This is a genomic window from Streptomyces sp. NRRL S-118 (assembly GCF_000716335.1).
Lineage (GTDB): Bacteria > Actinomycetota > Actinomycetes > Streptomycetales > Streptomycetaceae > Streptomyces.
The window spans coordinates 101,457-159,127 of sequence record NZ_KL591004.1; the positions used below are offsets into that span (position 1 = coordinate 101,457).

A 57,671-nucleotide genomic window follows, 5' to 3' on the forward strand; every position below is an offset into this window, starting at 1 on the left:
CAGCTCCAGCAGCCGCCCCCGCTCGCCCGCCGGGAAGGGCGCGAGGCGCTCGCTGAAGTCGGTGAACGCCATCGTCGTGTCCAGCCGCACCTCCCCGTACCGCTCGGCGAGCCCGAGGAAGTCGGCGTACTCGGGCATCCCCATGTGCGCCACGACCAGCCGCAGCCGGGGGTGCCGCGCGAGCAGTCGCGCCACCGGCTCCGGCCCGGTGTGCCTGCCCGGGGCGGGCCCGCTGCCGCAGTGGATCACGATCGGTACGCCGGCCTCGGCGAGCAGCCCCCAGGCGCCGTCCAGCAGCGGGTCGTTCGGGTCGTACGCACCGACCTGGACGTGTGCCTTGAATACCCGCGCGCCGCTCTCCACCGCCTCGCGCACGTACCGCTGGACGCCCTCCTCGGGGAAGAGGGTGGCCGTGCGCAGACATCCCGCCACCCGCTCCGCGAACCGCGCCGCCCAGGCGTTGAGCCACTGGGCCATGCCCGGCTTGTGCGGGTAGAGCATCGAGGTGAACCGCAGCACCCCGAAGTCCCGCAGCAGGGCGACCCGCCGGTCCTCCTCCCGGTAGGTGATGGGCCACTCGACCCCGGTCAGCGGCCCCACGGCGTCGAAGTACGCCCACACCTTGCGCAGGACGCGGTCGGGCATGAAGTGCGTGTGCACGTCGACGAGCCCGGGCGTCCCGAGCCGCTCCCAGAAGGCCCTGACGTCCTCGGCCTCGCGTTCAGAAGAGCCCACCCTGCGCCCCCTTCGGTATCCGCACCACCGGCACGGTGGTCCCCTCCCCGCCCCGGACGAGGTCCCACCCCGTGATCAGCCGCGTGTCGAGCGCGATCCGCCGCCCGTCCGGCGCCACGAGGTGCACGTCGGGACCGGCGGCCGCGACGACCGTGCCGCGCACCTCCCCGTCCGCGACGAGCTCCTGCACGACCCCGTCGACGGCGTCCACCCCCGCGAGCCCGAAGACCTCCGCGTGGTCGGCGACCCGCGGCTCGACCCGCTCCAGGGTCTCGCCCCACCCGGGCACGTCCACGGCCCGCCGGTACAGCGCCATCACCTCGGCGGCCCGCTCCACCGCGCCGGGCAGCCCGGCGCGGACGGCGCGCTTCACGGCGTACGGGATCCGGTCGGGCACCCCCAGCGCGGTGCCGAGCACCTCCTCGGTCCGCCGCGCCGCCATCAGCGGCCCGCGCCCGAGCCAGGTGAACGCCACGGCCCCCTGCTCAAGCAGCCGCGCGTCGCCCCGCTCCTGCGCCGTGATGCCCACCTTGACCAGGCCGGGCCCGAACCACGCGAGGTACACCCGGAAGACGCGGGGATCGTCCGGTACCGCGTCGGCCGCCACCGAGCCCATCCGGTCCAGCCGCGTGCACTCGGCGCACCTCCCCCCGGTGCTGCGCCCGGCCACGACGGCCGCCAGGGGGCACGGATGGCCGCGGGCCCCGGTGCACCGCCGTTCCCCGACGGCGCGGAAGCCGATCTCCCGGCCGTACGGCAGCGGGCTGACCCGGCCGCCCTCCCAGGCGAGCACGGGCCTGCCGTCCCGCCACCGCAGCCCGGCGGCCCGGGTCACAGGAGGTACCGGGTACGACCGCCCGTGGTGGTGTCCCTCAGGTCGCGCAGCATGGTGTGCCTCTCGCGCACGTCCTTCAGCGCCACGGGATCGAGGTCCGCGAGGACGACCTCCGCCTCCTCGGCGCCCGCCTCGGCCACCAGGCGCCCGTCCGGTCCCCAGACACCGCTTCCGCCACAGGTGTTCCAGCCCCCGGTCCGTCCCACGTGGTTGGCGAGCACGCTGTACATGGTGTTGTCGAAGGCCCGCGCGGGAAACCACATCCGCGACTCGTGGTAGCCGTTGCCCACGCCGAACAGCGCCCCCACGACGTACGCGTGACACCCGTCGAGCGCGGCCGCGCGGGCGTGCTCGGGGAACCCGGAGTCGTAACAGATCCCGAGGCCGAGCCGCCATCCGTCGACCTCGACCGTGCAGCCGGTCTCCCCCTGCCGGTAGACGTCGCGCTCCGCGGCGAACAGCGTCTGCTTGTCGTACCGCCCGGCGTCCCGGCCCTGCGCGTCGATCACCAGCGCCGACACGTACAGCGCCCCGCCGTCGTGCACGGCCGCCCCGACGATCCCCACGACCCCGCCGTCCCGGCAGGCCTCGCGCACCCCGTCCAGCCGCGCGTCCCCCACCTGAACGGCGCACCGCTCCGGATCGGCGGCGATCAGCCCCGGCTCGTAACCGCTCAGGAACTTCTCCGGGAACACCGCCACCCGCGCCCCGCGCCCGGCGGCCTGGCGGACCATCGCGGCCACGGTCGCGGCATTGGCCCCGACATCCCCGGCCACCGGCGTCGCCTGCGCAGCGGCCACACGCAACCCCCGGGAGGGCGACTGTTCGCTCGGCATACGGGTCAACCTAGCAACCCCGCCCCAACGCCAGAGGCCCCGGACTTCCGTCCGGGGCCTCTGGCCTGCTGTGCACTCGGCAGGATTCGAACCTGCAACCTTCTGATCCGTAGTCAGATGCTCTATCCGTTAAGCTACGAGTGCTTGTGCTTCCCGGGCTTTTCTGCCCGGTCGGCGTTGCGGGAACAACATTACATGACCTGCGCCGTCACGCGAAATCCGTTATCCAAACCCGCTCCGACCTGGGCAAATCCCCCCAGGGAAGATCAGGAAGCTCTCTCGCGGACCCCACCCGGAAGCACCCGGAAGAGCTGGCGGCGTCCGGAAGGCGTCGATCTCCCACCAGCCCGCCGGCCGTCCCGGCCGCGGCCGCGGTCGCGGCGGCGGCGGCGGCAGTGGCGGTCGGGTCGGGGTCGCGTCACCCGTCCCGCGGGACGCCCCGGCCCGGCCGTCGCGTCACCGGTTCCGGAAACGGCCGAAGCCCCGGCCGTGGGGCCGGGGCTTCGGGTGGTGCGGCGGAGGCGGAGGGATTTGAACCCTCGATGGGCTTTAAGACCCAAACCGCATTAGCAGTGCGGCGCCATAGACCGGACTAGGCGACGCCTCCAGTGACACCCGCGCGAGCGCGAGTGGTGCGTGCAGATGATGACACAGCCCAGGGGGGTGTCACCAATCGCTCCCCACGGTACTAGGCGTGCGGGGCGCAGAGCAAAGGCTTTCGGGTTGCGCAACGCGCGGGGCGGTGCAGCGTTAGTGAGGTGAGGGATCCCGGACGATCCGGGCATCCCGACGGTTTCGTGGTTCCGTGACCCTGGAGTTCGTATGCTGCGCCGTCTCGTCCTCACCGCCACCGCGTCCCTCGCCGTCCTCGGCGCCGCCGCACCCGCCGCGCTGGCCGGTACGACCGGGCCACTGATCCCCCGTCTGCCGTCCGTGCCGCTGCTGGCGGCCACCGACAAGCTGACCGTCACCGTGGCCGGCTCCGGGAGTGCCGCGCTGGACGGCACCTTCGACCTGGAGTGCGGGGCACGCACCGCCGGCGGGAACCACCCGCAGGTGCAGCGCGCCTGTGTCCGGCTGGAAGAGCTCTCCCAGGACGGCGGCGACCCGTTCGCCCCCGTGGCCCAGGACCGGATGTGCACCATGCAGCACGGCGGCGACGCGACCGCCCACATCACCGGAACCTGGCACGGACGGCAGGTCGACGCCCGGTTCAACCGGAGCAACGGCTGCGAGATCCAGCGGTGGGACACCCTGGAACCGGTGCTTCCGCGCGCCGGCGCGTAAGGCACGGGATGGGCGGGTTCCGGCCGGAACCCGCACACAACCTTCGCCGGGGCGACCCCGTCATCCGCCGCCCCACCCATTGCGCCTGCCTTTAGACTCCCTCCAGTGACAGGCCCCGGCCCGAGGGGTGGCAGTAGGTCAGTGGGAGGAAGCGTCGTCGTGAGCAGCAGGCCATCCCGAGGCGCTGCTCGCCTCGCAGCCATACTCGACGCGCTGCCGGACGGGCTCGTCCTCGTCAACGCGAACGGCACCGTCGTCAACGCCAACACCATCGCCCTGGAGATGTTCGAGAGCCCGGGGACCGCGCTGGTGGGGCGTGGACTGCTGGATCTGCTCCCGGCCTTCGACTCGCGGCTCATCCCCGGCTCGATGCGCCGCCCCGAGGCGGCCGACGCGCGCGGGCGTACGAAGCCGACCCGGATGATCGCGCGGCGGACGGACGGGAGCGAGTTCCCGGTCGAGGTGACCAGCGCGAGCCTGGAGGACGGGCGCGAGGCGTACGACTCGTACGGCGCCACTCCGCGGCCGTACACGGGCGACGAGCTGCTCATGCTGGTCGTGCGGGATCTGTCCGGGACCATCGACACCGAGGCCGAACTGGCGCGCTCGCAGCGCCAGACCGAGATGATCCTGCGCGCCGCGTCCGAGGGCGTCGTAGGTACGGACACGGACGGGCGGATCGTCCTCGTCAACCCGGCCGCCGCGCAGATCCTCGGCTGGCGCGCCAGCGACCTGGGCGGCAAGGAACTGCACCCGCTGATGCTCCACTCGCGCGCGGACGGCGAAGCGTTCCCGTACGACGAGTCGCCGCTGGCCGACACGCTCCGCTCGGGGCGCAAGCACCGGGTGCGCGGACAGGTGGTGTGGGCCAAGGACGGTTCCGCGGTGCCGGTGGACCTGACGACGGCGCCGGTGCGCGACGGGGACCAGCTCGTCGGCGCGGTGATGACGTTCACGGACCGGCGGCCTTACGAGGAGCTGGTCGAGTCCCACACCGCCGAGGTCACCGCGCTGACGGCGCAGCACGCCGCCGAGGTCGCCGCACTGACCGAGAAGCACGCCGTCGAGCTGGCCGACCGCAGCGAGCGGTACTCCGTCGAGAGCGAGCAGCGCGAGGAGCGGTACGCGGCGCTGGCCGCACGGCACGCCCAGCTGACCGCCGTGCTCGGCGAGTCGCTGCGCGGGCCGCTGGAGGAACTCCGCGCCGAGCTGGGCACGCTGGCCTCCGATCCGGCGGGGCAGCTGTGGCCCGAGGCCAACCAGATCCTGCACCACCTGGCCGCCGGGTACGCCCGGATGACGACGCTCGTCGACAACGTGCTGGGCTTCCAGCGGCTCGACACCGGCGACGAGGACCTGCGCAAGACGAAGGTGCTGCTCGACGCGGTCGTCGCGGCCGGTGTCGAGGGCGCCGTCGAGCTCATCGGCCCGGGCCGGGCGCAGTTCGCGGTGCACGCGCCGCCCATCGAGGCCGAGGTCGACGGCGTACGCGTCTCCACCGCGCTCGCGCACCTGATCGCGGACGTGGCCGGGGTCGACTCGACCGGCAAGGCGCGGGTCGTGCCCGGCGCCGGGTACGTCGACTCGACGATCGTCGTCGCGGCGGCCCAGCGCAGTGATGTGGTGCGGATCGAGGTGCGCGGGCCCTACGCCGGCGGCGACCCGGTGCACGAGCCGATCGTGCGCGGGATCGTCCGCGCGCACGGCGGTGTGCTGCAGACGCACGAGGTGCCCGGGATGAGCGGGCACGCGTACGTGCTGGAGGTGCCCCTGGGATCGGGTGCCGGGACGGTGAAGCCGGCGGCCGACGCCGTTCCGGCCGACGAGACCCCGGCCGAGGTGACCCCGGCCGGCGAGGCCCAGGCCGCCCCCGGCACCGCCCCTGCCGAGGCGGTCGCTCCCGTGCTGCCGGCGCAGCAGTCCGGGGAGACCTCCGGCGGCGGGCGGCGGAGGGCCCGGCGGGCGTCGACCGACGCGTTCCTGGAGAGCCCCGTGCAGGCCGAGGACCCCGTGGCGGCCAAGCCGACCGGGCGGCGGCGGGGCCGGCCGAGCCCGGCCGAGGCCGCGGCCCAGGCGGCCGTACCGCAGCCCGCCGCTCCCGCCGCCGCCACTCCCTCCACTCCCGCCGCTGCCGCCGCGCAGGCCGACACGCCTGCCGAGGGCGCGGTGATGACGGCCGCCGAGAGCGCGCAGGGGCGCGCGGCCCGTGGACAGACGGTGCCGCCGCAGGGCGTGCCGGTGGACGCGGCACGCGTGCCTGCCGCGGGACTTCCGGCGCTGTCCGCTGCCCCCATGCCGGGGGCGGCGCCCGCGCCGACCGGGCGGCGTGCCCGGCGGGCGCTCGGTGCCGCGCAGGAGCGGTCCGCGGCGGCCTCGCCGGAGGGCGCCCGCACGGCGTTCGCGCTGCCGCCCGCCCAGGCCGACCGGCGCGCCGACACCGGCGCCGCCGCGGGCGGGGCGGCTGTCCCGGGCACGGGGCCCACCGCGGGACCGGGGCACGAGGGGCGCCACGACGCCGTCCGCGACACCGGTGGCGTACGCCCGGAGCCGGACGCCGACCACACGCCGCCGCAGCCGCACCCCGTGCAGCCCCGGGCGGTGCCGCCGCAGCCCGCGCAGCCGTCCGCCCCCGCCCCGGCCCAGGGCCCTGCGCCGGTACAGGTCCCGCCGCAGGCCCCGGCGCCCACCGGTCGGCGGCGCGCAGCTCACGAAGCCCCCACCCCCGCCACCGGAACCGGCACCGGCCCTGGCACGGGTTCCGTACCGCTGCCGCCGGAGGTGCCGTCCGGCGACGAGGCGAGCAGTTCGACGCAGGGACGGGCGTTCAGCGTGCGCACCCTGGGGCAGGGCGTGCCGTTCGCGCAGCAGATCGCCCAGCCGCCGGCGCCCGCCCCGTCCGGGCGGCGCCGCAAGCTGGCCACGCCGCCCGCGGAGGGCGAGCGCCCCGTACCGCCTCCGGCGGCTCCCGCGGCGCAGCCCCCGCCGCGGCTGGCCCCTCCGGCGGAGGGCCGGGCCTACGAGATAGGAGCACCGGACGCGAACGCGGCCGAAGGCCCCGAGCCGCTGGACGGTCCCGGCGGCGCCGTCGAGGTGGCCAACGAGCCCGCGCCGCTGCCCGTCGACGACGAGCTGCCGCCCGAGCCGCTGGACAACCCGCGCCGGCTGCTGGTCTGGCCCGCGCCGGACGTCGCCACCCAGGAGGCGCTGAGCGAGCGCGGCTACCGCCCGGTGATCGTGCACTCGCGCGAGGAGGTCGACGCGCAGATCGCCGCGTTCCCGGCGGCGCTGTTCGTGGACCCGCTGACGGGGCCGATCACGCGCACGGCCCTGCAGTCGCTGCGCCAGGCCGCGGTGGCGGCCGAGGTGCCGGTGCTGCTGGCGGCCGGGCTCGGACAGGCGACGCGGGAGGCGGCGTACGGCGCCGACCCCGCCGTCCTGCTCAAGGCGCTGGCTCCGCGGGACAGCGAGCAGCATCCGTCACGGGTGCTGCTGATCGAGGAGCACGAGGAGATCGCGCTGGCCCTGACGGCGGCGCTGGAGCGGCGCGGGATGCAGGTGGCCCGGGCGGACGCGGACACGGACGCCGTCGCGCTGGCGGCGCAGATGCGGCCGAACCTCGTGGTGATGGACCTGATGCAGGTTCGCCGCCGGCGCGCGGGGATCATCGACTGGCTGCGCGCGAACGGACAGCTGAACCGCACGCCGCTCGTGGTGTACACCTCGGCGAGCCTCAACGAGGACGAGCTGCCGAAGCTGGCTTCCGGCGAGACGGTGCTGTTCCTCGCGGAGCGGTCGACGAGCCCCGAGGTGCAGTCGCGGATCGTGGACCTGCTGGCGAAGATCGGTACGAACTGACGCCGGACGGAGTGACGCCGGGCGGAGTGAGCGGGACGGACCGAACCGTACACGTCGAGCCGTAGCCGTACGGACGGAGCGGGACGGACCGGCGGGATGCGCCACGGGAGCCGAACGGGGCGCGCCGCGGGAGCCGAACGGCCGTCCGGGCTGCACGTCCGGGCTGCACGCGTGAAGGGCGCCCCCCGAGCGGGGGGCGCCCTTCGCCGCACCGGTGCGGCGGAGCAAGGCGGTGCCGTGCGGTCAGAGCAGCGTCACGTCCAGCTCCCCGGCCGCGTACTGCCGGCGGATGACCTTCTTGTCGAACTTGCCCACGCTCGTCTTCGGCACCGCCGGGACCGTCGCCCAGCGCTCGGGCAGCTGCCACTTGGCGATCGACCCGGCGAGGAAGGTGCGCAGCGCCTCGTAGTCGGCGGTCGCGTCCTCCTTGAGGACGACGGTCGCCAGCGGGCGCTCGCCCCACTTGTCGTCCGGGACGGCGACGACGGCTGCCTCCACCACCTCGGGGTGGGCCATCAGGGCGTTCTCCAGCTCGACCGACGAGATCCACTCGCCGCCGGACTTGATGACGTCCTTGGCGCGGTCGGTGAGGGTGAGGAAGCCGTCCGCGCTGATCACGCCGACGTCGCCGGTCCTGAGCCAGCCGTCCGCGCTGAACTTGTCCTCCGGGGCCAGCGGTTCGCCCGCCGCGCCGCCGTAGTACGCGCCGGCGATCCACGGGCCGCGTACCTCCAGCTCGCCGGCGGACTCGCCGTCCCAGGGGAGGATGTCGCCGCCGGGGCCGACCAGCCGGGCCTCGACGCAGGCCGGGAAGCGGCCCTGGGTGATGCGGTACGGCCACTCCTCCTCGGCGGTCAGGCCGGCCGGCGGGTTGGCCATGGTGCCCAGCGGCGACGTCTCCGTCATGCCCCAGGCGTGGCAGAGGCGGACGCCGAGCTTGTCGTACGCCTCCATGAGCGAGGGCGGGCAGGCGGCGCCGCCGATGGTGACGTTCTTCATGGAGGAGAGGTCGCGGGGGTTGGCGGTGACCTCGGCGAGGAGGCCCTGCCAGATGGTGGGGACGGCCGCGGCGTGCGAGGGCCTCTCCAGCTCGATCATCTCGGCGAGCGGGGCGGGCTGCAGGAAGCGGTCGGGCATCAGCATGTTGACGCCGGTCATGAAGGTGGCGTGCGGCAGGCCCCACGCGTTCACGTGAAACTGCGGCACGACCACCAGAGTCGTGTCCTTGTCGGTGAGGCCCATCGACTCGGTCATGTTGACCTGCATGGAGTGCAGGTAGATGGAGCGGTGGGAGTAGACGACGCCCTTCGGGTCACCGGTGGTGCCGGAGGTGTAACACATGGCGGCGGCCGAGCGCTCGTCCAGCTCCGGCCAGTCGAAGGTGGCGGGACGATCCGCGATGAGCTCCTCGTACTCGTGCACCTGGGGAGCCGCGTCCGCGAGGAGGGAGCGGTCGCCGGGGCCCGAGACCACGATGTGCTCGATCGTGGGCAGGTGCGGCAGGAGCGGGGCAAGGAGCGGCAGCAGGGAGCCGTTGACGATGACGACCCGGTCCTCGGCGTGGTTCACGATCCAGATCAGCTGCTCGGCGGGCAGCCGCAGGTTCAGCGTGTGGAGGACGGCGCCCATGGAGGGGATCGCCAGGTACGCCTCGACGTGCTCGGCGTTGTTCCACATGAGGGTGGCGACGCGTTCGTCGCCGGTGACCCCGAGTTCCTCGCGCAGGGCACCCGCCAGCCGGGTCGCTCGTGCGCCGGCCTCCGCGAAGGTACGGCGATGCGGGGCGGCGGCGTCGCCGGTCCAGGTGGTGATCCGAGACTGGCCGTGGATCGTCATCCCGTGGTGCAGGATGCGGGTCACAGTCAGCGGTACGTCCTGCATGGTGCTCAGCACGGCGTCCTCCCGCGGGCGCGCAGTTCTTGGACCGGGGGGACCCCGGCCACCCTGGCAGAAAGGGTGGGGAGATTCTGCGCACATACCGCGCGGTATGTCACTACCCAGGAGTAGATCCTTTGTCGGCGATCACCGCACGGGGCTGAGTTCCGGGTCCTCGCGGAGCTTGCCTAGCGCGCGGGACACGGCACTTTTGACCGTGCCGACGGACACCCCGAGCACCTCGGCCGTCTGCGCCTCGCTGAGGTCCTCGTAGTACCGCAGGACCACCATGGCCCGCTGGCGATCGGGCAGTCTGAGCACCGCGCGCCACATGGCGTCGCGCAGCGCCTGCTGCTCGGCCGGGTCGGGCTCGGCGACGCCGCCGGCCGGTTCCGGCAGCTCCTCGCACGCGAACTCGTCGACCTTGCGCTTGCGCCACTGCGAGGTGCGGGTGTTCACCAGGGCGCGGCGGACGTAGCCGTCGAGCGCGCGGTGGTCCTCGATGCGGCTCCAGGCGACGTACGTCTTGGTCAGCGCGGTCTGGAGCAGGTCCTCGGCGTCGCACGGGTTGGCCGTCAGCGACCGGGCGGTGCGCAGCAGCACGGGTCCCCGGGCCCGTACGTACGAGGTGAACGACGGGTACGCCGGGTAGGACGGGTACGGCGGGCATCCGGTGGCGGCTGTGGAGGCTCCCGTACAGACGGGGCCGGCGGTCGAGGTCATGGGACCACGCTAGGTTCGGGTATTCCCCGGGGGATCGGCCCCAGGTCCCGAAAGCGGCTCCCCCTCAGGTTGTAGGGGCGGGCCGGGCCCCACCTCCTGGAGGTGGAGAGGGGAGGGGCGCACCTCAGGGTTCGCCCGCGTCCCTCAGGAATCGGCCGTGAGGATCAGGATCCGGCCATAAGGCTCAGGAAACGGCCGTGAGGCAGGATCCGGCCGGCCGCGAGGGTGCCCGGGGCCGCGGGGCGCCGCCGGGCGTGGCACGACGACCGCAGGCAGGCCGCCGCCGGGCAGGCGCGACCCCGCGTCAGGCGCGACCCCGCGTCAGGCGTCGGTGCCGAGCACCAGCGCGGAGGTCGGCACTCCCGTGCCCGCCGTGACGAGGACGCGGGCCGCGCCCGGGACCTGGTTCACCGCCGTGCCGCGCACCTGCCGCACGGCCTCCGCGATGCCGTTCATGCCGTGCAGGTACGCCTCCCCGAGCTGGCCGCCGTGGGTGTTGAGCGGCAGCCGCCCGGCGGCGACGAAGTCCGCGCCCTCGCCGGGCCCGCAGAACCCGTACTCCTCCAGCTGCATGAGCACGAACGGCGTGAAGTGGTCGTAGAGGATGCCGACGTCGATGTCGGCGGGGCGGAGGCCCGAAGTGCGCCACAGCTGCCGGGCGACGACGCCCGCCTCCGGCAGGCCGGTGAGGTCGTGGCGGTAGAAGCCGGTCATCGCCTCCTGTGCCCGCCCGGCGCCCTGCGCCGCCGCGACGATCACGGCGGGTGGCCGGGGCAGGTCGCGTGCGCGCTCGGCGGACGTGACGACGAGCGCCTGGCCGCCGTCCGTCTCCTGGCAGCAGTCGAGCAGCCGCAACGGCTCGACGATCCAGCGGGAGGCGGCGTGGTCGGCGAGCGTGATGGGCCTGCCGTGGAAGTGCGCGGCGGGGTTGGTCGCCGCGTGGCGGCGGCCGGTGACGGCGACGTGCCCGAAGGCCTCGGGCGTCAGCCCGTACGTGTGCAGGTACCGCCGGGCGGCCATCGCGACCCAGGACGCCGGGGTGAGCAGCCCGAAGGGCAGCGTCCAGCCGAGCGCCGCGCCTTCGGCGGTCGGCTCGCGGTGCTGGACGCCGGCGCCGAAGCGGCGGCCGGAGCGCTCGTTGAACGCCCGGTAGCAGACGACGACGTCCGCGACGCCCGTGGCGACGGCGAGCGCGGCCTGCTGGACGGTGGCGCAGGCCGCGCCGCCGCCGTAGTGGACGCGGGAGAAGAAGGACAGCTCGCCGATGCCGGTCGCCTGCGCGACGGTGATCTCCGGGCTGGTGTCCATGGTGAAGGTGACCATGCCGTCGACGTCGGCGGGCGTCAGTCCGGCGTCGTCGAGCGCGGCGTGCACGGCCTCGACGGCCAGCTTCAGCTCGCTGCGCCCGGAGTCCTTGGAGAACTCGGTGGCGCCGATGCCGGCGATCGCGGCCCGCCCGCCGAGGGCGTCGGCCCTGCGCACGCTCATCGCCGCTCCCCCTCCGCCAGGGTCACCGTGACGGTACCCGTGACGTGATGGCCGATCGTGTTGGCGCCGACGACCCGCACCTGTGCGGTGTCGCCGTCCAGGGCGACGACCGTGCCCGTGAGGGTCATGGTGTCGCCGGGGCGGTTGGGCGCCCCGAGGCGTATGGCGACGCCGCGCAGGCGGGCGAAGGGGCCGAAATGGTCGGTGACGTACCGGCCGACGAGGCCGTTGGTGGTCAGGATGTTCATGAAGATGTCGGGGGAGCCCTTGGCCCGGGCGGCCTCCGGGTCGTGATGCACGTCCTGGTAGTCGCGGGAGGCGAGGGCGCCCGCGACGATCAGGGTGCGGGTGACCGGGATGCGCAGCGGGGGCAGCTCGTCCCCCACGGCCACGGCCCCCGCCCTCTCCCCCGCCATGTCAGCTCCCCACCGCCCGGAACACCGGGAGCTCCAGGTCCTGGTCGACCCGCTGGAACTCCAGCCGGACCGGCATCCCGATCCGCACCTCGTCGTGCGGAACGCCCGTCACGCTGCTGACGATGCGCACGCCCTCGGCGAGCTCGATCAGCCCGACCGCGTAGGGAGGGTCGAACGCGGGAAACGGCGGGTGGTGCATGACCACGTACGAGTACACCGTCCCGGAGCCGTCCGCCTCGACGGTGTCCCACCGCTCCGCGCCGCAGGACCAGCAGCCCGGGAGCCACGGGAAGCGCAGCGTGCCGCAGCCCGCGCAGCGCTGGAGCAGCAGCCGGTGCGCCGCCACGCCCTCCCAGAAGCCGGCGTTGTCCCGGTTGACGACGGGCCGGGGCCGCCGGGACCGCTGGAGCCGGTGGGGCTGCCCTCCGGTGGGCGCGTACTTGAGGATGCGGAAGCGGTGGGTTCCGGCGAGCTCGCCGCCGGCCGTGCGGACGTCGGTCCGGGTGGTGACGAAGTAGCCCGGGCCGAGCCTGGTCGTCTTGCGCCCCGACACCGACTCGATCACGGTGTCGAAGGCGACGGCGTCCCCGGGGCGCAGGTCACGCAGGTACTCCTGCTCGCAGTCGGTGGCGACGACCGCTCCGTACCCGGCGTCGTCGAGCAGGGCGAGGAGCTCGTCGTACGCCCGGGAGCGGCCCCGGTGACCGGACAGCCCGCCCATCGTCCAGACCTGGAGCATCGTCGGGGGCGCGATGGCGCCGGGGCCGGAGTAAGCGGGGTGGGTGTCGCCCATCGCCTCGCACCAGTGCCTGATCATGGGCTCGTTGACGGGGTCCTTGCCGACGCCCCGGGTGACGGCCGCCCGGCCCTCGTACGCCTTCAGCCGCCCGTACAGTCCGTCCGCCACCGCCGCACACCCCCTCGCTCCGCCGGTATCTGACGATCCGTCAGCTGAGCCGGGACTGTCAACCCCCGGACCGGGCGGGGGCGCGGACACGGCGAGGCGGCCTGCACCGCGGATGCCGAAGCACCGCCGCGCAGACCGCCGTTCACCCCGTACGACCATGCCCCCCTCGGGCCGGTCCGCCTCCCCCTGTCACCAAAGAGGGAGAAGTGCACCTCCGCATCGCCCTGCCGGATCACCGCGTCTCGACGTCGTAGCCCAAGAGTTACCCACCACATCCCCGGCGAACCAGACGGGAGAAAACAATTCGCCCTCAAGCGTGACAGCCGCCGAGCGGTGACGACGCTTCCCATTTTCGAATCTCTGTACGAATATGTAAGACATGGCGTCCGACCGGCAGACCGCCGCCCCGGCACTGGCCCACGCCCTGTCCGCCGCCGCGCAGGGCTTCCCCGTCATCCCGCTGTCGCCTACCAAGCTGCCCGCACTGCGTTCCCCGCACCGGGACACCCCAGGAGCGCCGTGCCGCGGCGCATGCGGTCTCCCCGGCCACGGCATCCACGACGCGACCTGCGACCCGCTCGCCGTACGGCGACTCTTCGCCGCAGCGCCCTGGGCGACCGGCTACGGCATCGCCTGCGGCCGCCCGCCGCACCACCTCGTCGGAGTCGACCTCGACACCGAGCCGGCGGCCCTGTACGACCTCGCCGCCCGGCACCACTTCACCATTCCGCGGACCGTCACGGTCCTCACCCCCAGCGGCGGCCGCCATCTCTGGCTGACCGGCCCGCCCGACGCCGTGGTCCCGAACTCCGCGAGCCGCCTCGCCCCGGGCATCGACATCCGCGGCGCCGGGGGCTACCTCGTCGGGCCCGGCTCGGTCACGACGCGCGGCGCCTACCGCCTGGCGCCCGGCACGGCCCATCTGCCCCCGGCGCCGTGCCCGCCCGCGCTGCTCCGCCTCCTCGCCCCGCCCACCCGCCGGCACCCGGGGGGCCGCACCACCCGGGCACCCGCCCACGGCGAGGGCCTGATCCGCTTCGTCCTGGCCGCCCCGGAGGGGCAGCGCAACACCCGCCTGTTCTGGGCGGCCTGCCGCGCCTGCGAGAACGGCCTCGGCGACACCCTCGCGGCCGCCCTCGTCACCGCCGCCGTCCGCACGGGCCTCCCCGAACCCGAGGCCCGCGCCACGATCGCCTCGGCAGCCCGCCTGACGCACGCCTCCCGCCGGACCTGAACCACGAAGGGCGCGGCTCCCGACCCGAGCCTCGCCCGTCGACCGGCCACTACCGCCACCTGCGGAGGGCGGGCCGTGGAGGGGAAATCCAGGGTTTCCAGCCGTCGCGGGGTTCCCGGCCGACGACCCCCCGAGGGCTCGGGGTGAGCGCTTTCCGCCATCCAGCCCATTCTTCTTATATTCCATTGATGCATATGGTGGTCTCGGTCGAAATCGCCTCGGCGAATCCCAACAACGGACAGTTGTCTACGTAATATGCCAGCCGACAGAAGGGGCGATTCCGGATGTCCGGAATTCCCTGAACGCGCCACCACCCCTCAGGAGCTGGCTTCTCCATGACGCTGTATACCCCTGACGCGCCTCAATGGCGCAGAACAACAGCCTGGTTGGCGGCAGTACTCACCGTGCTGATTGCCGCCGTCGTCGTAGCGGTGACGCCCACCCGGGCAAATGCGATCGCTCTGCCCGTACCTCTGGGTACCGCCGACAGCTTCGCGGTCCTGGCCGGTCAGTCGGTCACCAACACCGGGCCTTCGGTCATCACCGGAGATGTCGGAGTGCATCCCGGGACGGCCATTTCCGGTTTCCCGCCGGGTCTGGTCAACGGGACATTCCACTCCGCGGACGCGGTCGCCGCCCAGGCCAAGAGCGATCTGGTCGCCGCGTACAACAATGCGGCCGGACAGGCCTCGGACGGCGCGCTTCCTCCTGATGCCGGCGGTCTGACGCTGGTCCCGGGCGTCTACACGGCGTCGACCACCCTCGGTCTCACCGGCACGCTCACCCTGGACGCTCAGGGCAATCCTGACGCCATCTGGGTCTTCCAGGTCGGTTCGGCCCTGACGACGGCTTCCGCCAGTGATGTGAGCCTCATCAACGGCGCCTCGCCGTGCAATGTGTTCTGGCAGATCGGCAGCTCGGCCACCCTCGGTACGGATACCGACTTCGTCGGCACCATCATGGCCATGACGTCGATCACCGCCACCACGGACGCGGACATCGTCGGCCGTGCACTGGCCCGTAACGGCTCCGTGACGCTGGACACCAACACGATCACCCGGCCGGCGTGCGACGGGGGCACCACGGGCGGGACCACCGGAGGTACGAACGGAGGCACCACGACCGGAGGGACCACCGGAGGTACGAACGGGGGCACCACGACCGGCGGCGTTGTCGGCGGCGTGACCACCGGCGGCACCACGACCGGCGGCGCCACCACCGGCGGCGTGGTGGGCGGTGTCACCACCGGCGGCACCACGGGCGGAGGCGGTCAGAAGCCGCCCGGCAAGCCCGGCAAGCCGGGGAAGCCGGGGAAGCCCGGCAACGGGCATGACGGCAAGCCCGGCAAGCCGGCGAAGCCCGGCAACGGGCACGACGACAAGCCCGGCAAGCCGGCGCATTCCGGTGAACCCGGCGGCTACGGCAGCAAGTGAGTTCCCCGCACACCTGCGAGAACCACGGCAACGAGTCCCACACAGGCCCTGCGGCAGGCTGAGCGGATCGGCAGGAGGCCGCATTCATGAGTGGGACAGGTGGCGCGCGACGGATCGTCATCGATCACGTCGCGCGCCACGCGCGACATCCGGAAGAAGCGGAAAATGAACAGTCGGGATGGGAAGGCCGGGTGGGGCCGTGCTGGGCGGCGTCGAATCAGTGGCAGCGAAGGAACCGGATCACCCGGAATCCGGATCGTCCGGGAGCGGCCGGAGCGGTGCTTCCCCTGCTCCTCATGGCGATTCGGGGAATCCGGGTCGCACCCTGAAGGCGGCCACCTGGGCCGCCGTAGTGCTGTGCGTGGCCGTAACGCTTGTTCATGTGGCTCTGATTTTTCTCCATGTGGCGCCTGTGAATGCCATCTCACAGCAGTACAGCAAGCAGATCAACGCGTGGGTCCTTCCTGTGTTCGAGCAGAATTGGCGACTCTTCGCCCCGGACCCCGAGTCGGTCAACCGCCAGATTTCGGCGAGGACCATGCGAACCGCTCCGAACGGCACCGTGCAGGTGAGCGGCTGGTTCGACCTGAGCGGTGTGGACAATTCCGCGATCGAGCACAACCCCTTTCCGAGCCATACGACGCAGAACATGCTGCGCCGGGCCTGGAGCTCCTATCTCGAAACGCTGGGCGGTGACGACCAGCCACGTTCGGAGCGGGGGGTGGTGATCCAGCAGTACCTGCGCAACATCGCCGCCGATCGCGTCGCCGACCACCGTGGTGGCGAACCGTTCGACTCCATCCAACTCCGTGTCGTCACGGTGCCGGTGGGTCCCCCCGGTGCGGCGGGGAACGGCCGCCCGGTCACCATGCCGCCCGTGGACACCCGTTACCTGCCCTGGTGGAAGGTGGCCCCGCATGGCACACGCTGAACCGATCCCCACCACGGCGCCCGCGCCCAGCACGTGCGGCCCGGAGCACGCGGGTGCCCGCGGAGGGATGCAGCGGCTGCTGGACCGCGTCCCTGCGCTCCTCGCCCTCCTGGTCGAGCGTCCGGTGTCCGTGTACGCGGCGGCGGTGCTGCGCATCGGATACGGCCTGCTCTACCTCGTGTTCCTGCTGCGTGAATTTCCGCACCGCGACGAGATCTGGGGGCCGGGATCGCCGTGGACGCCCGCGCTGGCGCGGCAGTTGTTCGACCAGACAGGATGGGTCAGCATTCTCACCCTGTCCGACAGCCGCGCGTACTTCGAGGTCTGCTACGCGGTGGCCGTCGTCACGTCGGCGCTCTTCATGCTGGGCTGGCGCACCAGGGCAGTGTCCGTCCTGTTCGCCGTCGTGGTGGCCTCGTTCCATGCCCGGGCGATCTTCATGACGGACGGCGGGGACAACCTCATCCTCCTCATGGCCGTCTACCTCGTCTTCACCGCCTGCGGCCGACGCTGGTCCCTCGACGCACGCAGGGCCAGGCTCCGAGCGGCTGCCGGGAACGAGACAGCCCGTTCTCCCCAGGCCGCGGGCGAGCTCCGGCGCCACCTCCGGGAGGCCCGCCTGGGCGTGGTCACCGTCCTGCACAACTGCGGGATGTTCGTCATCGCCGCCCAGGTGTGCTTCCTCTACGGCTCCGCGGGCTTGTACAAGGTGCAGGGTGGCACCTGGGGCAACGGAACCGCCCTGCACTACGCCCTGAACCTCGACATGTTCCAGCCCTGGCCCACGCTCTCCCACCTGGTCGACAGCCATGAGGCACTCCTCACGGCCGCCTGCTACCTGACCGTGCTGCTGCAGGTCGCGTTCCCCTTCGCCCTGTTCGGCAGGCTCAAGTACCCCATCCTGGTCATGCTGCTGACCATGCACGTCGGGATCGCGGTGCTCTTGGGCCTCCCGCTCTTCTCCGCCGCGATGATCGTCGCTGACGCGGTCTTCCTGCCGGACCGCTTCTACCGCTCTGCGGGACTGATCCGGTGGCGTGCGGCCCGGCGCACCGGTGCCGGCGTACGGCAGACACCGTCCGGACCGGAAGCCGGACTCGTACCGGCCCAGCCGGGACCGGTCCACTGGCCCGTGTGCCCCGCGACCGGCCCGCATCACGGGTCGGAGGGGGGGACGGACCGGATGCACGGTGAGACGAAGTGAACGCGGAGGGCGGGCCCACGCGCTGGGTGCCCGCCCTCTGACCTGGTCTTTCACCGACCTGCTGCGGTGGGTGTGGGATGTGAACCCACGGTGACTCGTGCCACGACGGTTTTCAAGAGGGCTGTGGCTCAGGGGACTGCACACTATGTGACCTGGCCTTTTCCCTTCCTAACCGCGCCTACGGGCCGATAGTGGTCCACAGCTGGTCCGCCAGGGAGCGTCCTGTCGATCATGTGTCGAGCCATATGAGCGTGCTGGCGAGGGCGATGGCGGCGAGGTAGCGGTCGGGACGTTTGCCGTAGCGGGTGGCGATGGCACGCCATTGCCTGAGCCGGTGAACGCAGCGTTCGACGACGTTGCGGCGGCGGTAGACGGCCTTGTCGAGCGGGGTCCGTGCCGACACCAGCCTGAGTCGGCGTGCCGATCGGGAGCAGCGCTGGGACGCGTCACCGGATGTCCATACTGGGCGGCTCGTTGGGCAAGCAGCTCGGTCGATTCCACGTCGACCGAACGTGACCTGTGCCACTATGGCCGCACCAACGGGCCGAGGGGGACGCATGGTTGGCATGAGTGGCGTGGATCGCCGTCAAGTCTGGACCAGGCTGATCGTGACGCTGGGGGTAGTCGCCCTGGGAGTCATCGGTATTTTCACCGTGACCAACACCGTGGGAGGCAGCAGCAACAACTGCACCGGGGCGGTCTGCGGCGACGACAACAGGGAGAACGAGGTCGTAGTTTCCACGCCTTCCCCGACAAGGTGAGTGCGGTGAACCTCAGATCAGCGGCCGGCCGACTGGGCGCCGGCTTGATGACACTCTTGGTCGTCACCGGCTGCAACAACTGCACCGGCTCGGTCTGCGGCAACCAGAACACAGGCAATGCCGTGAAAGACCAGACGGCCGACTCGGGCGCCACACCGAGGCAGAAGATCGCGCCCCGGCCCGCTCCAGTAACGCCATCCGCAGATGACCAGCCGCCCACGAAGGCCGAGTACATCAAGGCGGCTGACGCCATTTGCCAGAAGTGGACCCGCCAGGCCGAAAAACACACCACCTCTGACGCCGAACTGAGCTGGGAGCTTTTCACCACTCTCATCCGCCTTGCCACCAACATGGCGGACGAGTGGCACGCCATGACGCCACCGGTCGGCGACACGGGCCAGGCTGACGTCTTTATCGAGAAACAGTACGCCGACGTAGCCCGGCTGACGCGCATGCGAGACCTCTGGGCAAGCGGAGACACTGACGGGGCGCAAGTAGAGCTGGAGCAAGCCACCAGTGAGGAAGCCATAGCCGAGCGACGGGCCAGCGCCCGCGCATACGGCTTCCGCGTCTGCGACTAGGGGGTATCTCGCCGACCATCGGATCGTTGGTCCTAAACCTCCTCTACGACTGTTCGATCTCAGCCATGAGAAGCCGCAGCGTCGTGAGCACATCAAGGAGTTCGGCACCGCCGAGGACGGCCGATTGTTCCGCGCCGTGCAGGGCGGACACCTGCTGTCCAAGGAATACGGCGAGGTCTGGAAGGCCGCTCGCGAAGCCGTCCTCCTCCCGCATGAGATCGATACCCCTCTTGCCGAGGTGCCGTACGGACTCCGCGCTGCTGGTGTTTCTCTCTGGCTGGAGTCCGGTGTATCTCCGGCCGAGGTGGCCCGCCGAGCTGGCCCCAGCATCGCTGTTCTCTTCCGCTTCTACGCCAAGGCCATTCACCGCGCCCAAGAGCGCTCGAACCAGCAGATCCAGCGCGCCTTGGAGGCGGCAGAGGAGGAGTAGGGCAGCCGGACCGCGCTCACGGGCGGGGTGGCGTCTTTCGTGTTGGAGCCGGGTCCACGGCGATCTTCTGGCCAGTAGCCTTGACCTGCGGTTATGCCGTCTCCCGCTTTCGGATCTCGGTCCACGCCTGGTCCACACACGCTGGTCAACGGCGTGACAGAGGCGGAACAAGGAGAGACAGGGCCTATGAGAAAGGGGCGCCCCTCGACCGGGGCGCCCCCTATGACCAGCGCATACGCTGACCTGCTGCGGTGGGTGTGGGATTTGAACCCACGGTGACTCGCGCCACGACGGTTTTCAAGACCGTTCCCTTAGGCCGCTCGGGCAACCCACCCTGCCCCGTCCCACCTGCGGAGGGGCGGCTACAGCCTACCGGCTGGGGGCGCCCGGTGGGCGGGGGGCCGGGCGGGGTGGGACGGGGCAGGTGTCCTGCGATGCGAGACAGGGGCCGATTCCCCTGCGACGGCGGCGAGTTGTGCTGCATGATCCTCGCGGGACGGCAGGACTTCGGTGTCGTACGGGAGGAGCGTCCATGCCCAGGGAGAACCATCCGGTGAACAAGCGCTGGCTCGCCGCCGGGGCGCTGGCGGTGGCCGTCGGGCTCAGCGGCACGCTCAGTGCCTCCGCCGCGCCGGCGCAGGTGCCCGCCGCCGTGCGGACGGCCGCCGGTGACGACGTCCTCGGGCCCGGGCCGTACCACCGAGTGCTCGACCCCCTCGTGGGGAACTGGAAGGCCACCAAGTACAACTACGTGCTCGGCACGGGCGGCGAGCCGGTCGTCTCGCGCGACATCAGGGTCAAGGTGCGCTGGATCGAGAAGACCGGCGGCCGCTTCCTGGAGGAGCGGACCGAGGGCACGCTGGCCGGGCGGCCGTACTACCGCATCGGGATCATGGGGTACTCCACCATCGACCGGCGCTACGAGTGGACCACGTTCGACAGCGTCACGCCCACGGCCATGACCTACCGGGGCCTGCCGGGAACAGGGACGGCCACCGAGATCTCCGTCCCGGGCGAGTTCACCGACCCGGGGATCCTCGGGCCCGAGTACACGGGCCGGACCATCCCGATGCGGACCGTCTTCAGGATCGACTCCGCCGACCGCCACACGGTCGACCTCTACTTCACCCCGCCCGGGCAGCGGGAGCGGCTGGTCGACCGGGTGGTCTACCGCCGCTCCTGAGCCGGGCCGGGCCGCCGGTGGACGGTCAGCTGTCGCCCTTGCGCTCGCCCAGCGTGACCTGGACCGTGCTCTCCTTGCCACCCCGCTTGTAGGTCAGCGGGACCGAGTCGCCCGGCTGGTGCGTCCAGATCTCACTGATCAGGGTGGGGCCGCTGTCGATCGCGCGGTTGCCGAACTTGATGATCACGTCGCCGGGCTTCAGGCCCGCCTTCGCGGCCGGGCCGCCCGGGGTGATCGCGGGCGTGCCGCCGGCGCCCTGCTCGGCGATCGTGGCGCCCTCGCCCTCCTCGGTCATGTTCACCGTCGCGCCGATCACCGGGTAGACCGGCTGCCCGGTCCTGATCAGCTGCTCGGCGACGTTCTTCGCCTGGTTGACCGGAATGGCGAATCCGAGACCCACGGAGCCGGCCTGCGCGGAGCCGAGGCCGCCGCTGCCCGGGGACTGGATCGCGGAGTTGATGCCGATCACCGCACCGCGTGCGTCCAGCAGCGGGCCGCCGGAGTTGCCCGGGTTGATCGAGGCGTCGGTCTGCAGCGCGCTCATGTACGAGTTCTTGCCGCCGCCGTCGCCGGAGGCCACCGGCCGGTTCTTGGCGCTGATGATGCCCGTCGTGACCGTGTTGGACAGGCCGAACGGCGCGCCGATCGCGATCGTCGAGTCGCCCACCGCGACCCGGTCGGAGTTGCCGAGCGGCAGCGGGGTCAGCCCGGAGGGAGCGTTCTTGAGCTTGAGCACGGCCACGTCGTACCCCTGGGCGCGGCCGATGACCTCGGCGTCGTACTTCCGGCCGTTCGAGAACGTCGCGGAGAGGGTGCCGCCCCCCGCCGCCGAGGCCACCACGTGGTTGTTGGTGAGGATGTGGCCTTCCTTGTCGTACACGAAACCGGTGCCCGTGCCGCCCTCCTCGTCCGAGCCGCCGGACTTCGCCTCGATGGTCACGACGCTCGGCAGCGCCTTGTTCGCCACGGCGGCGACCGTGCCGGGGTCGCGCTTGAAGTCGGCGGGCGCCTCGCCGGCGGCGACGGTGGTGGACGTGGTGGCGGTGCCGTCGCTGCGCTCGGCCGCCCAGTAACCGATGCCGCCGCCGACGCCGCCCGCCGCCAGGGCCGCGACGAGGACGGCAGCGACCAGGCCGCCGCGGCCGGAGCGCGGACGGCCGGCCTGCGGCGCGCCGGGGGTCGCCGGGAACGGGGCTCCCCAGCCCGCGGTGGTGGGCGGGGCGGGGGGCGCCGGGGGCCAGGGGGCGCCACTGCCGCCGCCGTACGCAGGTGGTTGCGGGTGCCCGTGGGGCGGGGTCGGCGCCCCGGCGCCCGTACGGTCCTGCGCACCGGCACCCGGGCCCGCGGGCGTCGGCGCCGCGGCGGGCGGCGGGGACCCCGGTGCGGGTTCCGCGGGCGTCGGGGCGGCGGCCGGCGGCGGGCCGGCCGGGCCCGCGGGGTCGGGCGTGGATGCGGAGGGCGGCACGGGAGGTGTGGACGCGGTGCCCTCGTTCTCGGTGCTCACAGCTCGTTCTCCTCGAATTCCACGTCGTCTCTCGGCACGCTTTCCCGGCAAGCGTCGCAGTCAGCTTTTCCCACAGGCCGTCAGGCCACTGTAAGCCGGACCTGTGTATTGCGCTTCCCTCCTTTATTTCCGGCGAATCGGACGCCGGTCCGGTGTCCGGCCCCCGCCCGCCGCCGGTCTGGCACCATGACGCGGTGACCCACGCACGGCAGCAGCACACGATCCAGGTCGTCGCTCACCGAGGCGCCTCCGAGGAGGCCCCGGAGCACACTCTGGCCGCGTACATGAAGGCGATCGAAGACGGCGCCGACGCCCTCGAATGCGATGTACGGCTCACCGCCGACGGTCACCTCGTCTGTGTCCACGACCGCCGCGTCAACCGCACCTCCAACGGCCGTGGCGCCGTCTCCACCCTCGAACTCGCCGACCTCGCCGCCCTCGACTTCGGCGCCTGGAAGGGACGCGAGGACTCCGACGAGAGCCCGGACTGGCGCGACCCCCAGTACACCTCCGTCCTCACCCTGGAGCGGCTCCTGGAACTGGTCGCCGACGCCGGCCGGCCCATCGAGCTGGCGATCGAGACCAAGCACCCCACCCGCTGGGCGGGGCGCGTCGAGGAGCGGCTGATCGAGCTGCTCGACCGGTTCGGGCTGACGGGGCAGCGGCCCGGCACGCCACCGCCCGTGCGCATCATGAGCTTCTCGGCCCGCTCGCTGTACCGGGTCGCGGCGGCCGCGCCGGCCATCCCCACGGTGTACCTGATGCAGTTCCTGTCCCCGCGCGTACGCGACGGGCGGCTGCCGGCCGGCTCCCGGATCGCCGGGCCGTCCATCCGGATCGTGCGCAACCACCCCTCCTGGGTCGACCGCCTGCACCGGGCGGGCCACCAGGTCCACGTCTGGACCGTCGACGCCCCCGACGACGTCGACCTGTGCGCCGGCCTTGGCGTGGAAGCGATCATCACCAACCGCCCTCGGCAGGTCCTGAACCAGCTGGGTCGCGCGTAGCCCGTGTCCCCGGGGACCCGGACGGCCCCCGGGGACCTGGAGGGCCACGTCCCAGCAGCCCCATGCGTCACGAGGAGTGCACCGGCGCGTTCGGAGCGTGTCCGCCCGTGCCGAGTGCGTCACCGTATGTGGATTGGCCGGTTTCCGGTCCAGTCCATTGGGGCATTCACTCCGTGGCGTGGGGCGAAGGAGGTCTCGGGGGTGGCGTTGGTGGTGGCACAAGAGGTGCCCACGTCGTCGAGCATGGCCGTGCCCCATGGCCCTGCGGGCGTGGGTGAAGCGAGAAACCGCATGCGCGAGCAGTTGCGCGAGAGCGGGATGTCCGAATCGGTCGTCGACGATGCCGTACTGGTCCTGTCGGAACTGCTCAGCAACTCCTGCCGGCACGGCAGGCCGCTGGGGCAGCGGGAGGTCGGGGACGGCGACATCCGCGCCGCCTGGCGCGTCGACGCGCAGGGCGCGCTGACCGTCGAGGTGACGGACGGGGGTGGTCCGACCCGCCCGGTTCCGGCCACGCCCTCGGTCACCGCACGCGGCGGCCGTGGGCTGAACATCATCAGCGCCCTGGCCCAGGACTGGGGCGTCCGGGACGGCGCGTCCGGCGAGGTCACCGTGTGGGTCGTCCTCACGGGCGGGCACCGCCGCGACGATTTCGCTACGCGCGTCACCGGCCCGGCCACCGCCGGACCCGGTTTCGGCTTCCTGGAGGCATGCGACGCGTACGACGCCTGCGACGTGTTCAGGGACGTGGACTGAGCCTCCCGGCGGTCCGGTGCGACTAGGCTCACGGCCGACACAGCAGTGCCGCACCGCCGTTACGGGAGAAGTCAGACCATGGGCAAGAAGCGTCCCCAGACCAAGGCCGGGAAGTCGCGAGCGACCGTCGGAGCCCGCGCCGCCGGCGCTGACGAGCAGGTGCCGGTCGTCGGAGCCCGTGAGCCCTGCCCGTGCGGCTCGGGCCGCCGCTACAAGGCGTGTCACGGCCGTGCCGCCGCACAGGCGGTGACCGAGCTCGTCCAGCGGCCCTTCGAGGGCCTGGCGGGCGAGTGCGACTGGGTCGCGCTGCGCGAGCTGGTCCCCGCCGCGACCGTCACGCTGCACCTCAGGGGCGGGCTGCCGGAAGGCGTGCCGTCCGTGACCCTCGCGACCGTGCTGCCCATGGCGTGGCCGGCGCTGCGCCGCGACGACGGTTCGGTGCTGCTGGCGCTCCAGAACGACACCTCCACCGGCGATCTGAGCCGGGACCTCGCCGACACCCTCCAGCGCGCGCTGACCGCCGAGCCGGGTACGCCCGTCACGGCCGGGGGCACCCCTGCCGACGGCGGCGGGCCGCGCCTGCAGGACCTGCTCGACCCGGACGCGTCGTTCGAGCCTGTCGTCCACTCGGGCTTCGAGTTCTGGGTGCCGGACTCCGCGGAGAAGTCGTCGCCCGAGGTGGCCGCGTCCCTGGAGCGGGCCAACGCCGCCGCCATCCCGACCGTGAAGCTGTCCGGCGTGGACGCCGCCTACTGGTGTGAGACGCCCGAGAAGAACCACCTGCGCTGGGTCATGCCGCACCCCGAGGAGCAGCTGCTCGACGCGCTCGCCCGGCTGCACGCGGCGGGCCGGTCCTCGCTCGGCGAGGGCACCCGCCTCGTGGGCTCGTTCCGCGCGCACGGCCTGATGGTCCCGGTGTGGGACCTGCCGAGCGCGATGGGCGCGAAGGACTGCGAGCAGCCGGCCGCCGAGTTCGCGGAGCGGCTCGCGGAGGCGCTCGCCGCCGACGCGCCGCTGAGCCCGGAGGAGCGGCGGGCGCGCGGCGGTCTCACCAACCGCCAGGTGACGCTGAGCTGAACGGCTGGTTACGGCGGAGTAATCCCGACCGGTCGGTGACCTCCGCCACAATTGCCTCTACCGGCCGGTAAATCCATGACCGAATTGCAGAGATCGAATTTGCGAACAGCCGATCTCTTGTTACGGTTCTGGAAGCCCGGTCGCTGGTGCATCCCCCGTCGCCAGCGATCGGGCGCTTCACATTCCGCGGAATGCCGCCTTCCGATCCCGGCCGGCCCGCGACGTCAACTCGCCCTGGGCTCCGGGGCGTTGCTTCCCGAGCGCAGCAGCAGCGGACTCGTCTCCGCGTCACCGCTCTCCGCGAACTCCGCCACCGCCGTGTATTCAGCGGACTTTCCCCGCCGGGGCTCCCTGGGCGTCTCGCACGCGCCCGGCTCGTCGTCCGCCGGCACGGTGCAATGCGTTCGGACCGTACGGCCGCCGGGGGCCATGAGCGTCAGCACGGAGGTCAGTTCCGCCCCCGTCGCATTGCGGTAGTACGTCCGGGCCCAGGCGTCCGGCCCCTCGGTCAGGACGCAGGTCTGCGCCTCGACCCCCTCGGGCGAGGCGAGCTCCGGACCGCACCGGGCAGCCCCCTGCGGTGCATCGATTCCGGCCAGAAGTCCGGACGCGGAGGCGGCGGCACCCGCGGGCGCGCCGGCGGCCCCGGAAGCGGGCGAACCGGAACGCGGCGCACCGGAACCCGGCATCGTGCCGGAACGGGGGTCGCCGGAAGCGGGTCCGGAGCCGGAGTCCGGGACCGGGCCCGCCGGGGGACGGGCGGCGGACACCGAGTCGGGGCCGGGGTCCGGAGACCCGGCCGGGCCCGCGGACGCCACCAGTGGCAGCACCGCGGCGAACACCACGACGGCCCCGATCCCGATCAGGCGGAGATTCATGGCGGCCCCTTCTCGACGGTGCGCCGACGATATCGACGGAAGGCGGGCGCACGTGAACCGCGCACCCGAATTCCGTGCAACTCGCCCCACCTCGCACCCGTACGAGTGACGCAGGGGCACCGGAGCGATACGTCAGTACCGCAGCCGGCTGCCTCCGTCGGGCGTGCTCGGGGTGGTGGTGCTCGCCTCGACGAGCGCGTCCACCACCGCCTCCACGTCCGGCAGCCAGGGCGACGCCGACCCGGCGAGCGGCGCCCGCTCCCAGCGCACCTGGCCCGTTCCGGTGTCCGAGGGCGGCAGCACCAGGTAGCCGCCCTCGCTGTGGAAGCGCAGCGAACTGGGCACGCAGTCCTTCACGTACAGCAGCTCCCCGAGCTGCTCGAGCGTGTAGGAGGCGACCAGCAGGGACCACCGGGTCGGGGTCGCCACCACCGGGCCGAGCCGCATGCCCATCGCGTCCAGCGCCGCAAGGGCGCGGGCGCCCGCGACCGCCGGCAGGCTGAGCGCGCACGGCGCACGCCCCCCCGTGGCGAGCACGATCGGTGCGTCCGGGCGGTTGGCCCACCACCAGCGCACCATGCGCGGGTCCGTGGTGGCCGCGAGCAGCCCGGGGTCGAAGGGGTGTGCGCCGGGTACGACGCACTCGGGGTCGGGGCAGGCGCAGCCGCGGTCCCGGTCACCGCGGCTGCCGGCCGCCTTGAGCCCCACACCGGGGAGTACGGGCCACTGCCACTCGGTGGCGCAGCGGAGCGCCGCCTCCACGTGGGCAGGCCTCCTCTTAAGCCGGAACCGGAGCCTGCGTCGCCTTCCGAGGATCTCGCGCATGAGCGCTCGTTCCTTTCCGTTGAACGCCGAGGGTCCACATCACAACACGTGTGCGTTACTTCACTGTGCGTACAAGCCGACGTCTCACCGCCCGCCCGTGTCGCGTGGCGTGTGCCGCGTGACGCGTGCCGGTGGCATGCGCCTGCCCCTCTTCAGCTGCGGCAACCAACACCGCGCGGGGCCGAGCGTGGGCGCTGTCGTCCCGTGGGCTGTCGTCCATTTAACGTGTGGCGAGGGGTGGCGCGCTCAAGGCGCTTGCCGCCCCGCCGAGCTCTTCCCCGCCACCCGGGGACGGGGTGCGGCCTTCTGTGGTGAGGACGCCAGGGCTTCCCGCGGAGTTCCGTTCCCGCTCCAACTGCCCCTGGACCGTCACCGTTTACGTACCCCAGCACGTTCGGGATGACGCTCTCCCCGGGCCGTCGTCCCCCGACGGCGTCCCGGGCTGTACCCCTTTTCGAACGGCCTCAGTCGACCGCAAATGGCGCCCATGGGGAGCATTTTTGAGCCAAGTTCAGCACCTTGTAAACACCGCGCGCCCTGCTGGGACAATGCTGGACATCCCCTTACTTGTGCGTGTACATGTGGTTGCAGTGATTGCGGCGCAGAATGACATGGGGGTTTGCGATGCTATTGAGCACAACGCACCCGTCGGAAAGCCGGCTGCCATGAGCGCCCCTCACCTGCCGAAAGTGGCTGGAATCGATCCAACGGTTCCCGCGCCAGCGCACACTGCGCCGCCCCTGCCCGGCCTCCCGGCCCCGCCGGTCGCGCCCGGAGCGCTGATCCAGGACCGGCTGGCGGGCTGGGTGTCCGACCTGACCACCCTCCACGAACTCACCGAACGGCTCAGTCGCACCCACGCCCTCGACGACGCTCTGCACGAGCTGCTGCGCGCCGGCGCCGCGCTCGTCGGCGCCCGGCGCGGCATGGTGGTCCTCGAACCCGCCGACGGCCTCGGCCCCGCCACCACCGTCGGCCTCGGCCTCGACCACGCCGACCTCGGCACCATCGAGACCGTGCCGCGCAGCGCCACGTCCTACGGCCGCATCCTGGAGGGGCTGCCCCAGGCGGCGCCGCGCCCCGCCTCCGCGGACGCACCGGGGGAAGCGGCCCCCTCCGCCGGCAGACCGCCGGATCCCGCCCGCGCCCCCGGCGCCGCACCCCGCACGGGCGCCGCGCCCGATCCCGTCGCCGCATCCCGCACGGACGCCGTAGCCGATCCCGTCGCCGTACCCGACCTCTTCGCCGACGAGCACCTCGACCCGCGCCACCGCGAGGTCGCCGCCCGGCTCGGTTTCGCCGCCAGCTACGCCGTACCCCTCGCCGCCGGGAGGGCCGGCAGGCTCGGCGCCGCCGTCTGGCTGTACGACGAGCCCGCCGAGCCGGCCGAGCGCGCCCGCCACCTCGTGCGCCTCTACGGGCAGTACGCCTCCGAACAGCTCGCCCGGCTGGTGGAGCTGGAGCGCAGCCGGGCCACCATGGCCACGATCGCCGAAGAACTGCTGCCGCGCCGACTGCCCCGCGTCCCGGGCGTCCAGCTCGCCGCCCGGCACCGCACCACCCCCGGTGGCGGCGGCGACTGGTACGACGCGCTGCCGCTGCCCGAGGGGGCGCTGGGCCTGGCCGTCGGTTCGGTCTCCGGCACCGGGCCGAGCGCGCTGGCCGCGATGGGCCGGCTGCGGGCCTCGCTGCGGGCGTACGCCGTGATGGAGGGCGAGGACCCCGTCGCGGTCCTCTCCGACCTGGAGCTGCTGCTGCGGCTGACCGAGCCGGCCCGCTCCGCCACCGCGCTGTTCGCCTACGCGGAGCCCGACCTCCGCAAGATCGTGCTGGCCGGGGCCGGGCACACCCCGCCGCTGATCGTCGGCGACCGGCGCACCGAGTTCATCGAGACGTCCCTGTCCGCGCCGCTCGGCATGCTCGCGTGCTGGGAGGCGCCGAGCGTGGAGCTCACCACGGAGCCCGGCGAAACGGTGCTCCTCTACACGGACGGGCTCCTGCGGCGCACCGGCGAGCCCATGGACAGGGCCTTCGCGCGCCTGCACGCGGCGGCGGCGACCGTACCGCGGGCCGACCGGAGCGACCCGGGCGCCGTCGCCGACCACGTGCTGCGCACGCTGCTGCCGGACGACGCGCACGGCACGGAGGACGTGGTGGTGCTGGCGGCACGCTTCGCGTGAGCGTGCGCGCCCGGTCCGGGAACGGGTGACACAAGGCCCTGGGGGCGGCTCCGGTGCGACCGTACGATGGGGATGGTTCAGTGTCGTACCAAACAGGTCGTACCAACAGGAGGCGGACCCGTGGCCGAAGAGCTCACGCCGGAGACCCCGGACGAAGCTGAGGAGCCGATCAAGCAGCGCAAGAACAGCCTGTACCCGGCGGTGTCCGACGAGCTCGCCGAGAACATGAAGACCGGCTGGGCCGACACGGAGCTGCGCGACCTGGAGCCGATCCCGCAGGCCGACCGCACCGCCGCCCGGCGCGCCGCGCTGTCCCGGCGCTTCCCCGGTGAGCGCCTGGTCATCCCCTCGGGCAACCTGAAGACCCGGTCCAACGACACGGAGTACGCCTTCCGGCCGTCGACCGAGTACGCCTACCTGACCGGCGACCACACCCACGACAGCGTCCTGGTGCTGGAGCCCACGGGCGAGGGCCACGAGGCCACGGTCCACCTGCTGCCGCGGTCCGACCGGGAGAACGGCGAGTTCTGGCTGGACGGCCAGGGCGAGCTGTGGGTCGGCCGCCGGTACTCGCTGACCGAGTCCGAGCAGCGGCTCGGCATCCCCGCCAAGGACGTGCGCGAGCTGGCGGAGCGGCTGCGCGGGGCCACCGGCCCGGTGCGTGTCGTGCGCGGGCACGACGCGGCCGTCGAGGCCGCGCTGACCGACAAGGTCACCGCCGAGCGCGACGAGGAACTGCGGGTGTACCTCTCCGAGGCGCGTCTGGTGAAGGACGCCTTCGAGATCGGCGAGCTGGAGCGGGCGTGCGCGTCGACCGCGCGCGGCTTCGAGGACGTCGTACGCGTCCTGGACAAGGCGCAGGCCACGAGCGAGCGGTACATCGAAGGCACCTTCTTCCTGCGCGCCCGCGTCGAGGGCAACGACATCGGCTACGGCTCGATCTGCGCGGCCGGCCCGCACGCCACCACGCTGCACTGGGTGCGCAACGACGGCCCGGTGCGCCCGGGCGACCTGCTGCTGCTCGACGCGGGCGTGGAGACCACGACCCTCTACACCGCGGACGTGACGCGGACGCTGCCGATCAACGGCCGCTTCAGCGACCTGCAGCGCAAGATCTACGACGCGGTGTACGAGGCCCAGGAGGCCGGCATCGCGGCGGTGAAGCCGGGCGCCGTCTTCCGCGACTTCCACGACGCGGCGCAGCGCGTCCTCGCCGAGAAGCTCGTCGAGTGGGGCCTCGTCGAGGGCCCGGTCGAGCGGGTCCTGGAGCTGGGCCTGCACCGCCGCTGGACGCTGCACGGCACCGGCCACATGCTCGGCATGGACGTCCACGACTGCGCGGCCGCGCGGACGGAGGCGTACGTCGACGGCGTGCTGGAGCCGGGCATGTGCCTGACCGTCGAGCCCGGCCTGTACTTCCAGGCCGACGACCTGACGGTGCCGGAGGAGTACCGCGGCATCGGCGTCCGCATCGAGGACGACATCCTGGTCACCGAGGACGGCAACCGGAACCTCTCGGCCGCGCTGCCGCGCCGGTCGGACGAGGTCGAGGCGTGGATGGCCGGCCTGCAGGGCTGACGCGCCGCGCCGGGCGTGCGAGGGGGTGGGAGCCGGAGGGCTGCCACCCCCTCGGTGTCCGGGAAGCCGGGACGGAGGCCGTCGTCCGGGAGGCCGGGACGGGGTCGCGGTCAGGGAGGCCGGGGTCAGGGGCCGAGGGTCAGGGGGCCGGGACAGGGCCGTTGTCCGGGAGGCCGGGACGGGGCCGTGGTCAGGGGGCCGGGGTCAGGACGCCACCAGCGGGGCGTCGGACTTCCACTTCACGATCTTGTCGAAGCTCACCACCGCGCCCCCACGCCCCGATCTGTTGCCGATGTGGACGTGGTCGGCCAGTTCCTCGATCAGGCTCAGTCCCCGGCCATGCTCGGCCTCGGGAGTGGCTCTGCGGGGCGGGCGCAGCGGGCCCGCGGGGAATCCCGGGCCCGAGTCCGCCACCTCGATACGGCACTTCTCACCGTCCAGGTACGCGGTCACCCGGTACTCGGCGGAGCCGTCCCCGGCGCCGTGCTCGACCGCGTTCGCACAGGCTTCGCTCAGCGCGAGGGACAGGTCGTACGAGATCTCCGGGTCGACTCCGGCGGTCTCCATGGTGCCGAGGAGGAGGCGACGGGCGAGCGGAACGCTCGCAGCCTCGCGCCGCAAGTGGAGTGACCACCAGATGCTCATGCTCCAGCCTCCTGGCTGCGGCTCGACATATCGTTTCGTATTGCCCTGCGCGGGCGGTCGTAAGCGCTGCGTTGACGCCCAACCCCTCATTCGGCGGATGTGCGTAGCCCGTACGCCGGTGTATGTCGCAAAGGGCATCTTCCGGACCTGCCGTATGGGGCTCACGGGCGCAGTGCGATGATGGCCCGGCCATGTCTGCCCTCCCCGACGCACCGCCCGCCGCGCCGCATGCCTCCTCGCATGCCGCACCGCGGCTGCTGAGGGCCGCGGTGTTCGCCGCGGTCTGCGTCGTGCTGTCCGGGACCGGACACGTGCTCGCCGCGTGCGCGGCCGTCCCGTGGTGGACGCTGGTCCTCGGGTTCCTCGGTGTCCTCACCGTCACCCTGCCGTTCGCCGGACGGCAGCGGTCCCTGCCGGCGATCGCGGCCACGCTGGCGGGCGGGCAGCTCGCCCTGCACGTACTGTTCGGGCTCGGCCAGCGGCAGCACCTCGCGGTCGGTGTCGGTCCCCAGGCGGACGACGCGCTGATCCGCACGGCCGCCAAGCTGGTGTGCGGGGCCGGCGCAAGCTCGCTCAGCCCCGCGGACGCCCACCGGATCATCGTCACGGCGGGCCTCGACCCGGCCGCGGCGCAGTCCGCGTCCCACGCGGTCCACGCCGGTCACCTCGCCGAGCCCGCCGGGCTGTGGCCCGGCCTCCCCATGGTCCTCGGCCACCTGCTGGCCGCTCTCGTGACCGGCTGGCTGCTGCGGCGCGGCGACCTCGCGCTGCTGAAGCTCTCCGGCCTCTCCGCGCAGGGCGCGGCGGACGTCGCCGACGCGGCGCTCGTCCGGTCCCTGCGCGCCGCCCTCGTCCTCGTACGCGCCCTCGTCGCCGGGCTGCCCGCGCTGCCCGCGGGCGGGCCGCGGCCGCCGCGTACCGACGACGACCCGCCGCCGCCCGCCGCGACGGACGCACTCCTCCACACGGTGATCAGGCGCGGCCCGCCGGCCGTATACGTACTCGCCGCCTGACACGGCCCACTCGACGGGAGTGGTGCCGTGGTGCGCCCGTGCGCACACACCGACGTCCCCTCTCCGTGGAGTGTTCCGTGATGAACGTTTCCCGCATCGCCCTCGCCGGCGGCACCGCTCTCTCGTCCGTCGTCCTGCTGTCCGGGACCGCCTTCGCGCACGTCAGCGTGCAGCCGCAGGGCGAGGCGGCCAAGGGCGGTTACGCGACCGTCAGCTTCAAGGTGCCGAACGAGCGCGACAACGCCTCGACCGTGAAGCTGGAGGTCTCCCTCCCGGCCGAGCACCCTCTCGCCTCCGTCTCCACGCAGCCGCTCCCGGGCTGGAAGGCCCAGGTCACCAAGGCCAAGCTGGCCCAGCCGCTGGAGGTGCACGGCAAGCGGATCACCGAGGCCGCCACGAAGATCACCTGGACCGCGGACGGTTCGAAGATCGCGCCCGGTGAGTTCCAGCAGTTCACGGTCTCGCTCGGCCGGCTCCCCGAGGACACCGACGAGCTCGTCTTCAAGGCCCTCCAGACGTACGACAACAAGGAGGTCGTCCGCTGGATCGAGGAGCCGAAGGACGGCGCCGAGGAGCCCGAGTCCCCCGCCCCCGTGCTGAAGCTGTCCGCCGCGAAGGACGACCACCACGGCGCCGCCGCCACGTCCGGCGGGAAGAAGGACCACGCCAAGACCGCCGCCAAGGGCCACGACGACGGGGCCGAGCAGGCCGCGGACGGCTCCGGTGACACGACCGCCCGCGTCCTCGGCGTCGCCGGCATCCTCGTCGGCGCCGCGGGTGTCGCCTTCGGCGTCCTCGCCGGGCGCCGCCGCCCCGGCTCCCCGGACTCCTCCGGCACCTCGGCCTGACGGCCCCGCCCGCCCCACCCCTGAGAGAGAACCCATGTACCAGCTGATGCGCGCCGCGCGGCCCCGCCGGGCCCGGCGCACCCCGCTGATCGCGGCGGCGCTCGTCGCCGCGTCGGCGCTCACCCTGTCCGCGTGCAACGGTGAGGACACCCCGGCCGGCGGCAGCCCCGTCGCCGAGGTCTCCGCCGGAGCCCCGCAGGACGAGGCCGGGACCGTACTGGACCGGCCCTTCACCAAGCCGGACCTCGTCCTGACGGACACCCAGGGCAAGCCGTACGACCTGCGCGAGCGCACCAAGGGCAAGCCGACGCTGATCTACTTCGGCTACACCCACTGCCCGGACGTCTGCCCGCTGACGATGAGCAACATCGCCATCGCCAAGAAGAAGCTCCCCAAGGCCGACCAGGACAAGCTTCAGGTCGTCTTCGTCACCACCGACCCGGAGCGGGACACCCCCGCCGAGCTCGCCAAGTGGCTGCCCGGTGCCGGCGACCCCTCCTTCATCGGCCTCACCGGCGACTTCCCGACCATTCAGGCGGGCGCCCGCCAGATGGGCATCGGCATCGACCCGCCGAAGAAGGAGAAGAACGGCTCGGTCGTCTCCATGCACGGCGCCCAGGTGATCGCCTTCTCGCCCACGACCGACCAGGGCTACGTCCTGTACGGGGAGAGCACCCCCTGGGAGACGTACGCCAAGGACCTTCCGAAGATCGTCAAGGGGGAGAACCCGTGACCCGCCGCCGTACCCCCCTCATCGCGCTGGCCGGCGTCATGGCCCTGGCCGGCACCCTGGCGCTGGGCGGCTGCTCGGCCGGGGAGGAGAAGCCGGAGCTCACGGTCAGCGGTGCCTTCATGCCGCAGCCCGTGGGCGACATGGCCGGCGGCTTCCTCACCGTGACCAACGACGGCGGCGAGGCCGACAAGCTGACCTCCGTCACCAGCCCGCTCTCCGACGACGTCCAGATACACGAGACGAAGGACCAGAAGATGCGGCAGGTGAAGTCCTTCGACATCCCCGCGGGGGGAGCGCTGAAGCTCGAACGCGGCGGCAACCACATCATGTTCATGGACATCAAGCGCAAGCCGAAGCAGGGCGACAAGGTCACCGTCGAGCTGCGCTTCGAGAAGTCGGACCCGATCACGGTGGAGCTGCCGGTCGAAGCGGCGACCCACAACCCGGCGCACCACTAGGCACTTGGGGGACCGACACACCATGACAGCCACCACCGCCCCGCGCCTCGTCACCGCCCTGTCCACGGTTCCGCGGCTGCTGCTCGTCGCGGCCGTGCTGCTCGGCGCGCTGTTCACCGGCGCCGCCCCCGCGTCCGCGCACGCCGCGCTGACCGGGAGCGACCCGAAGGACGGGGCGGTGGTCGCCACCGCGCCCAAGGGCGTCACGCTCACGTTCTCGGAGCAGATCGCCCTGGGCGACGACGCGATCCGGGTGCTCGAACCGAGCGGCGCGCGCGCCGACACCGGTGAACTGCGCGACCTGTGCGCCGGATCGGTGGTCAAGTACGGCGTGGCCCTGCGCGCCGGGCTGCCGGACGGCACGTACACCGTCGCGTGGCGTGCCGTCTCCGCCGACAGCCACCCGATCGCCGGCGCGTTCACCTTCTCCATCGGCGCGCCGTCGAAGACGACCGTCGCCCTGCCGCGGCAGGAGGCCGGTGGCGGCGCCGTCGGCGTCCTGTACGGGATCGCGCGCTACGTCTCCTACGCCGGTTTCATCCTGCTGGTGGGCGGCGCCGCGTTCGTGCTGGCCTGCTGGCCGCGCGGGGCGGCGGTACGGCCGGTGCAGCGCCTCGTCTCCCGCGGCTGGGTGGCGCTGACGGCGGCCACGCTGGCGCTCCTGCTGCTGCGCGGGCCCTACACCGGGCTGGACTTCGGGCTCGGCTCGCTCGGCGCGGTCCTGGAGACCAAGACCGGGGCCGCGCTCGTCTCCCGGCTGCTGCTGCTGGGCGCCGCGGCGCTGTTCGTGGCGGTGCTCTTCGGCGCCTGGACCAGGCGGGAGGAGGCCGAGAAGAAGGACCTCACCTTCGGTCTGGCCCTCGGCGGCTCGGTGATCGCCGCCGGCATCGCCGGCACCTGGGCGCTCTCCGAGCACGCCTCGGCCGGGCTCCAGCCGGGCATCGCGATGCCCGTCGACGTCCTGCACCTGCTGGCGATGGCGGCCTGGCTCGGCGGCCTGGCGGCGCTGCTGGTCGCCCTCCACCGCGAGCCGTCGATCGAGCGGACGGCGGTACGGCGGTTCTCGCGGGTCGCGTTCGGGTCCGTGGCCGTCCTCGCCGCGACCGGCATCTACCAGTCGTGGCGGCAGGTCGGCTCCTGGTCGGCGCTGACCGGCACGGCGTACGGCCGGCTGCTGCTGATCAAGGTGGCGCTGGTCGCCGTGCTCGTCGCCGTCGCGTGGATCTCGCGGCGGTGGACGCGGGGCCTCGCGGAGACGGCACCGGCAGTCGCCGCGCCTGCGGTGGCGACGGAGGCGGCGGTCGCCGCGCCCGCGGAGGCGAAGGTCGAGGGACCGGCAGTCGCCGGAAAGCCGACGGAGGAAGCGGAACCAGCGGCCACCACGCCCGCGGACGCGAAGGCCGAAGCACCGGCGGGCGCCGAAAAGCCGACCGGAGCCGGGAAACCGGCGGACACCGAGGAACCGGCGGAAGCCGGGAATCCGGCGGACGCCGACGAGCCGGCAGAGGCCGGAAAGCCGACGGAGGAAGCGGAACCAGCAGCCACCACGCCCACGGACGCGAAGGCCGAAGCACCGGCGGACGCTGCAAAGCCGACCGGAGCCGGAAAGCCGGCGGAAGCCGAGGATCCGCCGGCAGAATCCGAGGAACCGGCAGAGGTCGGAAAGCCGGCGGACGCCCAGGGACCCGCGGATGCCGGGGAACCGGTCGCCGGGCCGGACGAGGTTCCCCAGGAGCGGGCCGCGCAGCTCGCGCGTCAGCAGGCCGCCCTCGCCGCCGCCCGCAGGAAGCGCGCACGCGACGCCGACCCCGGGCGGGCCGGGCTGCGGCGCTCGGTCCTCGCCGAGGCGGGCGTCGCCGTGGTGCTGCTGGCCGTCACGACCGTACTGACCACGACCGAGCCCGGCCGTACGGAACAGGAGGCCGCCCGTGCACAATCGGCGCCCTCGACCGCCGTACCGGACCGGCCCGTCGACCTGACGCTGCCCTTCGACACCGGCGGCCGCGGCGGCAAGGGCACGGTGCGGCTCACCCTCGCCCCCGGCCGCTCCGGCACGAACGCGCTGCACGTGTTCGTGGACGGCGCGAACGGCCGGCGCCTCGACGTCCCCGAGCTCAAGGTGTCCTTCACCCTCGAGGCCCAGCGGATCGGCCCGCTGCCGATCACCCCGGACCGTGTCGCGACCGGGCACTACAGCTCCGAGCGGCTCCAGATCCCGATGCCCGGCGAGTGGACCATCAGGATCACCGTCCGCACCTCGGACTTCGACCAGACCACCATCGACAAGAACGTGAAGATCGGCTGACCTGACCGTGAGCACCGACAACCTCGACATCTCCAGGCGGGCCCTGCTGGGCACCGTCGGCGCGGCCGGCGCGACCGGTGTCCTGCTGGGCGCGGCCGGCGGCGCCGCCGCCTACGCCGCCACCAGCTCCTCGGCCCCCGCGGGCGGGGCCCTGGCCACGGTCGGCTCCACCGCCGTGCCGTTCCACGGCGCCCACCAGGCGGGCATCGTCCAGCCGCTCCAGGCCCGCGGCCACCTGGTCGCCTTCGACCTGGCGCCGGGCGCCGGCCGCAAGGAGGCGGCCGCGCTGATGCGCCGCTGGTCGGCGGCGGCCGAGCTGCTGATGGCGGGCAGGCCGGCCGGTGACGGGGACACGGGCGTCGCCCTGGACGCCGGGCCGTGCTCGCTGACGGTCACCTTCGGATTCGGCGCCTCCTTCTTCGACCGCACGGGCCTGGTGGCGCGGCGGCCGGCGGAGCTGGACCCGCTGCCGCCCTTCTCGTCCGACCGGCTGGACCCGAAGCGCTCGGGCGGCGACCTGTGGGTGCAGATCGGGGCGGACGACGCGCTCGTCGCCTTCCACGCGCTGCGCACGATCCAGAAGGAGGCGGGCGCGGCGGCCCGGGTGCGCTGGCAGATGAACGGCTTCAACCGCTCGCCGGGTGCCACCGCGCACCCGATGACCGCGCGCAACCTGATGGGCCAGGTCGACGGCACCCGCAACCCCAAGCCGTCCGAACCCGACTTCGACGAGCGGATCTTCGTCCCCGCGGGCGGTCCGCAGCCGTGGATGGCGGGCGGGTCGTACGCCGTCGTCCGCCGGATCCGGATGCTGCTGGACGACTGGGAGAAGCTGTCCCTGCACCGGCAGGAGCAGGTCATCGGGCGCCGCAAGGCGGACGGCGCGCCGCTGACCGGCGGCAGCGAGACGACGGAGCTCGACCTGGACAGGACGGGCCCGGACGGCAGGCCCGTCATCCCCGACAACGCGCACGCCCGGATCTCGGCGCCGGAGCAGAACGGCGGGGCGGCGATGCTGCGGCGGCCGTTCTCCTTCCACGACGGGATCGGGCCGGACGGGACGCCGGACGCGGGTCTGCTGTTCATCGCCTGGCAGGCCGATCCGCTGCGCGGCTTCGTGCCGGTGCAGCGCAAGCTGGACCGCGGGGACGCGCTGTCGCCCTTCATCCGGCACGAGTCGAGCGGCCTCTTCGCGGTGCCGGGCGGCCCGTCCCGGGGCGAGTACGTGGGTCAGCGGCTCCTGGAGTCGTAGGGCCGGAGTGCGGACTAAGGTGACCAATATGTCGGCGACTCGCTATACGTATCTCGGTCCCGAGGGCACCTTCACCGAAGCCGCCCTGCGTACGCTCCCGGAAGCCGCCACGCGCGAACTGGTGCCGATGGTCTCCGTGCCCGCGGCGCTCGACGCAGTGCGGAACGGGGAGGCCGCCGCCGCCCTCGTACCGATCGAGAACTCCGTCGAGGGCGGGGTGACCGCGACGCTCGACGAACTGGCCGCGGGCGAGCCGCTGATGATCTACCGCGAGGTGCGGCTGCCGATCGCGTTCGCCCTGCTGGTACGGCCGGGCACGCAGCTGTCCGACGTCAAGACGGTGACCGGCCACCCGGTCGCGCAGCCCCAGGTGCGCAACTGGCTGCGGACCCACCTCCCGGAGGCGGTGTGGGAGTCGGCCGCATCCAACGCGGACGGCGCGCGGCTGGTGCAGGAGGGGCGGTACGACGCGGCCTTCGCGGGCGTGTTCGCGGCGGCGACGTACGGCTTGGAGGCCCTGGTCACCGAGATCCACGACGCCGAGAACGCGGAGACGCGATTCGTGCTGGTGGGCCGGCCGGCCCGGCCTTCGGCGCCCACGGGCGCGGACAAGACCTCGATCGTGATCTGGCAGCGCGAGGACCACCCGGGTGCGCTGCTGGAGCTGCTCCACGAGTTCGCGGCCCGCGGCGTGAACCTGATGCTGCTCCAGTCGCGTCCGACGGGCGCGGGCATCGGCAACTACTGCTTCGCCATCGACGCCGAGGGCCACATCGCCGACCGGCGCGTGGGCGAGGCACTGATGGGCCTGAAGCGCATCTGCGCGAAGGTGCGGTTCCTCGGCTCGTACCCGCGGGCGGGCGTGTCGTCCGGTGATGTGGTCCCGCCGCGGCCGGGGACGTCGGACGAGGACTTCACGGCGGCCTCGGACTGGCTGGGGCGCTGCCTGGACGGGCGTCCCTGAGGAAGGCGCGGGCGCGCCCCGGGGGGAGGCCGTGGGCGCGGTCCTGTGGTAGGCCCCGTACCGGCGGGGCCTGGGCGCACAGCCGTCGGGTCGGCGATTCCCACAGAGTTATCCACAGGGCCGCTTCTCGACCTGGGGACAAGTCGACATGGCGGAGGTGACACAGCTCGCCAACGTCGACAAATCACCCCAGTCGCCCTAGGGCCGCCCACAGGACGGCATGTCGCCCCTCGTCACCCTCATTCACCGGATCGCCCCCTTAGAGGGAGGAATTCCCACCCGAATGAGCGCGCTCGGCAGGTTTGACCAGCGAATCCTGTGGTTCCATTACGGCTTTCGGGATGATCCTCTTCTGCATCCACAGACCTTCCGCACAGTCTGTGGATAACTTTCGCGCACAGGGAACTCCTGTGGACAACGTCCCGCGGGAGTCCGGTCAGGACAGGCCTTCGCACGGCTCCCGGACCACCCGGAGGCGGCCCGGAAGCGCCAATTCCGGGGAATGGAATGCCCCCGCGCACAGCGGCTGCGCTTTATCGGCAGCATTCCGAATTCCGGCAATGCGGTCAAAGAGGAACGTGCGGCCCTATCAAGTGGGGTGGGCCGAGTGCGCACCGGTAGCCTGGTGGGGTGATTGACCTTCGCCTGCTCCGTGAGGACCCCGACCGTGTTCGCGCCTCCCAGCGCGCCCGTGGAGAGGACGTCGAGCTCGTCGACGCCCTGCTCTCCGCCGATGAGCGGCGCAGGTCGTCCGGCGTCCGCTTCGACGAACTCCGCTCCGAGCAGAAGGCGCTCGGCAAGCTGATCCCCAAGGCGTCCCCCGAAGAGCGTGCCGAGCTCCTGCAGAAGGCCGAGCAGCTCAAGACGGACGTCAAGGCGGCGGAGGCGGAGCAGAACGAGGCCGACGAGGAGACCCGCCGGCTGCTGCTCCAGCTCGGCAACCTCGTCCACCCCGACGTACCGGTCGGCGGCGAGGAGGACTTCGTCGTCCTGGAGACGCACGGCACCATCCGCGACTTCGGCGCCGAGGGCTTCGAGCCCAAGGACCACCTGGAGCTCGGCGAGGCGCTGGGCGCCATCGACGTGGAGCGCGGCGCGAAGGTGTCCGGCTCGCGCTTCTACTACCTCACCGGCGTCGGCGCGCTGCTGGAGCTCGCCCTCGTCAACGCGGCGATCGCCCAGGCCACGGAGGCCGGCTTCATCCCGATGCTGACCCCCGCGCTGGTCCGGCCGCGCGCCATGGAGGGCACCGGCTTCCTCGGCCAGGCCGCGGAGAACGTGTACCACCTGGAGAAGGACGACTACTACCTCGTCGGCACGTCCGAGGTGCCCCTTGCCGCGTACCACATGGACGAGATCATCGAGGCGGACAAGCTGCCCCTGCGGTACGCCGGCTTCTCGCCGTGCTTCCGCCGCGAGGCCGGCACCTACGGCAAGGACACGCGCGGCATCTTCCGCGTGCACCAGTTCGACAAGGTCGAGATGTTCTCGTACGTCGCCCCCGACGACGCCGAGGCCGAGCACCAGCGGCTCCTGGAGTGGGAGAAGCAGTGGCTCACCTCCCTGGAGCTGCCCTTCCAGGTGATCGACGTGGCCTCGGGCGACCTGGGCGCCTCGGCCTCCCGCAAGTACGACTGCGAGGCGTGGATCCCCACGCAGGGCAAGTACCGCGAGCTGACCTCCGCGTCGAACTGCGACGGCTTCCAGGCCCGCCGCCTGTCGGTGCGCCTGCGCGACGGCAAGAAGGTCCAGCCGCTCGCCACCCTGAACGGCACGCTGTGCGCCGTCCCGCGCACCATCGTCGCCCTCCTGGAGAACCACCAGCTCGCGGACGGCTCGGTCCGGGTCCCGGAGGTCCTGCGCCCCTACCTGGGCGGTCGCGAGGTTCTGGAGCCCCTCTCCAAGTGACTCCCTTCCCCTACAAGCTGATCGCGACCGACCTCGACGGCACGCTGCTGCGCACCGACGGCTCGGTCTCGCAGCGCACGCGTGACGCGCTCGCCGCCGCGACGGCGGCGGGCGCCGCGCACATCGTGGTCACCGGGCGTGCCGTCCCGTGGACCCGCCACATCCTCGACGACCTCGGCTACGACGGCCTCGCCGTCTGCGGCCAGGGCGCGCAGGTGTACCACGCGGGCGAACACCGCCTGCTGACGTCCGTCACCCTCGACCGCCAGCTCGCGGGCATCGCCCTGGCGAAGCTGGAGGCGGAGGTCGGGCCGCTGGCCATCGCCGCGAGCCGTGACGGCCTCGACGGCGACGTGCTCGTCGGCCCCGGCTACCGCGTCCAGGAGGGCCCGCTGCCCCACGTGCCGTACGAGGACCCCGCCGAGCTGTGGTCCGCCCCGCTCAACAAGGTCTACATCCAGCACCCGGTCCTGGACGACGACGCCCTCGCGCTCGCCGCCCGTGAGACGGCCGGCGGCCTGGTGGACGTGGTGATGGCGGGACCCGGCGTCGTGGAACTCCTGCCGCTCGGCCTGAGCAAGGCGACGGGCCTGTCCCTCGCGGCCCGCCGCCTGGGCCTGAAGTCCACGGACACGATCGCGTTCGGCGACATGCCGAACGACATCCCCATGTTCGCCTGGGCCGCGCACGGCGTCGCCATGGCCGACGCCCACGACGACCTGAAGGCCGTGGCCCACGAGATCACCGCCTCCCACGACGCCGACGGCATCGCCGTGGTCCTGGAGTCCCTGCTGAGCCCGACGGCCTGACCCGCGCCGCGGGGCGGGCCGGCCCGAGCTTCTCGCGGGCGGGCGCTCGCGGGAAGCCGTTCGCGGGCCGGCGTTCGGAGCCCGTGCGCCGCGAGGCCGGAACCGCACCACGGGAGGGGCGGCCCGCGCGAAGAATCGCGCGCTCGAAGCGGCCGCCCCCGGGCAGTCGGCCGCGGGCGGCACACGGAGCGGTCGTGACTGCTCCGGTGCGCGGCACCGCGCGCTGCCCTGCTGGGAGCCCGACGTGCCCGTACTCTCCCCGTTCACGCCGTTCTCCACCCCGGTCCCGTGTGAGCGGTGCCTCATCAATGTGCCGGGACGCACGGCGCGGCGCCACCGAATAACCGGGGCGCCGCGCCGTCGTCCGCGTACGGGACGCGTGGTTCAGAAGTTGATCATGTGGCCGGCGAGTCCGTGCACGGCCTCCTTGACCGCCTCGCCCAGCGTCGGGTGGGCGTGGACGTTCCGCGCCACCTCGTGCACGGTCAGGTCCCACTGCTGGGCCAGCGTCAGCTCCGGCAGCAGCTCCGTCACGTCCGGACCGATCAGGTGCGCGCCGATGATCTCGCCGTACGTGGCGTCGCTGATCAGCTTCACGAAGCCCGTGGTGTCACCCAGTCCGTGCGCCTTGCCGTTCGCCATGAAGGGGAACTTCGCGACCTTGACGTCGAAGCCCTTCTCGCGCGCCTGCTCCTCGGTCCAGCCGAAGCTGGCGATCTGCGGCTGGCAGTACGTGGCCCGCGGGATCATCGGGTAGTCGAGCTCCATCGTCTCCGCGCCCGCGAGGGTCTCGGCGGCCACGACACCCATCGCCTCGGCGGTGTGCGCGAGCATCAGCTTCGCCGTCACGTCACCGATCGCGTAGATGTGCGGCACGGAGGTGCGCGAACGCCCGTCGACGTCGATGGCGCCGCGCTCGGTGAGCTTGACGCCCGTGTTCTCCAGGCCGTACCCCTCGACGTTCGGCGCGAAGCCGATCGCCTGGAGCACCTTGTCGGCCTCCAGGACCTGCTGCGTGCCGTCCTTGCCGGTGACCGTCACCCGCACCTGCGGGCCGGACTCGTCGATCGACTCGACCCGCGTCGACGTCAGCACGTCGATGCCGAGCTTGCGGTACTGCTTCGCGAGCTCCGCCGAGACGTCCTTGTCCTCCAGCGGCGCGATCCGGTCCAGGAACTCGACGATGGTGACCTTCACGCCGTAGTTGTGCAGGACGTACGCGAACTCGATGCCGATGGCACCCGCGCCCGCGATCACGATGGAGCGCGGCAGGTCCTGGCTGACGATCTGCTCCTCGTACGTGACGACCCGCTCGCTGCGCCGCGTGCCGGGCAGCAGGCGCGGGGTGGCGCCGGTCGCGATGATGCAGTGGTCGAACGAGATCGTGGTCGTGGCGCCGTCGCTCAGCGCGACCTGCAGGGTGTTCGCGTCCAGGAAGGTGCCCCGGCCGGTGAACTCCGTGATCTTGTTCTTCTTCATCAGGAAGTGGACGCCCTTGACTCGGCCGTCCGCGACCGTGCGGCTGCGCCGGAACGCCTCGCCGTAGTCGAAGGACACCTGCCCGTCGACCTTGATGCCGTACGTCTTCGCCTCGTGCGTGAACAGGTGCGCCAGCTCGGCGTTGCGCAGCAGCGCCTTGGTGGGGATGCAGCCGACGTTCAGGCAGACACCGCCCCAGTACTTCTCCTCGACCACCGCGACCCGCTTGCCCAACTGGGCGGCGCGGATGGCGGCGACGTATCCGCCGGGGCCTGCTCCGAGTACGACGACGTCGAAGCGGTCTGACATGGCTTGCTCCCCAGGTTGTGAGTGCGTGCGAGTCGTACGGGCCGTGCCGGGTGGTCGCGCCCGTGCCCACAGTAATCCCGGGGAGGAGCCGCCCGCCGACGGTGAGACGTACGCCCTACTCCTCCCCGGCCAGCGTCAGCGCCCGCAGCTTGCGGCCCGCGTACCAGGTCGCCGCCACCGTCACCCCCGCCAGCAGCACCGTCGCCACCGGAAGGCCGACGTCCGAGGTGACCAGGCCCTCCCCGCTGACCTTCTCGGCGACCGCCAGCGCCCACTGCTGCACGCTCAGGGTGCGCGCCCCGGCGATGAGCGAACCGAACAGCGCCTCCCACACGAGCGCGTACACCAGCCCGATGACGACGGCGTGCCGGCTGACCGTGCCCAGCAACAGGAACAGCGCGCTGTACGCGATCGAGGCCACCAGCGCCGCGATGGTGTACGCCACCGCCACCTGCTGGCCGTTGCCGTTGAGGATCATCCCGGCGAGGAACGTCGGCACCGCCGAGAAGACCATGGTCACGGCGACCGCCACGGTGAACTTCGTGAGGATGATCGTGGGCCGCTTCACCGGCTTGGCGAGCAGGTAGACGATCGAACCGTCGTCGATCTCCGGCCCGATCGCGCCCGTTCCGGCGATGACGCCGATCAGCGGCACCATGGTGGCGAGCGCGAAACCGCCGAGGACGTCAGCGGCGATCTGGTCGTCGGCACCGTTGAAGCCGCGGACGGCGGCCGCGATGAGCAGCAGCAGCCCGGGCAGGACGAAGAGGATCGCGGCCCGGCGGCGGCCGAGCAGCGCCCGGTAGGTGAGCCGGGCGACGGTGGGGTTGTACATGGTCGAGGGTCCCTTCAGGCCGGCGCGGTGGCGCTCAGGCCGCGACGAGGTACGAGAAGACGGACTCGAGGGACTCGTCCGAGGGCGAGACCGTCAGCAGCCGGATCGAGTGCGCGCGGGCGACCTGCGGCAGCAGTTCGGTGAACCGCCCGAAGTCCACGGCCTGGATGCGCAGTCCGCCCTCCGCCAGGTCCACCTCGATGCCGGCCGTCGACGGGTCGGCGATCAGCGCGGCGGCCAGCGCCCGGTCGTCGCTGGACCGCACGAGGTAGCGGTGCGGACGGTCGGTCATCAGGCGCCGGATGCGGCGGAAGTCGCCGCTCGCCGCGTGCCGTCCGGCGACGATCACCTCGATGTGGGAGGCGAGCTGCTCGACCTCCTCCAGGATGTGCGAGGAGAACAGGACCGTGCGGCCCTCCGCGCCCATCCGCCGCAGCAGGTCCATCAACTGCATGCGCTGGCGCGGGTCCATGCCGTTGAACGGCTCGTCCAGCAGCAGCACCGACGGCTCGTGCACCAGCGCCGACGCCATCTTCACGCGCTGGCGCATGCCCTTGCTGTACGTCGCGACCTTGCGGTCCTGCGCGTACTCCATCTCGACCGTGGCGAGGGCGCGTTGCGCCTCGGCGGCGCCCAGGCCGTGCAGTTCCGCGTTGGCGACGACGAACTCGCGGCCGGTGAGGAAGTCGTACATCGCTTCGCGCTCCGGTACGACGCCGATCCGCCGGTACACGGACTCGTTGCGCCAGATCGGTTCGCCGTCCAGGGTGACGGTGCCGGTGGAGGGGGCGAGGAAGCCGCCCATCATGTTGATCAGGGTGGACTTCCCGGCGCCGTTGGGGCCGAGCAGGCCCGTCACACCGGGACCGATGGTCATGGTGACGTCATTGACGGCGACGACGTTGCCGAACCACCGTGAGGCGTGCTCGATGTGGAGAGTGCTCATGGGCGCAGCCCCTTCCCCGGAAGGGTGGTGATGGGTGACGAGTGGGAGCTCACAGCCCGACCTTTCGGTAGCGGCGCATCAGGACGCCGTAGGAGCCGGCGATCAGCGCGAGGACGACCAGCAGGTACACCGCGCCGGCGCCGGCGCCCGGTCCGGCCTCGGCCGGGAAGGACGACGTGGCGCCCAGGAAGGCGGTCTGCACGCCGTCGACGAGGGTGACGGGGGAGAACAGGCCGAGCCACGGGACGGCGTCCAGCGAGTCGGTGCTCCAGGCGATGGCCTGGAGGGTGGTGACGGCGCCGTACGAGATGGTGAGGGCGGCGATGACGGCGGCGACGCCGAAGCCGCGGCGGGGCGTCAGCGCCGCCAGTACCAGCCCGATCCCGCCGAAGAGCAGTGACAGCAGCGCCACGGAGACCAACCCCTGTGCGAAGCCCTTGGTCTGGTCGGCGAAGTCCATCTTCGCCAGCAGAGACCCGATGTAGAGGATGAGCAGCGGCGACGCGGTGAGGACGAACAGCGCCGACGCCATCGCGCCGTACTTGGCGAGCACGTAGTCGACGCGCTCGATGGGGCGGGAGAAGTACAGCGGGACGGTCTTGAAGCGCAGGTCCCTCGAGACCGACTGCGGCGCCTGGGCCGCCAGGAACAGCCCGATGACGGCCTGGGTGAAGATCGCGTACCGGGTGTACTCCAGCGGCAGCTCGTTGAGCTTGGTGGCGACGGCCACCGCCACGACGATCAGCGCCGGGACGCACATCACCGCGAAGAGGATCATCGGCAGCACCTTGGACTTGGCGCTGCGGCCCAGTCCGTACGCGCCGCGCAGCGACTGCGAGAACAGCGACCGGCGCGCGTAGGCGCGGCCCAGGCGCGGCCCGTCGTAGTTGCGGTAGCCGATGTTGTGGATGCGGGTTTCGGCACTCATCGGGCCTGCACCTCCAGGGACTGGGCGGCGGCCGCTTCGGTGCCCGGGCGGAAGACCTCGGCGATGTGGTGGCGGCGCTGTTCCATGCGGACGAGACCGAGGCCGAGGCCGGCGACGGTGTCACGGACGAGGTCGTACGTCTCCTCGCCGGTCGCCTCCAGCAGCAGGATGTGCCCCGCGCCCGGCAGACCGTCCTCCACGCCCGCGTGGAGGGTGATTCCGGCGGCGGTGAGCGCCTTGCGCAGGGCTGCCGTGCCGTCGGGGTGGGTGTCCGTGTCGGTCACCTCGACCGCGAGGGTGGTGGTGATCCGGGTGAAGTCGCTGGTGGAGCTGGAGCGCAGCAGCCGGCCGCCGTCGATGACGACGACGTGGTCACAGGTGCGTTCGAGCTCGCCGAGCAGGTGCGAGGTGACCAGGACCGAGATGCCGAAGTCCGTGTACACGCGCCGGATCAGACCGAGCATCTCGTCGCGGCCGACCGGGTCCAGGCCGTTGGTCGGCTCGTCGAGGAGCACCAGCTTCGGGTCGTGGACCAGGGCCTGCGCGAGCTTCACACGCTGCTTCATGCCGGTCGAGTAGCCGCCGATGGGCCGGTAGCGCTCCTCGTACAGGCCGACGTGGCGCAGGGTGTCGGCGGTGCGCTCCCGGGCCGCGGTGGGCGGCAGGCCGGCCATGCGCGCCATGTGGACGACGAACTCGGTGGCCGACACGTCGGGCGGCAGGCAGTCGTGCTCGGGCATGTAGCCGACCCGCTCACGGATGGCGGCGCCGCTGGTGGCGACGTCGAGGCCGAGGACCTCGGCGCGGCCCTCGGTGGCGGGGGACAGGCCCAGCAGAATCTTGATCATGGTGGACTTGCCGGCTCCGTTGGCACCCACCAGTCCGGTCACACCGGGCCCGATGTCCAGGGAGAGCCGGTCGAGAGCGGTCACCCGGGGGAACCGCTTGCTGAGGCTTTCGGTCGCGATCACAGTCACGTCATCGACGGTAGTGGCGCACACCACAGCGGTCGTCAGACCTGGCGGCTGGATCCGTGTCCGACTCCAGGCGTACGGGCCCGTAGGGGGAGACCTCCTGGGGTCGGGTCCGGGCGGCGGAACCTGAGGGTCACCCGGGGCGTCCTGCCGCGTCATCCACAGAGCGTGCACGACCCTTGACTCAGCCGCAGGGCATTGTCACATTCATCAGTGTCAAGTTACGGGCGGGTGGAGCATTTCCGCACACGGGACGGACGGGGTGGCATGGGTTCTGTCGGGACGGCCGTACGCACCACGGAGGAGCTGCGCGGCTTCAGGGAGGTGCAGCGCCTGGCCTACGCGTGCGCGGAGGCCGTCGCCGCGCAGCTCAAACCGGGCGTGACCGAACGGGAGGCGGCGCGGATGCAGCGCGAGTGGCTCCGCGAACGGGGCGTGCGGGACTGGTTCCACCGTCCGTTCGCCTGGTTCGGCGACCGCACGGCGTTCGTGAACTTCCGGGTACCGCTGCAGTTCTTCCCCACCGACCGGCGGCTGGAGGCGGGGATGCCGTTCATCCTCGACATGGCCCCGGTCCACAACGGCTTCACCGCCGACATCGGCTACTCGGGCTGCCTCGGGCTGAACCCCGTCCACGACCGGCTGCTCGCCGACCTGCGCGCACACCGGGAGCTGATCCTGCGCGAGGTGCGCGAGCGCCGCCCGCTGCGGGAGATCTACGAGGACGTGGACCGGCTGATGGTGCGGCAGGGGTACGCCAACCGGCACCGCGCGTACCCCTTCGGCGTGATCGCCCACAAGGTGGACCGGGTCAAGGAGCGCCGCTGGTCGCCGACGCTCTTCGGGTTCGGCACGCAGGCGCTCAGGGGACTGGCGAGCGACGCCCTGCACGGCCACCGGGAGGGATGGTCGCCGCTGTGGTCGCCGTACCGGTTCTCCGACCACCCGCCGCGGCCGGGGCTGTGGGCGGTCGAGCCGCACCTCGGGTTCCGGGGTACGGGTGCGAAGTTCGAAGAGCTCCTGGTCGTCACGGACTCCCGGGACCCGGAGCAGAGTGCGTTCTGGCTGGACGACGATCTGCCGCACGTGCGGCGCTGGGCGGAGGAAGCGTGAGTCTGCAAGGCGCGCGGGAGCGCTGGGTCCGTACGGGCGGCATCGAGCTGTGCGTCGCCGAGCTGGGCGACGCCGGGCGGCCCACCGTGGTGCTCGTCCACGGTTATCCGGACTCCAAGGAGGTGTGGTCCGAGGTCGCCGCCCGGCTCGCCGGCCACTTCCACGTCGTGCTGTACGACGTGCGGGGCCACGGCCGGTCCACCGCGCCGAAACCGCTGCGCGGCGGGTTCACGCTGGAGAAGCTGACGGACGACTTCCTGGCGGTCGCCGACGCGGTCAGCCCGGACCGGCCGGTGCACCTGGTCGGCCACGACTGGGGTTCGGTGCAGTCCTGGGAGTTCGTCACGGTCGGTCGCACCGAGGGCCGCATCGCGTCCTTCACCTCGATCTCCGGGCCGTCCCTGGACCACTTCGGGCACTGGATCAAGCAGCGGATGTCCCGGCCCACCCCGCGCAGGGTCGGCCAGCTCCTCGGCCAGGGCGCCAAGTCCTGGTACGTCTACCTGCTCCACACGCCCGTACTGCCCGAGGCGCTGTGGCGCGGGCCGCTCGGCAAGCGCTGGCCGTCGATCGTGCGCCGCATCGAGAAGGTGCCGGACGACGGCTACCCGACCCCGTCGCTGCCCGTCGACGCGGCGCACGGCGCCTGGCTGTACCGGGACAACGTCAGGGCACGGCTGCGGCGTCCCCGTGCTGACGCGTACGCCCACGCGCCCGTGCAGCTGATCACCCCGACCGGTGACGTCTTCCTGTCCGAGCGGCTCTACGACGAGCTGGCGCGGTGGGCCCCGCAGCTGGTGCGCCGGACGCTGCCGGCCAGGCACTGGGTGCCGCGGACCCGGCCGGACCAGCTCGCCGCGTGGATCTCCGAGTTCGTGTCGGCGCACGAGGAGCAGGGCGGCGAGCTGCCGGCTCCGGTCGCCTCGGGGCGGCGCCACGCCGACCGGTTCGGCGGGCAGCTCGTGCTGGTCACGGGCGCGGCCAGCGGCATCGGGCGGGCCACCGCCTTCGCGTTCGCCGAGGCGGGCGCCCGGGTCGTGGCGGTCGACCGGGACGCGGAGGGCGCGTACCGGACGGCCGAGCTGGCCCGGCTGATCGGGGCGCCCGAGGCGTGGGGCGAGGTGGTGGACGTCGGCGACGAGCAGGCGATGGAGAAGCTCGCCGAGAAGGTCGCCGCCGAGTACGGCGTCGTGGACGTCCTGGTGAACAACGCCGGGATCGGCATGTCCGGCTCGTTCCTGGAGACCACGAGCGAGGACTGGAAGAAGGTCCTCGACGTCAACCTGTGGGGCGTCATCCACGGCTGCCGCGTCTTCGGCCGGCAGATGGCCGACCGGGGGCAGGGCGGCCACATCGTCAACACCGCGTCGGCCGCGGCCTTCCTGCCGTCGCGCGTGCTGCCCGCGTACAGCGCCTCGAAGGCGGCGGTGCTGATGCTCAGCGAGTGCCTGCGCGCCGAACTGGCCGGCCGGGGCATCGGGGTCACCGCGATATGCCCGGGCCTGGTCAACACCAACATCACCGCGACAGCGCACTTCGCCGGGGCGTCGGCGGAGGAGGAGAGCCGGAGGCAGCGGAAGACCGCCCGGCTGTACGGGCTGCGCAACTACCCGCCGGAGAAGGTCGCCGACGCGATCCTGCGCGCCGTGGTGCGCAACGAGGCAGTGGTACCGGTCACCCCGGAGGCCCGCGGGGCGTACCTGCTGTCCCGCATCGCCCCGCGGAGTCTGCGGGCCATCGCCCGGCTGAAGCCCCCTGTGTAGCCCGGTCGTCAGGCAGGCGACGTACGATCCCCCGCACAGGGGAGCGCACATCGGGGCAGACAGGGCAGCAGGGAGCGGGCGTGGACGAGCGGGACGAGTACCGGATCGAGGACCTGGCGCATCTCAGCGGCGCCACGGTCCGCACCATCCGCGCCTACCAGGACCGTGGCCTGCTGCCCAAACCGGAGCGGCGGGGCCGGTCGAACGTGTACGGCACCGCCCACCTGACCCGGCTGCGCCAGATCGCCGACCTGCTGGACCGCGGCTACACCCTCGCCTCCATCAAGGAGTTGCTGGAGGCGTGGGACGCCGGCCGCGGTCTGGGCGGCGTCCTCGGGCTGGTCGCCGAGGTGGACGGCCCGTGGACGGACGAGGAGGCGGACCGGATCACGCGCGCCGAGCTGGAGGCCACCTTCGGCGGCACCACCGACGAGCAGGCCGTGGAGGAGGCCATCGAGCTCGGCGTGCTGGAGCGCATCCCGGGACGCGACGACGAGTTCCTGGTCCCGAGTCCGCAAGAGCTGTCCGTGGCGGCCGAGTTGTACGCGGCCGGGGTGCCCCTGCTCGCGATCTCCGGTCATCTGCGGGAACTTCGCGGCCAGGTGGAGCACATAGCCAACCGTTTCCTGGAGTTCACCACGGAGCACGTCTTCGCGCGCTACCTGGAGCACCGCCCGCCGTCGGACGCGGACGCGGCGGAGGCGGCGACGATGGTGCGGCGGCTGCGGCCGCTCGCCCAGCAGACGGTGGACGCCGAACTCGCCCGCGCCATGCGGACGATCGCCACCCGGCACCTGCAGCAACACCTCGCACCCGGCACTCCGCCACCGCAGGACGACAAGTCGCGCTCCGTGACCCTGCCCGCCGCGACGATCCGGGCCGTTCATCAGCTCGTCGGGCCGGAGAACGCGTCGGCGTTCATCACCGCTGCCACCGAACGCGAGCTGCACGCACGGACCTTGGACGCCCTGACGGCAAACCCCGTCCCGCGGGGTGAGGCTGGGCAAAAGCCTTGAGAACCAAGGCTGGTTGTCCACAGAATCGTCAATTCCCCTGTGGATAACACCAGTTAGTTGTGGACCAAACCTGTCGCGGGGAATTTCCATGGCGCCGAGTGCGTGATCCCTGACACGCTGCGAGCATGAAGGACATGGACGACAGACGCACCGTGAAGGTGTCGAAGTACCTGTCGAAACACCTGCGCCACCAGCCCGAGCGGATCGGGCTCGCACTCGACCCGCACGGCTGGGTCGCGATCGACGATCTGCTGCGGGCCACCGCGGAACACGGCATGCGCATCAGCCGTGCCGAACTGGAGCACGTCGTCGCCGTCAACGACAAGCGGCGCTTCACGATCGACGGCGAGCGGATCCGCGCCAACCAGGGCCATACGGTCGACGTGGACCTCGACCTGCCGCCGGCGGAACCGCCCGCGTACCTCTACCACGGCACGGTCGCCCACGCCCTGCCCGCGATCCGTGCCGAGGGCCTGCGCCCCATGGCCCGTCACCACGTCCACCTGTCCCCGGACCGGGAGACCGCGACCCGCGTCGGGGCACGCCGCGGCCGGCCCGTGGTGCTGTCCGTCGACGCGGGCGCGATGCACCGCGACGGCCATGTCTTCCACGTCACGGCCAACGGCGTCTGGCTCACCGACACCGTGCCCCCGGCGTACCTGCGCTTTCCGAGCTGAGGGCCCGGCACCGGCCTACGCGGCGGGTGCGGACCGGCCGCGGCCCGCGACGCGGCGGGGGAGGCGGGCGGCGCGGTGGGTGCGGGCCGGCGCGTTCAGCAAGCGGCAACGCGGCGGGTGCGGGACTGCGCGGCTCAGGGTGCGCGGCGCACCGCGGGCGGGCCTGCGCGGCTCAGGTTGCGTGGCGCGGCGCGTGCGGGACTGCGCAGCCCGAGGGCACGCACCGGCGCAACCCCGCTCGCAGCCAGGCGCCGAGCGTGCAGCGGGCGCGGCGCCCGCTAGGCGAGCTGGGCCGGTGCCTCCGTCGCGATCCGCTCGAAGACCACCGGATCGGCGGCGAACCGCGTCTCGGGGATCGGCGTGTGGACCACGATCTCGGTGAAGCCCAGTTCCCGGTGCCGGCCCGCGAAGTCGACGAAGGCGTCGAGCGACTCCAGCGGCGCGCTGCCCTCCGGGGTGAAGCCGGTCAGCAGGACCTTGTCCAGCTCGGCCGCGTCCCGCCCCGCCTCCGCACACGCCTTGCCGAGCCTGCCGAGCTGGCCGCGCAGCGCCTCCAGCGACTCCTCGGGCGTCCCCGTCTCCGCGATCTTCGGGTCACCGGTCGTCACCCACGCCTGGCCGTGCCTGGCAGCCAGCTTCAGCCCGCGCGGGCCCGTCGCCGCCACGGCGAACGGCAGCCGCGGCCGCTGCACGCACCCGGGGATGTTCTGCGCCTCGTGCGCCGAGTAGAACCGGCCCTCGTGCGTGACGGTGTCCTCCGTGAGCAGCCGGTCGAGCAGCGGCACGAACTCGGCGAAGCGGTCGGCGCGCTCACGCGGTGACCACGGCTCCTGTCCGAGCGCCGTCGCGTCGAACCCCATGCCGCCCGCACCGATCCCCAGGGTGATCCGCCCACCGGAGAGATCGTCGAGCGAGATCAGCTCCTTGGCGAGCGTGACCGGGTGGCGGAAGTTCGGCGAGGTGACGAGCGTGCCCAGCCGTATGCGCTCCGTCGCTCCGGCCGCGGCCGTCAGCGTCGGCACCGCGCCGTACCAGGGACCGTCACGGAAGGGCACACGCCACGAGAGGTGGTCGTAGGTGTACGCGGCGTGGAAACCGAGCTGCTCGGCCCGCAGCCAGGCGTCACGGCCGCCCTCACGCCAGCGGCGGAACGGAAGGATCACGGTACTCAAGCGCATGTGCCGACCCTACGCGGCGCCGCGGACATCCCCGGCCGGTCCGGCGCCCCGGAATGCCCGCGGCCGACGAGGACAGGGCCGCGACATGGCCCGTGCGTGGCCACTGCGTGGCGCGACGTGGCCCGTTCCCGGCCATTCCCGGTGGCTCACATGTGCGCAAGGCCACACGGGTGTGCACCGGGGTGCGGGAGAATGAGGGGGTGACCTTCTCAGCGACCTCTCCCCGACCGCAGCCGACGGCACGTCCACGTCCCCGGCTGATCGCCACCGACCTGGACGGCACGCTGCTGCGCGACGACAAATCGGTCTCGGACCGTACGGTCGCCGCGCTCGCCGCCGCCGAGGAAGCGGGCATCGAGGTCTTCTTCGTCACCGGCCGTCCGGCCCGCTGGATGGACGCCGTGGCCGACCACGTCCACGGCCACGGGCTGGCGATCTGCGCCAACGGCGCCGCTGTCGTCGACCTGCACGCCGGAGGCCGGATGCTGGAGGTCCGCCCCCTGGAGCGGGACGCCGCCCTCCACGTCGTACGGGCCCTGCGCAGGGAAGCACCCGGCACGGCCTTCGCGGTGGAGTTCACCACCGGTTTCCACCACGAGCCGGAGTACGTCCCGCTCTTCATGGACGGGATCGCCACCGTCGCACCCGTCGAGAAGCTGCTGCACGAGGAGGAGCCCGGCACCGGCGCGCCCGTTCTCAAGGTGCTCGCCCACCACTCCGAACTCACCCCGGACGGCTTCCTCGCCCTGGCCCGGACGGCGGTGGGCGACCGCGCCGCCATCACCCGGTCGAGCCCCACGGCGCTGCTGGAGATCAGCGGCCTGGGCGTGTCCAAGGCCAGCACCCTCGCCCTGTGCTGCGCCGAACGCGGCATCTCCGCCGACGAGGTCGTGGCCTTCGGGGACATGCCCAACGACATCGAGATGTTGTCCTGGGCGGGTCGCTCGTACGCCATGGGCAACGCCCATCCGGACGTCGTCGCCGCCGCCTCCGGCCGTACCGTCGCCAACAACGACGACGGCGTCGCCGTGGTCATCGAGGACATCCTGGCGATCGGCCGCTAGGACACTCCGCCGCACCGAGGTCGCGGCTGTGGCTGCGGCCGGCGCTGCGTGCCCGACCGCCGAGGGTCACCCGTGCAGCCGCACCCCGTGCTCGCGCAGCCAGCGCGCGGGGTCCACCCCGGAGCCGAGGTACGGCGTCAGCCGCACCTCGAAGTGCAGGTGCGGCCCCGTCGAGTTGCCCGTGGTCCCCGCCTGGCCGATCCACTGACCGGTACGCACCCGCTGCCCACCGACCACGGCGGGCGCTGCCAGGTGCGCGTACTGCGAGTACCAGCCGTTGTCGTGCCGTACGACGACCTCGATGCCGAACGCGCCACCGCAGGACACGGAGTGCACCCGCCCGGCGCCGATCGACCGCACCGGTGTGCCCAGGTCCACCGCGAAGTCCTGCCCGGTGTGCCGCCGGGCCCAGTGCGCGCCCGCACTGTCGAACCGGGCCGACAGCCGGTACCGCTCCACGGGCGCCACCCAGGGGGGCCCGCCGACCGCGGAACGGTCAGGTCCCGCGGTGCCGGGTGCCGCTGTCGCCGCCGCCGCCGAGGAACCGGTCGGGCCCGCGGCTCCCGCGGTGGCTGCTGCCCCGGCTTTCGCGGCGGCCCCGGCACTCCCGGCTGCGACGGCCTCCCGGCCCTTGCCCCGCCTCTCCAGGCCCGCGGACTTCCCGGAGGCGCCGGACTTACCGCCGGTCCCCGACTTACCGCCGGCCCCTGGCCTTCCGGGGGCTCCGGGTTTCCCGTGGGCCCCGGACTTGCCGGAGGCTCCGGACTTACCGCCGGCCCCTGGCCTTCCGGGGGCTCCGGGTTTCCCGTGGGCCCCGGACTTGCCGGAGGCTCCGGACTTACCGCCGGCCCCTGGCCTTCCGGGGGCTCCGGGTTTCCCGTGGGCCCCGGACTTGCCGGAGGCTCCGGACTTACCGCCGGCCCCTGGCCTTCCGGGGGCTCCGGGTTTCCCGTGGGCCCCGGACTTGCCACCGGCTCCCGACTTACCGCCGGCTCCCGACTTACCGGGGCTCCCGGGCTTCCCCTCAGCCCCTGCTTTCCCCCGGGTCCCTGCGCTCCCTGGAGCCCCCGGCTTCTCCGAGGCTCCCGTCTTTCCGGAAACCGCGCCCTTGCCGCCGCTCCTGCCTCCTGCCACCGCGACCCCACTGGTCCCAACGGCCCCACCCCCGGACCCACGGGTTCCACCGGTCCCAGCACCTCCGCCATCACCGTCCGCACCCGCCATCCCGGCCACCCCGCCGTCCGGGAGGCGCAGCCGTACCGACTCCCGGCACCGGCCCGCCGCCACGCTGCGCTCAGCCTCCGCGTGCAACCGCTGCTGCGCCTCCGCCAGCCGCGTCTCGATGCCCCGCTTGACCACGGCGAGCCGGGCCGTGCGGGACTCCAGGTCGTGCCAGGCGGCCCGCGCGTCCACCTCGGCGAGCGCCAGGTGCTGCGCGGCGGTACGGGCCTGCTCCATCAGCCGGTTCACGGAGCGCGCCGCCTGCCCGGCGACCCGCTGCGCGGTCATCACCGCCTCCGGGTCCTCGGCCAGGAGCAGCCGCGCGGTCAGGGCCAGCGAGTTGCCACCGCGGTACTGCACCCGCGCCACCTCGCCGACCCGGTCGTACAGGACCGCCAGCTCCCGTCGCTTCCCGGTCAGCTTCTCCTGGAGCCGTACGGCGGTACGGCGCTGCGCGTCCGCCGCGCGCCGGCCCTGCTCGTACGCCTCGGTCGCCCGGCCCGCCTCCTCGAACAGCCGCGCCACCTCCGCCCCCACACCGAGGGGCCCGTCGGCCCGGTCGTGTCCGGTCGCGGGGGGCGGTGGGGGGAGCAGGACGCACAGCACCGCCACCGTCAGCGCGAGCAGCGGCCGCCGCGCGGGGTGAGGGACCGGGCCGTGACGGAGAACCATGCAGGGATGGTGACGCCGTCGGCGTCGCTTCCCGTGCACCCGGGCGTCGTCTACCGCCGACCGGCCTACGTCCGTACACCCCCTGGGGCACGCCCGTGCTCCCCCGGTCGGCGGCGTCCGCGTCGGGCCGAGCGGCGCCTCCCAGGCCACCGTCGTCCCGCCTCCGTCCGCGCCGATGCCCGGCAGGCCCCTCCCCCTCCAGGCCGTGCGTGGCCCGGGCCGCGGCCGGAGGGCATCTGTCATGCCCTTGAGCGCAGTAAGTCCGTTCCATTACGGAAAGTCGGGGCTCCGTTGATCAGCTCATCGCCCCGTCGGCTGTCCCACCCGCAGCCCCTCGGACTGTCCCTCCCGCAGCCCTTCCGTCGCCCGCTCGCGCTCCAGCATGCGTCGCAGCGGCCCTTCGACCGCGGCGAGTTCGGCGTACGGGCCGTGCTGCACGGTCCGGCCGTCCTCCAGGACGACGACCTCGTCGACCGCGTCGAGGCCCTTGAGCCGGTGGGTGATCAGCACGGTGGTGCGTCCCTCGGTCGCCCGCAGCAGGTCGTCGGTGAGCGCGTCGGCCGTGGTGAGGTCGAGGTGCTCGGCGGGCTCATCGAGGACCAGGACGGGGAAGTCGGCCAGCAGTGCCCGGGCGAGCGCCAGCCGCTGGCGCTGACCGCCCGACAACTGGGCGCCGTGCTCCCCCACGAGGGTGTCCAGGCCGTCGGGCAGCGCGTCGACCCAGTCCAGCAGCCGGGCCCGGTCCAGGGCGCGCCGCAGGTCGCCGTCGTCGGCACCGTGACGGGCCAGGCGGAGGTTCTCGCGGACCGTGCTGTCGAAGAGGTGCGCGTCCTGGGCACACAGTCCGACGGAGCGGCGTACCTCGTCACCGTCGAGCGCGGTCGCGTCCACGCCGCCGATCCGGTACGTGCCCGCGCGGGCGTCCAGGAAGCGCAGCAGCACCTGCGCCACGGTGGTCTTGCCGGAGCCGGACGCACCGACGACGGCGACCCGCCGGCCCGCCTCCAGCCGCAGCGTGAAGCCGGCGAGGGCGTCACGGTCCTGGCCGGGGTACCGGGCGGCGAGCCCGCGCACCTCCAGCGGGAACGGCCCCGCCGGTGGCGCCACCGGCCGCTGCGGCTCCTGTACGGGGACGGGCGCGTCGAGCACCTCGTACACCCGCTCGGCACTGCGCTTGACCCGCTGGCGGTACTGGACGGCCAGGGGGAGCCCGGCGACCGTCTCGAACGCCGCGAGCGGCGTGAGGACGACGACCGCGAGCGCCACGCCCTCGATCCGTCCGTCCCGTACCGCCTGCACCCCCACGAGCGCCGCAGCCGCGACCGTCAGGCCGGCGACCAGGGCCGACAGCCCGCCGCCGAGCGCGGTGGCCGTGGCCTGTCGCTCGGCGATGCGGGTGAGCAGGCGGTCGGCCTCGCGCACCCGCTCCGTACGGCTCCGCAGTGCCCCGGACACCGTGAGCTCGGCGCAGCCGCGCATCAGGTCGACGATCCTCACCGCCAGCACACCGCGCGCGGGGGCCAGGCGCCGCTCGGCCCGCCGCGCACAGGCACCGCTGAGCAGCGGCACGCCGACCCCCGCGGCCATCAGGCCCAGAGCCAGGACGAGACCGGCCTCGGGCAGCAGCCACGCGGTGAACCCGACGGCACCCGCGCCCACGAGCGCGGCGCTCCCGGCGGGCAGCAACCAGCGGAGCCAGTAGTCCTGGAGGGCGTCCACGTCGGCGACGAGCCGCGACAGCAGGTCACCGCGGCGCGCCGTGCGCAACCCGGCGGGAGCGACGCGCTCCAGCCTGCGGTACACGGCGACCCTGAGATCGGCGAGCATGCGCAGCACGGTGTCGTGCGACACCAGACGCTCGGCGTACCGGAACACGGCCCGCCCGATGCCGAACGCGCGGGTCGCCGTCACGGCCACCATCAGGTACAGCACGGGCGGCTTTTCGGAGGCCCGCGAGATCAGCCATCCGGACACGGCCATGAGTCCCACGGCCGAGCCCAGGGCCAAACTCCCCAGAGCGAGCGCCGCCCACAGCCGGCCCC

General features: G+C 72.8%; 48 protein-coding genes, 3 tRNA genes and 1 pseudogene (2 of these 52 cut by a window edge). 28 read left to right on the plus strand and 24 right to left on the minus strand.

Features of this window, described 5'->3' with window-relative positions; genetic code table 11:
* The 5 genes from IH00_RS0109775 to IH00_RS0109795 form a co-directional block, all read right to left on the minus strand.
* Positions 1 to 735, minus strand: the 5' portion of a protein-coding gene (locus IH00_RS0109775) for an amidohydrolase family protein (protein WP_031071724.1). It extends 159 nt beyond the left edge of the window; 735 of the gene's 894 nt are visible here — the first part of the coding sequence; the start codon lies at positions 733 to 735; its stop codon lies off the left edge, out of view.
* Positions 722 to 1,570 carry a DUF2797 domain-containing protein gene (locus IH00_RS0109780; protein WP_031071726.1) on the minus strand — a complete coding sequence of 283 codons (849 nt, stop codon included), beginning with the start codon at positions 1,568 to 1,570 and terminating at the stop codon, positions 722 to 724. Before IH00_RS0109780 ends, IH00_RS0109775 begins: the two co-directional genes overlap by 14 nt.
* Positions 1,567 to 2,406: a carbon-nitrogen hydrolase family protein gene (locus tag IH00_RS0109785; protein ID WP_052411300.1), complete on the minus strand. Its 840-nt coding sequence runs from the start codon at positions 2,404 to 2,406 to the stop codon at positions 1,567 to 1,569. The genes IH00_RS0109780 and IH00_RS0109785 overlap by 4 nt, the downstream gene beginning before the upstream one ends.
* A gap of 71 nt (positions 2,407 to 2,477) precedes the next feature.
* A tRNA-Arg gene (locus tag IH00_RS0109790) sits at positions 2,478 to 2,550 on the minus strand.
* Positions 2,551 to 2,922: 372 nt separating this feature from the next.
* A tRNA-Ser gene (locus IH00_RS0109795) sits at positions 2,923 to 3,013 on the minus strand.
* A gap of 215 nt (positions 3,014 to 3,228) precedes the next feature.
* On the opposite strand from IH00_RS0109795, the gene IH00_RS0109800 reads away from it, so the two are divergent.
* Both IH00_RS0109800 and IH00_RS0109805 read left to right on the plus strand, forming a co-directional pair.
* Positions 3,229 to 3,693: an SSI family serine proteinase inhibitor gene (locus tag IH00_RS0109800; RefSeq protein ID WP_031071730.1), complete on the plus strand. Its 465-nt coding sequence runs from the start codon at positions 3,229 to 3,231 to the stop codon at positions 3,691 to 3,693.
* A gap of 159 nt (positions 3,694 to 3,852) precedes the next feature.
* Positions 3,853 to 7,548: a PAS domain-containing protein gene (locus tag IH00_RS0109805; protein WP_031071732.1), complete on the plus strand. Its 3,696-nt coding sequence runs from the start codon at positions 3,853 to 3,855 to the stop codon at positions 7,546 to 7,548.
* 243 nt (positions 7,549 to 7,791) lie between these two features.
* On the opposite strand, the gene IH00_RS0109810 is transcribed toward IH00_RS0109805, so the two are convergent.
* The 5 genes from IH00_RS0109810 to IH00_RS0109830 form a co-directional block, all read right to left on the minus strand.
* Entirely contained in the window at positions 7,792 to 9,441 is a 1,650-nt protein-coding gene (locus IH00_RS0109810; RefSeq protein WP_031071734.1) for a long-chain fatty acid--CoA ligase, read from the minus strand.
* Between the two features lie 129 nt (positions 9,442 to 9,570).
* Positions 9,571 to 10,146: a SigE family RNA polymerase sigma factor gene (locus IH00_RS0109815; protein ID WP_031071736.1), complete on the minus strand. Its 576-nt coding sequence runs from the start codon at positions 10,144 to 10,146 to the stop codon at positions 9,571 to 9,573.
* Positions 10,147 to 10,467: 321 nt separating this feature from the next.
* Positions 10,468 to 11,634, minus strand: a complete 1,167-nt coding sequence (locus IH00_RS0109820) for a lipid-transfer protein (RefSeq protein ID WP_031071739.1) — start codon at positions 11,632 to 11,634, stop codon at positions 10,468 to 10,470.
* Positions 11,631 to 12,026: a MaoC family dehydratase gene (locus tag IH00_RS0109825; RefSeq protein ID WP_324615781.1), complete on the minus strand. Its 396-nt coding sequence runs from the start codon at positions 12,024 to 12,026 to the stop codon at positions 11,631 to 11,633. The genes IH00_RS0109820 and IH00_RS0109825 overlap by 4 nt, the downstream gene beginning before the upstream one ends.
* A gap of 25 nt (positions 12,027 to 12,051) precedes the next feature.
* On the minus strand, positions 12,052 to 12,957 hold the full coding sequence (locus IH00_RS0109830; protein WP_031071743.1) for a bifunctional MaoC family dehydratase N-terminal/OB-fold nucleic acid binding domain-containing protein: 906 nt from the start codon (positions 12,955 to 12,957) through the stop codon (positions 12,052 to 12,054).
* Between the two features lie 379 nt (positions 12,958 to 13,336).
* Between IH00_RS0109830 and IH00_RS0109835 the strand changes: the two genes are divergently transcribed.
* From IH00_RS0109835 to IH00_RS0109850, 4 genes are all read left to right on the plus strand, one after another.
* A complete protein-coding gene (locus IH00_RS0109835; RefSeq protein WP_031071752.1) occupies positions 13,337 to 14,191 on the plus strand; it encodes a bifunctional DNA primase/polymerase in 855 nt (284 codons plus the stop codon).
* Positions 14,192 to 14,577: 386 nt separating this feature from the next.
* Positions 14,578 to 15,624, plus strand: a complete 1,047-nt coding sequence (locus tag IH00_RS0109840) for an ice-binding family protein (protein ID WP_324615778.1) — start codon at positions 14,578 to 14,580, stop codon at positions 15,622 to 15,624.
* Between the two features lie 382 nt (positions 15,625 to 16,006).
* The gene (locus tag IH00_RS0109845; protein WP_324615779.1) at positions 16,007 to 16,555 is read left to right on the plus strand and encodes a DUF5819 family protein; all 549 of its coding nucleotides are present in this window, start codon (positions 16,007 to 16,009) and stop codon (positions 16,553 to 16,555) included.
* 67 nt (positions 16,556 to 16,622) lie between these two features.
* Positions 16,623 to 17,759, plus strand: a complete 1,137-nt coding sequence (locus IH00_RS0109850; protein WP_107064433.1) for an HTTM domain-containing protein — start codon at positions 16,623 to 16,625, stop codon at positions 17,757 to 17,759.
* 229 nt (positions 17,760 to 17,988) lie between these two features.
* On the opposite strand, the gene IH00_RS42695 is transcribed toward IH00_RS0109850, so the two are convergent.
* Positions 17,989 to 18,162, minus strand: a complete 174-nt coding sequence (locus IH00_RS42695) for a transposase (RefSeq protein ID WP_158827765.1) — start codon at positions 18,160 to 18,162, stop codon at positions 17,989 to 17,991.
* 363 nt (positions 18,163 to 18,525) lie between these two features.
* On the opposite strand from IH00_RS42695, the gene IH00_RS0109865 reads away from it, so the two are divergent.
* On the plus strand, positions 18,526 to 19,101 hold the full coding sequence (locus IH00_RS0109865; RefSeq protein WP_031071763.1) for a hypothetical protein: 576 nt from the start codon (positions 18,526 to 18,528) through the stop codon (positions 19,099 to 19,101).
* A 124-nt stretch (positions 19,102 to 19,225) separates the two neighbouring features.
* On the plus strand, positions 19,226 to 19,531 hold the full coding sequence (locus tag IH00_RS40040; RefSeq protein ID WP_324615780.1) for a hypothetical protein: 306 nt from the start codon (positions 19,226 to 19,228) through the stop codon (positions 19,529 to 19,531).
* A gap of 249 nt (positions 19,532 to 19,780) precedes the next feature.
* Here IH00_RS40040 and IH00_RS0109875 read toward each other — a convergent pair.
* Positions 19,781 to 19,865: transfer RNA gene (locus tag IH00_RS0109875), tRNA-Ser, on the minus strand.
* A 198-nt stretch (positions 19,866 to 20,063) separates the two neighbouring features.
* Here IH00_RS0109875 and IH00_RS0109880 point away from each other — a divergent pair.
* On the plus strand, positions 20,064 to 20,714 hold the full coding sequence (locus IH00_RS0109880) for a DUF1579 family protein (protein WP_052411301.1): 651 nt from the start codon (positions 20,064 to 20,066) through the stop codon (positions 20,712 to 20,714).
* A gap of 25 nt (positions 20,715 to 20,739) precedes the next feature.
* Here IH00_RS0109880 and IH00_RS0109885 read toward each other — a convergent pair whose 3' ends face one another.
* Complete coding sequence (locus IH00_RS0109885) at positions 20,740 to 22,218, minus strand: S1C family serine protease (RefSeq protein ID WP_031071766.1); 1,479 nt, start codon at positions 22,216 to 22,218, stop codon at positions 20,740 to 20,742.
* Positions 22,219 to 22,412: 194 nt separating this feature from the next.
* On the opposite strand from IH00_RS0109885, the gene IH00_RS0109890 reads away from it, so the two are divergent.
* The 3 genes from IH00_RS0109890 (at position 22,413) to IH00_RS0109900 (ending at position 25,058) form a co-directional block, all read left to right on the plus strand.
* Positions 22,413 to 23,225: a glycerophosphodiester phosphodiesterase gene (locus tag IH00_RS0109890; protein ID WP_031071767.1), complete on the plus strand. Its 813-nt coding sequence runs from the start codon at positions 22,413 to 22,415 to the stop codon at positions 23,223 to 23,225.
* Positions 23,226 to 23,339: 114 nt separating this feature from the next.
* Positions 23,340 to 23,981, plus strand: coding sequence for an ATP-binding protein (locus IH00_RS0109895; protein WP_078887660.1), 642 nt, complete (start codon positions 23,340 to 23,342; stop codon positions 23,979 to 23,981).
* A gap of 78 nt (positions 23,982 to 24,059) precedes the next feature.
* Positions 24,060 to 25,058, plus strand: coding sequence for a DUF5926 family protein (locus IH00_RS0109900; protein ID WP_031071771.1), 999 nt, complete (start codon positions 24,060 to 24,062; stop codon positions 25,056 to 25,058).
* Positions 25,059 to 25,282: 224 nt separating this feature from the next.
* On the opposite strand, the gene IH00_RS0109905 is transcribed toward IH00_RS0109900, so the two are convergent.
* Both IH00_RS0109905 and IH00_RS0109910 read right to left on the minus strand, forming a co-directional pair.
* The gene (locus tag IH00_RS0109905; protein ID WP_031071773.1) at positions 25,283 to 25,936 is read right to left on the minus strand and encodes a hypothetical protein; all 654 of its coding nucleotides are present in this window, start codon (positions 25,934 to 25,936) and stop codon (positions 25,283 to 25,285) included.
* A 132-nt stretch (positions 25,937 to 26,068) separates the two neighbouring features.
* Positions 26,069 to 26,761: a bifunctional DNA primase/polymerase gene (locus IH00_RS0109910; protein WP_031071776.1), complete on the minus strand. Its 693-nt coding sequence runs from the start codon at positions 26,759 to 26,761 to the stop codon at positions 26,069 to 26,071.
* Between the two features lie 548 nt (positions 26,762 to 27,309).
* Here IH00_RS0109910 and IH00_RS0109915 point away from each other — a divergent pair.
* Positions 27,310 to 28,941, plus strand: coding sequence for a PP2C family protein-serine/threonine phosphatase (locus IH00_RS0109915; protein WP_078887661.1), 1,632 nt, complete (start codon positions 27,310 to 27,312; stop codon positions 28,939 to 28,941).
* 120 nt (positions 28,942 to 29,061) lie between these two features.
* Positions 29,062 to 30,519, plus strand: a complete 1,458-nt coding sequence (locus IH00_RS0109920; protein WP_031071781.1) for an aminopeptidase P family protein — start codon at positions 29,062 to 29,064, stop codon at positions 30,517 to 30,519.
* Positions 30,520 to 30,723: 204 nt separating this feature from the next.
* On the opposite strand, the gene IH00_RS0109925 is transcribed toward IH00_RS0109920, so the two are convergent.
* Positions 30,724 to 31,164, minus strand: coding sequence for an ATP-binding protein (locus IH00_RS0109925; protein ID WP_031071783.1), 441 nt, complete (start codon positions 31,162 to 31,164; stop codon positions 30,724 to 30,726).
* A gap of 191 nt (positions 31,165 to 31,355) precedes the next feature.
* Here IH00_RS0109925 and IH00_RS0109930 point away from each other — a divergent pair, with 191 nt between their 5' ends.
* From IH00_RS0109930 to IH00_RS0109970, 9 genes are all read left to right on the plus strand, one after another.
* Complete coding sequence (locus IH00_RS0109930; RefSeq protein ID WP_039946700.1) at positions 31,356 to 32,177, plus strand: hypothetical protein; 822 nt, start codon at positions 31,356 to 31,358, stop codon at positions 32,175 to 32,177.
* Positions 32,178 to 32,257: 80 nt separating this feature from the next.
* A complete protein-coding gene (locus IH00_RS0109935) occupies positions 32,258 to 33,025 on the plus strand; it encodes a YcnI family copper-binding membrane protein (RefSeq protein ID WP_052411302.1) in 768 nt (255 codons plus the stop codon).
* Positions 33,026 to 33,071: 46 nt separating this feature from the next.
* On the plus strand, positions 33,072 to 33,758 hold the full coding sequence (locus tag IH00_RS0109940; RefSeq protein ID WP_052411327.1) for an SCO family protein: 687 nt from the start codon (positions 33,072 to 33,074) through the stop codon (positions 33,756 to 33,758).
* The gene (locus tag IH00_RS0109945; protein WP_031071791.1) at positions 33,755 to 34,216 is read left to right on the plus strand and encodes a copper chaperone PCu(A)C; all 462 of its coding nucleotides are present in this window, start codon (positions 33,755 to 33,757) and stop codon (positions 34,214 to 34,216) included. Before IH00_RS0109940 ends, IH00_RS0109945 begins: the two co-directional genes overlap by 4 nt.
* A 22-nt stretch (positions 34,217 to 34,238) precedes the next feature.
* On the plus strand, positions 34,239 to 36,521 hold the full coding sequence (locus tag IH00_RS38885; RefSeq protein WP_031071794.1) for a copper resistance protein CopC: 2,283 nt from the start codon (positions 34,239 to 34,241) through the stop codon (positions 36,519 to 36,521).
* A 7-nt stretch (positions 36,522 to 36,528) separates the two neighbouring features.
* Positions 36,529 to 37,773 carry an iron uptake transporter deferrochelatase/peroxidase subunit gene (gene efeB / locus IH00_RS0109955; RefSeq protein WP_031071796.1) on the plus strand — a complete coding sequence of 415 codons (1,245 nt, stop codon included), beginning with the start codon at positions 36,529 to 36,531 and terminating at the stop codon, positions 37,771 to 37,773.
* Between the two features lie 28 nt (positions 37,774 to 37,801).
* A complete protein-coding gene (gene pheA / locus IH00_RS0109960; RefSeq protein ID WP_031071798.1) occupies positions 37,802 to 38,737 on the plus strand; it encodes a prephenate dehydratase in 936 nt (311 codons plus the stop codon).
* A gap of 630 nt (positions 38,738 to 39,367) precedes the next feature.
* On the plus strand, positions 39,368 to 40,645 hold the full coding sequence (serS, locus tag IH00_RS0109965; protein ID WP_031071800.1) for a serine--tRNA ligase: 1,278 nt from the start codon (positions 39,368 to 39,370) through the stop codon (positions 40,643 to 40,645).
* Positions 40,642 to 41,454, plus strand: a complete 813-nt coding sequence (locus IH00_RS0109970) for an HAD family hydrolase (RefSeq protein WP_031071802.1) — start codon at positions 40,642 to 40,644, stop codon at positions 41,452 to 41,454. The genes serS and IH00_RS0109970 overlap by 4 nt, the downstream gene beginning before the upstream one ends.
* A gap of 384 nt (positions 41,455 to 41,838) precedes the next feature.
* Here IH00_RS0109970 and lpdA read toward each other — a convergent pair whose 3' ends face one another.
* The 5 genes from lpdA to IH00_RS0109995 form a co-directional block, all read right to left on the minus strand.
* Positions 41,839 to 43,242, minus strand: a complete 1,404-nt coding sequence (gene lpdA / locus IH00_RS0109975) for a dihydrolipoyl dehydrogenase (RefSeq protein ID WP_031071804.1) — start codon at positions 43,240 to 43,242, stop codon at positions 41,839 to 41,841.
* Positions 43,243 to 43,357: 115 nt separating this feature from the next.
* On the minus strand, positions 43,358 to 44,077 hold the full coding sequence (locus IH00_RS0109980) for an ABC transporter permease (protein ID WP_031071807.1): 720 nt from the start codon (positions 44,075 to 44,077) through the stop codon (positions 43,358 to 43,360).
* A gap of 34 nt (positions 44,078 to 44,111) precedes the next feature.
* Positions 44,112 to 45,023: an ABC transporter ATP-binding protein gene (locus IH00_RS0109985; protein ID WP_031071809.1), complete on the minus strand. Its 912-nt coding sequence runs from the start codon at positions 45,021 to 45,023 to the stop codon at positions 44,112 to 44,114.
* A gap of 49 nt (positions 45,024 to 45,072) precedes the next feature.
* Complete coding sequence (locus IH00_RS0109990; RefSeq protein WP_031071811.1) at positions 45,073 to 45,951, minus strand: ABC transporter permease; 879 nt, start codon at positions 45,949 to 45,951, stop codon at positions 45,073 to 45,075.
* A complete protein-coding gene (locus IH00_RS0109995) occupies positions 45,948 to 46,922 on the minus strand; it encodes an ABC transporter ATP-binding protein (RefSeq protein ID WP_031071813.1) in 975 nt (324 codons plus the stop codon). The genes IH00_RS0109990 and IH00_RS0109995 overlap by 4 nt, the downstream gene beginning before the upstream one ends.
* Before the next feature lie 270 nt (positions 46,923 to 47,192).
* Between IH00_RS0109995 and IH00_RS0110000 the strand changes: the two genes are divergently transcribed.
* The 4 genes from IH00_RS0110000 (at position 47,193) to IH00_RS0110015 (ending at position 51,494) form a co-directional block, all read left to right on the plus strand.
* Positions 47,193 to 48,038 (plus strand): M24 family metallopeptidase, encoded by an 846-nt coding sequence (locus tag IH00_RS0110000; RefSeq protein ID WP_031071814.1) that lies wholly within the window; start codon positions 47,193 to 47,195, stop codon positions 48,036 to 48,038.
* Complete coding sequence (locus IH00_RS0110005) at positions 48,035 to 49,801, plus strand: SDR family oxidoreductase (RefSeq protein WP_031071816.1); 1,767 nt, start codon at positions 48,035 to 48,037, stop codon at positions 49,799 to 49,801. Before IH00_RS0110000 ends, IH00_RS0110005 begins: the two co-directional genes overlap by 4 nt.
* Before the next feature lie 80 nt (positions 49,802 to 49,881).
* On the plus strand, positions 49,882 to 50,817 hold the full coding sequence (locus IH00_RS0110010) for a MerR family transcriptional regulator (RefSeq protein WP_052411303.1): 936 nt from the start codon (positions 49,882 to 49,884) through the stop codon (positions 50,815 to 50,817).
* Between the two features lie 134 nt (positions 50,818 to 50,951).
* Positions 50,952 to 51,494, plus strand: a complete 543-nt coding sequence (locus IH00_RS0110015) for an RNA 2'-phosphotransferase (protein WP_031071820.1) — start codon at positions 50,952 to 50,954, stop codon at positions 51,492 to 51,494.
* Positions 51,495 to 51,772: 278 nt separating this feature from the next.
* On the opposite strand, the gene IH00_RS0110020 is transcribed toward IH00_RS0110015, so the two are convergent.
* Positions 51,773 to 52,672 carry an LLM class flavin-dependent oxidoreductase gene (locus IH00_RS0110020; RefSeq protein ID WP_031071822.1) on the minus strand — a complete coding sequence of 300 codons (900 nt, stop codon included), beginning with the start codon at positions 52,670 to 52,672 and terminating at the stop codon, positions 51,773 to 51,775.
* Positions 52,673 to 52,872: 200 nt separating this feature from the next.
* Between IH00_RS0110020 and IH00_RS0110025 the strand changes: the two genes are divergently transcribed.
* A complete protein-coding gene (locus tag IH00_RS0110025) occupies positions 52,873 to 53,736 on the plus strand; it encodes a Cof-type HAD-IIB family hydrolase (protein WP_031071825.1) in 864 nt (287 codons plus the stop codon).
* Between the two features lie 66 nt (positions 53,737 to 53,802).
* Here the strand turns inward: IH00_RS0110025 and IH00_RS41740 are convergent.
* Positions 53,803 to 54,276: pseudogene (locus IH00_RS41740) on the minus strand (M23 family metallopeptidase); the annotation flags it as partial.
* A gap of 1,653 nt (positions 54,277 to 55,929) precedes the next feature.
* Positions 55,930 to 57,671: the end of a thiol reductant ABC exporter subunit CydD gene (gene cydD / locus IH00_RS0110040; RefSeq protein WP_031071827.1), read on the minus strand. 1,894 nt of this gene lie beyond the right edge of the window; only the last 1,742 of its 3,636 coding nucleotides appear in the window; its start codon lies off the right edge, out of view; it ends in the stop codon at positions 55,930 to 55,932.

Coding starts and splice junctions, on each gene's coding strand:
- IH00_RS0109785 (WP_052411300.1), bottom strand. CDS start 2,406: ATGCCGAGCGAACAGTCGCCCTCCCGGGGGTTGCGTGTGGCCGCTGCG.
- IH00_RS0109800 (WP_031071730.1), top strand. CDS start 3,229: ATGCTGCGCCGTCTCGTCCTCACCGCCACCGCGTCCCTCGCCGTCCTC.
- IH00_RS0109815 (WP_031071736.1), bottom strand. CDS start 10,146: ATGACCTCGACCGCCGGCCCCGTCTGTACGGGAGCCTCCACAGCCGCC.
- IH00_RS0109820 (WP_031071739.1), bottom strand. CDS start 11,634: ATGAGCGTGCGCAGGGCCGACGCCCTCGGCGGGCGGGCCGCGATCGCC.
- IH00_RS0109835 (WP_031071752.1), top strand. CDS start 13,337: ATGGCGTCCGACCGGCAGACCGCCGCCCCGGCACTGGCCCACGCCCTG.
- IH00_RS0109850 (WP_107064433.1), top strand. CDS start 16,623: ATGCAGCGGCTGCTGGACCGCGTCCCTGCGCTCCTCGCCCTCCTGGTC.
- IH00_RS0109880 (WP_052411301.1), top strand. CDS start 20,064: ATGCCCAGGGAGAACCATCCGGTGAACAAGCGCTGGCTCGCCGCCGGG.
- IH00_RS0109900 (WP_031071771.1), top strand. CDS start 24,060: ATGGGCAAGAAGCGTCCCCAGACCAAGGCCGGGAAGTCGCGAGCGACC.
- IH00_RS0109905 (WP_031071773.1), bottom strand. CDS start 25,936: ATGAATCTCCGCCTGATCGGGATCGGGGCCGTCGTGGTGTTCGCCGCG.
- IH00_RS0109910 (WP_031071776.1), bottom strand. CDS start 26,761: ATGCGCGAGATCCTCGGAAGGCGACGCAGGCTCCGGTTCCGGCTTAAG.
- IH00_RS0109915 (WP_078887661.1), top strand. CDS start 27,310: ATGCTGGACATCCCCTTACTTGTGCGTGTACATGTGGTTGCAGTGATT.
- IH00_RS0109925 (WP_031071783.1), bottom strand. CDS start 31,164: ATGAGCATCTGGTGGTCACTCCACTTGCGGCGCGAGGCTGCGAGCGTT.
- IH00_RS0109930 (WP_039946700.1), top strand. CDS start 31,356: ATGTCTGCCCTCCCCGACGCACCGCCCGCCGCGCCGCATGCCTCCTCG.
- IH00_RS0109935 (WP_052411302.1), top strand. CDS start 32,258: ATGAACGTTTCCCGCATCGCCCTCGCCGGCGGCACCGCTCTCTCGTCC.
- IH00_RS0109940 (WP_052411327.1), top strand. CDS start 33,072: ATGCGCGCCGCGCGGCCCCGCCGGGCCCGGCGCACCCCGCTGATCGCG.
- IH00_RS38885 (WP_031071794.1), top strand. CDS start 34,239: ATGACAGCCACCACCGCCCCGCGCCTCGTCACCGCCCTGTCCACGGTT.
- pheA (WP_031071798.1), top strand. CDS start 37,802: ATGTCGGCGACTCGCTATACGTATCTCGGTCCCGAGGGCACCTTCACC.
- lpdA (WP_031071804.1), bottom strand. CDS start 43,242: ATGTCAGACCGCTTCGACGTCGTCGTACTCGGAGCAGGCCCCGGCGGA.
- IH00_RS0109980 (WP_031071807.1), bottom strand. CDS start 44,077: ATGTACAACCCCACCGTCGCCCGGCTCACCTACCGGGCGCTGCTCGGC.
- IH00_RS0109985 (WP_031071809.1), bottom strand. CDS start 45,023: ATGAGCACTCTCCACATCGAGCACGCCTCACGGTGGTTCGGCAACGTC.
- IH00_RS0109990 (WP_031071811.1), bottom strand. CDS start 45,951: ATGAGTGCCGAAACCCGCATCCACAACATCGGCTACCGCAACTACGAC.
- IH00_RS0110000 (WP_031071814.1), top strand. CDS start 47,193: ATGGGTTCTGTCGGGACGGCCGTACGCACCACGGAGGAGCTGCGCGGC.
- IH00_RS0110015 (WP_031071820.1), top strand. CDS start 50,952: ATGGACGACAGACGCACCGTGAAGGTGTCGAAGTACCTGTCGAAACAC.
- IH00_RS0110020 (WP_031071822.1), bottom strand. CDS start 52,672: ATGCGCTTGAGTACCGTGATCCTTCCGTTCCGCCGCTGGCGTGAGGGC.